Source organism: Streptomyces hydrogenans (assembly GCF_014656075.1).
Lineage (GTDB): Bacteria > Actinomycetota > Actinomycetes > Streptomycetales > Streptomycetaceae > Streptomyces > Streptomyces hydrogenans.
Window position 1 is genome coordinate 1 of the sequence record NZ_BNBS01000036.1, and the last position, 53866, is coordinate 53866.

Consider the following 53866-nt stretch of genomic DNA (forward strand, 5'->3'; position numbering starts at 1 on the left):
GCCCGCCCGCCCCCGTGCGCGTCGCCCTCGACTGGCCCGCCGACGTCCCCGACGGCGGCCGGCACGGCTTCACGCCCGGCCACCGCGCCCGCCTGGAGGCGGCGCTGCCCGCCATGACGACGGCCCTCACCCGGGCGCTCGCACCGGCACCGGACCACGGCCCCGCCGGCGGCCCCCGCGTCCTCGTCCTCGGCTTCGAGGAACTGATGTACGCGCCGCTGCGGCTCGCCGGCGCCCTGGAGGACGCCGGACTCGACGTCCGCTACTCCACCACCACCCGCTCGCCCGTCCTCGCCGTCGACGACCCCGGCTACGCCATCCGCACCCGGCTCGTCTTCCCCGCCCACGACGACCCCGCCGACGGCCCCGGCGAGCGCTACGCCTACAACGTCGCGGGCGGCGGCTTCGACGCCGTCGTCGCGGTCGTCGACTCGGCCGCCGACACCCCCGAGCTGCACGCCCCGGACGGCCTCCTCGCCCAACTCGCCGCGCACATCCCGCGCGTCGTCCTGGCGGTCGTCCCCTCGTACACCCCGCGACCGCGACCGCGGCCGCACCCGCAGGCGGCCACGGAACGCATGGCCGCGACCGAAGCTCCCGAAAGGAGCTCCATGCTGCCCGAGCCCCTCCGCGGCCCCGCCTTCTCCTCGTACGCCCCCGAGGAGGTCGGCTGGCTGCTCCAGGACCTCTCGGACGTCGAGCTGGAGGCGCCCACCGAGGAACGCGAGGAAGCCATCCAGCGCGGCGGCGCGCACTACGCCGAGTCGCTGCCCGTCGAATACCAGCCGAGCGCCCGCTACCAGGAGCTCTTCCACAGCGCCCTGGACGCCTCCGCCGACCGCATCGCCCACGCCGTCGGCATCGTCACCGAGACCGTCCTCGCCGAGAAGTCCGGCCGCCCGGTCCTCGTCTCGCTCGCCCGCGCCGGCACCCCCGTCGGCGTCCTCATGCGCCGCTGGGCCCGCCACCGCCACGGCCTCGACCTGCCCCACTACGCCGTCTCGATCGTCCGCGGCCGAGGCATCGACGCCAACGCGCTGCGCTGGCTCGCCGCCCACCACGACCCGGCCGACGTCGTCTTCGTCGACGGCTGGACCGGCAAGGGCGCCATCACCCGCGAACTCGCCGCCGCCCTGCGGGAGTCCGACGAGTTCGCCGGCTTCGACCCGGAGATCGCGGTCCTCGCCGACCCCGGCTCCTGCGTCCGCACCTACGGCACCCGCGAGGACTTCCTCATCCCCTCCGCGTGCCTCAACTCCACCGTCTCCGGCCTGATATCGCGCACGGTGCTCCGCTCCGACCTGGTCGGCCCGGACGACTTCCACGGCGCCAAGTTCTACCGCGAGCTGGAGGGCGCCGACGTCTCCGTCGCCTTCCTCGACGCCGTCGAGGCCCGCTTCGACGAGGTCGCCGACACCGTCGACACCGACGTCAAGGACCTCCTCGCCGGCGACCGCACCCCCACCTGGGAGGGCTGGGCGGCCGTCGAGCGGATCAGCGAGGAGTACGGCATCCACGACGTCAACCTGGTCAAGCCCGGCGTCGGCGAGACCACCCGCGTCCTCCTGCGGCGCGTCCCCTGGAAGATCCTCGCGAAGCGCGGCGCCGGCGCCGACCTCGCCCACGTCCGCCTCCTCGCCGAACAGCGCGGCGTCCCCGTCGAGGAGGTCGACGGCCTCCCCTACACCTGCGTGGGCCTGATCCACCCCCAGTACACCAGGGGTGCGACAGGCGCCGACGGCAAGGCGGTGGTGTCCCGATGAGCGCCCCCACGACCACGACCCTGGTCGCCAGCGACCTCGACCGCACCCTCATCTACTCGACCGCGGCCCTCGCCCTCGGCATGCCCGACGCGCAGGCGCCCCGGCTGCTGTGCGTCGAGGTCCACGAGTCCAAGCCGCTCTCGTACATGACCGAGGAGGCCGCCGAACTCCTCGCGCGGCTCACCGCCGAGACCGTCTTCGTGCCCACCACCACCCGGACCCGCAAGCAGTACCAGCGCATCCAACTCCCGGGCACCACACCCAAGTACGCCATCTGCGCCAACGGCGGACACATCCTCGTCGACGGCGTCACCGACGACGACTGGCACGCCTCCGTCGTCCGCAGGCTCGCCGACGAGTGCGCCCCTCTCTCCGAGATCCGCGCCTACCTCACCGCGACCACCGACCTGTCCTGGGTCCGCAAGCACCGGGTCGCCGAGGACCTCTTCGCCTACCTGGTCGTCGACCGCGAGCGGCTCCCGGAGGACTGGCTCGACCGCTTCGGCGCCTGGGCCGGCGACCGCGGCTGGACCGTCTCCCTCCAGGGCCGCAAGGTCTACGCGGTGCCGAAGCCGCTCACGAAGAGCGCCGCCGTCCGCGAGGTCGCCCGGCGCACCGGCGCCGCGCTCACCCTCGCGGCGGGCGACTCCCTCCTCGACGCCGACCTGCTGCTCGCCGCCGACCGGGCCTGGCGCCCCGGCCACGGCGAACTCGCCGACACCGCCTGGACCGCCCCCCACCTCGACGTCCTCGCCGAACGGGGCGTCGCGGCGGGCGAGGAGATCCTCCGCCGCTTCCGGGCGGCGGCCCTTTCCTGACGGAAGGGCCGTTCCCCTTCGACCGTTCTCCTCCGACCGTTCTCCTTCGACCGGCGAGCCGTCCTGACCGGAACTCAGCCGCAGCAGCCCCCGCCGCAGCAGCCTCCTCCGCCACCACCGGCGGCGGGGGCCCGCGACGGGGTCGCGGAGCCGCCGACGGCGACGGCCGACAGCAGCTTCACGGTGTCGTCGTGCCCGACGGGGCAGGAGGCGGGCGCCGAGGACTCGGCCATGGGCCGGCTCAGCTCGAAGGTGTCACCACAGGTGCGGCAGCGGTATTCGTAACGAGGCATGGGGCCAGGCTAACGGTGGGCGCGCGGGGCGGGCAGGGGTAGCGGCCGTGGGTACGTGCGGTGCGGGGCCATGACCGTGGGGACGTGCGGCGCGGGGCCATGGTCGTGGGTACGTGGGGTGCGATGCCGCGGCCGTGGGTACGTGTGGGGGCGAGGCCCTGGCCCTCGGCCTGCGGCCCGGTTCAGTGGGCGGCGGGGTGCGTACGGGGCGAGGCCCCGGCTTCCGGCCTGCGGCCCGGCTCAGCGGGCGGCCGGGTACGTACGGGGGGCGAGGCCCCGGCCTGCGGCACGGCTCAGTGGGCGGCGGGGTGTGTACGGGGCGAGGCCCGGCCCCGGCTCGCGGCCCGGCTCAGTGGGCGGCGCCGGCCCCCCGCTCCTCCCGGATCGCGGTGACGACGTCCGCGGCCGCGGCCCGCACCGCCTCCAGCTCCATCAGGAAGTGCCAGTAGTCGGGATGGCGCCCCTCGAGCCCGTCCACGGCCCGCTCGATCCGCGCCACGGCCTCGTCCAGCGGGCGTGCGTGCCGCGGATCCGGCCGGCTGCGCCCCTCCATCGCGAGCCGCTGCGCGTCCCGCACCGCGAACCTGGCCCGGTCCGTCTCGGCCTTCGGGTCCTTGGCGACCGCGTCCAGCCGCCGCAACCGGTCCCCGGCGGCGGACACGGCCTCGCCGGTCGTGTCGAGCAGCGCCCGTACGGTCGACAGCAGGGCCGTCACGTCCGGCCACCGCTGCTCGGTCCGGGCCGCGGCGGCCTCCGCGAGCCGCTCCTCCGCCTGCCGTACGGCCCCGGCGGTCTGCTCCGGCACGTGCTGGAGGTCCTGCCAGCAGGCGGCGGAGTACCGCCGGCGCAGCTCGGACAGCACCGGCTCGACGGCCTCCGCGCGCGTCGCCAGGGCCTCCGCCCGGGTCCGCAGCGAGACCAGCCGCTTGTCGATCTCCGCGGCCCGCTCCGGCAGCCGCTCGGCCTCGACCCGCACCGCCTCCGCGTCCCGCAGCACCCGGTCGGCCCGCTGGAGCGTCTCGCCCACCCCGTGCCGCCCGGCCCCCTCGTTCAACCGGGTCAGCTCGGGCCCGAGCCGCGCGAGCCGCGCGGCCAGGTCGTCGGCCCGCAGCCCCTTCGCCCGTACGGCGTCGAGCGCGTCGCTCGCCCCGCGCAGCGCCTGCCGCGCCCGCTCGACGGCGGGCGCCAGCCGCGCCAGCTGCGTCTCGGCCCGGTCGAGCAGCGGCGCGAGGCCCTCCTCGAACCGGTCCAGCTCGCCCTTGACCCGCTCCAGCTCCTCCTTGGCCCGGGTCAGCTCCGCCCGGGCCCGCTGGGCGCTCCCGGCGTCGATCTCCTCCCGGTCCAGGTCGTGCGCGTCCACGGCGGAGATGTAGGCGTGCGAGACCTCGTCGATCCGCCGCCCCAGCGCCGCGAACCCGTCGACGGCCCGCTGCGCCTCGGGCGACCCGTCGACGGCGGTGATGGTCTCGATGGTGATCCGCAGCCCGCGCTGCGCCGTGTCCAGCTCGTAGAAGGCCGCGGCCGCCGCGTCCTTCGCCGCCTGCGCCTCGGCCCGCTGGCTCTCGCCGCGCCCGCCGAACCACCGCCGGGTCCCGCCGCCCGCGTAGGAGTGCGGCACCAGCGCCGCCACGAGCAGCGGCAGCGCGAACGCCAACCGCAACGCCGACCCACCCCTGGACGCCGCCCCGCCCCTCGCGTCGCTCGCCGCCACGTCCCTCTCCCGTGCTGTCCGAAGTGCCCGGCCGTCCGAACGACCATTCTCCCACCACTCAGGACGAACACACGGGCCGATCAGTTCGCGGTACGCACGGTGACATCGCCGTTCTGGCTCCGCACGTCCACCGTCCGCCCGCTGCCCTCGCGCACGGGCACGTCGACGCGCCGGTCGCCGTTCTCGCTGCTCCCCCCGACCTCGTACTCGGCCCGGGGCAGCGTGACGGTCAGATCGCCGTTCTCGCCGGCGACGTCGACCCGCCGCGGCACGACCCCGAGGGCGAGCCGCACGTCCCCGTTCTCGGACCGCACGACGACCTCGCCGGACCCGATCCCGTCCTCGGCCCGCACGTCCCCGTTGTCACTCGCGAGATCCAGCGCCCCGGAGACCTTCGCCACCCGTACGTCCCCGTTCTCGGACCGCACCTTCACCGCCGTCGCGAACCCCTCGACGGTCACGTCCCCGTCGTCCCCGCCGACGGACACGGCGACGTCCCGCGGCACCAGCACCCGGTGCACGGCCGAGCACCCCGAGACGATCCCGTCGCACTCCACCCGGATCCGCAACCGCCCGTCCACCAGCTCCCAACGGGCCTCGGCCCCGCTCCCGCCGACCCCCCACCCGTCGACCTGCCGCTCCACCCGCACGTCCTCGACGTCTCCCGAACTGACCACCAGATCGGACCCGACGGAGTCCACCACGAGCTCCCGCCCCTGAAACGCGAACACCTCCCGCTCCACCGGCGCCCCCGCCGCGTCCACACTCCCGCACCCCACCACCGCGACCCCCGCGACCAGCACCCCCACGACGGCCCCGCCCCGACGCCCCCACACACCCACAGATCCTCCTCAGCCCGCACTCTCCGACCCCACCACCGTAGAAACCCCCACCCCCTCCCCACGACCAGGCAACCCACCGACCCGAAGGTAGGGCTACCCCCCCACCCACCCACGTGTGCGCCCCGCCCACCCCCTCCGTGTAGGCTGTTGCTCTCCCACGGGTGCGTAGCTCAGGGGTAGAGCGCTGCTCTTACAAAGCAGATGTCGGCGGTTCGAAACCGTCCGCGCCCACCAGTACAAAGGCCCCGGACCGATCATGGTCCGGGGCCTTTGACATCTGTTTCTGACATCAACAGGAGCGGTCGATCACGACCGGGGACGACTCCTGAGCAGCCGATCCACGTGACTCACGGCCTCCCGCTGCGTGTCCTGGACGACGTGCGTGTACACGTTCATCGTCACGGCGATCTGGCTGTGCCCGAGGATCTCCATCACGACGCGGGGCGGGACGCCAGCGGCGGTCAGGAGGGTCGCCGTACCGTGCCGGGCGTCGTGCAGCCGGACGACGCGGAGACCGGCGTTCTTCGCGACGCGAGTGAACGAGCGGTACAGGTTGCGCGGTTCGATGGGCTGGCCGGTGCGCGTGGTGAAGACGTACCCGGTCTCCGTCCACTTCTCCCCGGCACGCTCGCGGGCGGCGGCCTGCTTGAGCCGCTGCCACCGTAGGGGAGCGACGCAGATCGCGGGGAGGGGAAGCGTCTGCTTGCGCCGGCGCCCCTTGGGATCGTCCTCGTACACCTCACCGGCGACCCGCTGCCGCTGCGTCCTGACCCGGATCTCCCGCTTGCCGAGGTCGACGTTCTCCCAGCGGAGGCCGACGACCTCCCCGCGGCGGAAGCCGAGGGCGATGGCGAGCACGAAGGCGGCGTACAGCGGGTCCTTCCGGGCGGCGGCGAGGAAGTCGAGCGTCTCGTCCAGGGACCAGGGGGAGAGCTCCCGGGCGGCGACGGTCGGCGGCTCGACGAGCGTCGCGACGTTCCGGCTCACCAGCTCCTCACGGCAGGCGGCGGTGAGGGCGGTGCGGAGCACGCGGTGCGACTCCTTGGCGGTGGCGGCGCTGGTCCTCTTCTCCAACTGGACGAGGAAGCGCCGGACGTCAGCGACGCCGAGGGACTCCAGCCGCTTGGACCCGAGCATCGGGACGAGGTAGAGCCGGACGTGCACCTCGTACTTGGCCGCGGTGGTCTTCTTGCGGCGGGGCTTGACGATGTTGTCCAGCCAGTACGGCAGCCACTCGGAGAGCTTCATCGAACGGGTCGGGACGGGAACGCCGTTGTCGACCTTGTCGAGGAGCGCACGGCGCTTGGCGTCGCACTCCGCCCAGGTCTTGCCGTAGGCGAACTTCCGGGCCCGCGTGCCGTCGGGCTGGAGGACGTAGACGGCAGCCTGATAGCGGCCATCGGACCGCTGGGTGATGGTGCCGGCCCCGTTCGGGTTGCGCTTGCGCTGGGTGGCCATCAGGCGGCCTCCTCGATCTGGTGGTCGATGAAGTCCCGGACGGCGTCGATGGGGACGCGGCGCGATCGGCCGACGGTGATCGAGACCAGGCGGCGGGACCGGATGAGGTCGTAGACGGTCGAACGGCCGAGCTTGAGCCGCTCCATGACCTCCGGGACGGTGAGGAGTTCGGCGGTGGCGATGGTCATGCGGCGGCTCCTTCCAGGCGGAGTGCTTCCCGTGCGGTCTGGCGGTTGAGGTGGATGTCCCGGGCGATGGTGGCGGCGAGGGCGGCCTCGCCGGGGGAGTGGCCGTGGCCCGCGTACTGCCAGGAGGCGAGGACGAGCACGGTGTCCGGGTCGACGTCGAGGTGTTCCTGGGCGGCGCGATAGTCGGCACGGATCTGGCGGAGGGCGCCGAGGGTGGTCGAGTAGCGGCGGGACTTGGTGGAGAAGTGACCGCGGAAGCCGAGCATGTGAGCCCAGGCGGTGAGCTTGCGGTCCGGGTAGAGCGGGGCCAGGTCCAGGCAGGCTTCGATGAGGCGGCGGGGGTGGTCGGCGACGTCGAGGAGGTCGAGTACCTCCCGGTTGCCGATCCGGCGGTCGAGGCTGCCGGTGGTCTCGGCGGCCTTGGTGGCGTACTTGGCGACGTACGCGGCCACGGCCTGTTCGGTGATGTCGGAGCCGTCCCCGAACGCCCTGACCGGGCGGATGTCGAGCTGTCGTCCCCACTGGAACCGCCGGCGCGGTTGGTCTCCGGCGGCCGGGACGGTGATGGTGGTGTACGTGTGTACGACGGCGGCCCGGATCGCGTCGTCCAGCAGGGGCACGGTGGCCCAGGAGGGCGGGGCGCTGCCGGGCCCGTCCGGTCCGTCGAGTCGGATGACGGCGTGGAAGTGGATGGCGCCGCGCTTCTGGAACTCGGCGACCTTCCCGTACGAGACCCGCAGGACGTCCTTCATGGCGCGCTGCGTGAGCCCGGCGCGGGCGGCCAGTTCGCGGCGAAGGCGGTTGGTGAAGCGTTGCCAGAGCTGTCCGGCGTGGTTGTTGAAGAGGACGGCGCCGGCGTAGTCGTACGCGTCGGGGTCGAGGGCCGTGCCCAGGGCGGGGTCGTCGTCCCGGTGCCGGACGCCGCAGCGGCAGGCGCCCCGGTCGGGTCGGTTGTGGACGGGCCCGAAGGACGGGGCGGTGAGCGTCGCGAACACGCGGGGGTGGTCGCGGACGGTCGCGGGGATGTCCTTGGTCTCGTCACCGGCGAGGCCGGCGCGGATCAGGTGGTACGTGTCCCCCGCGTACGTGTGGGCGCAGGAGGGGCAGCGGGAGGCTCGGCGGTTGCCGCAGGCGACGCGGAGGCGTCCGCCGGGCTCAGTCTCCGTCGAGTACTGGCGGAGGGTCTCGCCCGAGGTCCGGTCCTTGGCGAAGGACCAGCCGGTGAGGTGGACGGGGTCGGAGCAGCCGCCGGTGTGGTGCACCTGCTCCTTCCAGCGGTCGAAGTCGGGGTTCGCGGCCACGCGGAGGACGTCGTGCAGGGTGGCCGGGTCCAGGCCCGCCGCGGTCGCGGCGTTGGGCTGGGCCATGATGGGTCTTCCTTCCGGTCGAGAGATCGGCGAGGGGTACGGCTCCCGGGCGGCGGATGCTTGGCGGTATCGAGGCCACCCGGGAGCCGGTCAGCGGCGGCGCTTGTTCGGGGACGTGAGCAGCGAGCGGACGACGACGGCGCAGACGGCAACCGAGGCGGCGGTGACGGCGGTCGCGAGCAGCATCGAGACCAGGACCGTGCCGACGACCAGGACCACGGCGGTGCCGGCGCCGACGACGGCGAGGACGCTGCCGGGGGTGAGCTGGACGGCGGGCCGGGTGGTCGGGACGACCGGGGCCGCCATGGCAGGGGCCATGGTCTGCGGCGCGGGCTCCACGGTGGTCGGCTGGACGACGGCGGGCGGCGCAGTGACGCCGACCGGGGTCGGCATGGTGGGGATCTTGGGGCGAAGCATGGGTGGTTCTCCTTTCCGGACGGGTCGGATTCGTACGGGTCGGGTCACTCGGAGACGGCGGCGTCGATGACGGGGGCCAGGAGGCTGTCGGCGAGGAGGAAGCCGCCGAGGAGGAGTACAGCGACGAGCCACCAGGGCGGGCGGATCAGCTTGATGCCGAGGGCGCCGACGACGAGGAGGGTGAACCAGAGCGGGACGTCCACGGACGGTCTCCGTTCAGTCGGTGGGGCGGCAGCGGTGGGTGCGGGCGGCGAGCTGGGCGGCCGAGGAACTGGAGTAGTCGGCGGACCAGCCGCAGCGGTCGGCGGTGCAGACGGCGGCGTACTTGGTGCGGCCGTGGCGGTCGCGGTGGGTGCCGATCTGCACGGGGCCGATGCGCATCAGGGAGTGGAAGTGGTCGCGGGCGGACATCGCTCAGATCTCCCGGGTGAAGTCGTCGGCGTGCTCCACCAGCCACTGGCGAATCTCGGCCGACTCGTACTCGTCGGCGGCGAGGATGACCGGCTCGGCCAGCGCCATGGCGTCCACCAGACGGTTGTTCCGGGTGAGTTCAGCGGCGCGCTCCAAGGCGCGTCGGGTCGAGTCACGCATGGCTTGTCTGCTCCTCAGGCGAGTTGGGCGGCGATGGCGTCGGCCATGGGGGCGGGAACGCCGAGACGGGCGCGGAGGGTGTCGGTGTCGATGGGGGAGCCGGTACGGGTGTGGTGGTCGGCGGCGACCTTGCGGGCGTGCTCGACGAGGGCGGCCGGGACGGCGGGAGCCGGGGCGGGCTCAGCGGCCGGAAGGGCGGGTACGTCGACCGGGTCGCTCTCCGCCTCAGTCGCGGGCCCGGCGTCCCCGCTGCCCTCCGGCTCGGGTACGTACTCAGGTTCCGGAGTGACGAGCGGGGCAGGGGCAGGCGCGGAGTGGGCGAGCAGCGTTCCTCCGAGGAAGGCGACCGCGGGCCATCCGGCGACCCCGAAGCGCAGCCAGGCGGGCGGGTCGGCGAGGTCGAGGAAGCCGGCGGTGGCGACGTTGGCGCCGAGGGAGGCGAAGAGCGAGACCAGGAACCAGCACCAGGCGAGGCGGGACGAGCCGTCCGCGCGGAGCCGGCGCCAGGCGGCGACCAGGAGGAGGTCGACGGAGACGGGGTAGGCCCACGCCTTCCATCCGGTCTGTCCGGCAGCGGCAGCGAGGTCGTGCAGGTGGGCGAAGGACAGCGCCCCTGCGATCAGGGCTTGGACCAGCACGGCGTCGACGCGGAGCTTGCTGGTCATGACGGCACCTCCTTGGCGGGCGTTTCGGGCATGGCGGGGGTAGGGACATGGCGCGAGGAGGCCGCGCCGGCCAGGAGAACGGGGAGCCTCAGGGAGTCGCCGGGGCAACCGGGGCCGGAATGGCCACAGGCACGGCGGGCGAGGCGAGGACCGGCCGGAACGCGTCGAGCGCGGGCAGTTCCGGGGTCAGGTGGGCGTGCTTGTTGCAGGCGTCCACGGCGGCGCGGAGCGAGGTGTGGGGCGTCCGGATGCGGGACCAGCCGCCCGACGCGTCGCCGGTGATGGCGAGGCCGGGAGCGGAGACGGGGATCTGGACGGTGGCGAGGACGGCGTCCGGCGCGATGTCACCGAAGGCCATGTTGGCGCTGGTCTCGTCGTTGACGCGGTGGGCGGTACGGACGCTGAGCTGGGCGCGGAGCATGGTGATGCCCTTGCCGAGTTCGGAGCCGAAGCGCTGTCCGCAGATCTCCAGGTAGATGCCGGCAGCGCGGCCGAGCTGGGCGAGCCGGGCGAGGGCGGTGATGATCCGGTCGCGCCGCTTCTCCTCGTCCTTCGTGGCGAAGAGCGCGAGTTCGGCGACCTCGTCCACGAGGAGGACGATGGGCGCGGGGCGGAGGTGGTCGGGGAGGTCCCAGATGTCGGCGGCAATGTCCACGTCCGGGGTGTCGGCGGTGATGCGCTGTTCGGCGCGGATGAGCTGGTAGACGTCCTCCATGTGAGAGATGAGGGCATCGAGCAGGTCGGCGGCGGTGTCGGGGTTGTCGGCCAGCGCGGAGAACCGCCGGGCCAGAGGGAACAGCTCCACCCCCTGCTTGCAGTCGATCCCCACCAAGGCGACTTCCTGAGCCGCGAGTTCAGCAACCAGATTCCGCTGGTAGACCGACTTCCCCGACTTGGTGGCGCCGATGGTGAGGGCGTGCGGGGTGGTCCGGTAGTCGCGGTAGTGGACGTCCCCGTCCTCGCGGAGGGCGACAGGCACCCGCATGGTCGAACGTTCGGCCCGCGCCGGCATCTGAACCCGCCGGAGCACGTCGTACCCGGTCATCCGAAGCTCGACCACACCGGAGCGGATCTCCCGCGAGGTGACCCCGAACATCCCGAACGAGTGCCGGAGCCGGTCGCACGAGGCCGCCACGTCGAAGGCGTCCTGTCCGGGCCGGAGCCCCAGCCGTAAGACGAGTCCGGTGCGGGTGGGCCGGAGCCGCAGGATGCGCGGCGCCCGCGGTTCGGGGACGGGCCGGTTCGCCATCCGGGCGATGGCGAGACGCCAGCGGGGCGGCGGAACGGTGAGCCCGCAGGCGTCCATGACCGCCCGGTACCGGCCGAGGACCCGGCCGGTGGCGAACGTGACGCCGAAGGAGAGCCAGTACCAGGCGGGCCGCCGCCAACGCAGGAGACCCGCGATGACGGCGACCAGCACAACAGCGGCGATCAACCACCGCATGATCAGGCGGCCTTCGGCATCGAGGCGCCGGCGGCGAGCGAGGTGACGGCCACGGCCCGGAAGGCGATGCCGTGCCGCCGCTGCCCGTTGAACTCGCTCTCCCACGGCCGCGCGACGAGCCCCGTGATCGCCACGGGGGTCCCCATGGCCAGGTCGGCGGAGACGCCGGTCTCCGGGACGGTCACGCTCAGGATCTCCACCTCGCCGTTGGCCGCGAACATGACGTCCACGGTCGACAGCGCGGCCCCGGTCTCGGCGTCCATGGCGCGCTCGCCGGTACGGCGGTCCTTCACCTTGGGCTGCGGGGGCTGGGCCACCATCACGGCGGCGGCGGAGGTGTCGACGGGAATCTGACGCACGAAGATCACTCCTCTAGAAGTCTTGAACTCCTCCACTCATGTACATGAGTGACATGAAGAAGAGTGCACCACTCCTATACATGAGTCAACCCGCCCGGACGAAGAAGTCCGAGCGGGCTGGGAGGAGTTGACCGCGCGTCAGTCGGTGGCGGGGATCCGGTACTCGAAGACGAACTGGTCAGCGGCCATGAGGGTGTCGCAGACCTCGACCACCCGCCCGGCCTTGGTGACGGCGTTCCGCAGCAGGTGAACGACGGGAGCACCAGGGCTCAGAGCCAGCTCGGACGCTTCGGCCTTGGACGCCGGCCGGGCCTGGAGCGTCTCCACGAACTCCTCGAAGACGTGCCCGTCGCCCTCAAGCCGGGCGTAGATCCCGCCGGGGCCCGGGTTCTCGGAGAACAGCTCAGGGATGTCCTTCACGACGTCCCACGGCAGGTACGACGAGGCGGTCTCGACGGGCGTCCCGTTCCGGAAGTACAGCCGGCGCCGGGCCAGCACCTGGGCCCCGAGCTCGACCCCCAGCCGCTGGGCGATCTCCTCGGAAGCCTCCATGGGCCCGATGAACAGCACGCTCACCTTGGCCGTGGCCCCGGACTGGGCCGACTCGGCCAGGTAGGCAGCCTTCCCGCCCCGCCGATGGGACGCCCGGAACCGATCCGACGACCGCAGCCGCACAGGCGGCCGGTCCTTCACGATCGACCCCTTCCCGTGCCGCGTCTCCACGAGCCCACTGGCCCGCACCTCGACCATGGCCTTCCGAATGGTCCCGCCGGCGACGCCGTACCGCTCGACAAGCTCGGACTCACTCGGCACCAGGTCGCCAGGCTTGAGAACGCCGGCCCGGATCTGCTCCACGATCTCGTCGGCGATCTGGACGTACCGGGGTACCGCCCTGCCACCCCCTGCAGTCGTACCCATAGTCCTCTTCACTCTCCTATGCTCCTGTACATGAGTAACAGCGCCCAGAAGACGACGTCAACGCCACTGCACTCCGTGTCCGTCGCGGGCGCAGTCGTACGCGAAGACGGCCGCCTCCTGGCGATCCGCCGAGCCGACAACGGCACCTGGGAACTCCCGGGCGGCGTCCTCGAACTCACGGAGTCACCCGAAGCCGGCGTGACCCGCGAGGTCTGGGAGGAGACGGGCATCCGGGTAGAGGTGGAAGAACTGACCGGCGTCTACAAGAACACCACCCGAGGCGTCGTCGCCCTGGTCTTCCGCTGCAAGCCCGCCGGTGGCGAGGAACGAACCTCCGCCGAGTCGACCGCGGTCGAGTGGCTCACCCCGGAAGAGATCACCACCCGCATGACCGAGGTCTACGCGATCCGCCTCCTCGACGCCCTGGACGACAAGGGCCCCCACGTCCGCAGCCACGACGGCCGCCACCTGATCACGCAGCAGTGACCACACAGCCACCGCGGCGAATGCCCCGCGAAGAAGCGATCCTCCTGGTCGAGCGCCTGATGAACCCGGAGACACCCGAGGAGCAGTCCTCCGAGACCCTGGCCGCGCTCCAACAGGGCCTGGCCTGCCCCCACATCAGCGATTACATCTTCTGGAGCTCCGACCCCAACCCGACCCCGGAGAAGGTCGTCGACCGAGCCATGGCCTACGGGCCAATCGCTCTCTGAGGCCAGCGCGGTAAGAGTTTCCCTACTTCATCAAGGCACCCGCCGCGCACAGCGCGGCGCGCGCGGCCCGTCGCCCGGGCCTGCGCTCCTGTCTCCGCCCCGCTCCAGCCCGGCCGCCAGCCGCACGCCTGACAGCTCGGGTTGATGGGCAGCAGAAGCAGGCCTTCAAGCACGGCAACCGTCACATGGCATGCGTAGCCACGAGCGCTGCCGACTGCAGACGAGACGGGGTGCGAAAGAAGGCCCGCAGCGAGGGCGGGGCACCTGCGCACGGGTTGGCTGTCTGTCTGGGGCGTACTTGGTCGAGCGCCGTACCCCCGCCCTCGCACAGATCGGACCGTAAGGCGACCGCACCGCCGGAACCTGGCTGGTGGGGAGCAGCTGCTGCCGCGATGTGGCACCGGCCGGCGTGGTCGCTCCGCGTCGGTGCAGGTCTCGCCGTGGCTCCTGAGCGTGTCGCTCATGCCGGTGCGCCCGTTGAGAGGGGTGCAGTCAGAACGCTGACCTCGTTAGATACTCAACCCCTTATGAGGCAGGTCGGTGAGATCGTAAGCTACTGCTCTTGCTGAGTCGGACGAATCGGGGGGCCATGGCTCGCGACCCAGTGCCTAAGGCACAGGAGAAGATCGTCATCCAGCGGAGCGGCGACCGCTGCGCGTACCCAAGTTGTGGCATAGCACTGAGCATCGACGCCAAAGCAGCCGAGGACCTGCATAAGGCTGTGGGTAAAGTTGCTCACATTCGAGCAGCCAGCGCCAAGGGGCCCCGCTATGACGTGACCATGACGTCAGAGCAGAGAGGGAGCGCCGACAACCTGATCTACCTTTGTGGCCCTCACCATGACGTTATCGACACCCAATTGAACTACCACACAGTCGAGTTCCTTCAAGATATCAAGAAGAAGCACGAGCGCACAGTCGCACGGGCCATGAGTCATGCCATGGGGCAGGTAGGATTCGAAGACCTAGAACTAGTCTGCCAATTCATCGGAACTGGCGATGAGCCGACCAGCGACGACATAGTCATCCCTATCGGGATCAAACAAAAGATAGAACTCAACTCCCTTGGCCAGATATCGGAAGACCGAATCCGAATTGGCCTTGCTAAATCCCACGAAGTGGACGCATTCGTTGCCGCAATTGAGAAAATGCGGCCCAACTTCGGAAATCGGCTCGCCGCACGCTTCAAGCGTGAATACTACGGCGGTTTCGCGCAGGGCCTCCAAGGGGACAACCTTTTTGAGTTCATCTGCTCCGTAGCGCTGGATAACGCCGGTCCAGTCGAGAGCGACAAATTGCGTGCGGCGACCCTTGCAACAGTGGCCTATCTATTCCAACTCTGTGAGCTGTTCGAGCATGAGCATCCTGCTGCCTAATCGATACCTAAAGCCCGCCGATAGCCTCGCGGTGCATGCTGCCGAGCTATACCGAGTCATGCCTCCCGCTTCCTCAGTTGGAGCCGGCTGGGCATCCTATCGATCGCTCTTCGGTGCACTTCCCTTCGAGCGCTTCGTCTTGACGTTGGATGTACTAGTAGGCCTAGGGGTTGTCCGCCTCGAAGGTCAGCAACTCGTGAAGGTGGCCGAAGGTGCTGCGTAGGATCTCATCGAATTTCGACTCGTTCCGACCGGTCTCATTCGGGCCTGGATTCAACGTCATTCTGGCAGAAATGGCCCCCGGGGCGTCGGAGAAGCACAGCAGGAACGCCCGGGGAAAGACAACCCTTATTCAAGCGATCAACTACTGCTTGGGGGGGACTCTTGCTAAATCTATGGCTCCACTAGCAGCCGCTGGATGGTCCTTCAGCCTAGAACTTGATCTATTCGGCAGCACATTGACAGCGACACGAAATCTCAAAGGTGGCAACAAACTTCGGCTGGATTATCCAGGGGAACTGTCTGGAGTTCTACACGCATACGTTGACGAGAACTCCGCAGTCACCGTGGAGGATTGGAAGTTCCTCCTGGGGCTGGGGCTTTTCTCTCTGGATCGTGTTGGGGAGTCGGGTGACCGCGGCATCTCGCCCAGAACGTTGCTCTCATACGTGATTCGCACCGAAGCAGTCAAGGATCCTCTCAAAATCATCCCGCAGCAGCCAGCATGGAGCTCTCGGGAGCATGTGGCGTACCTGCTCAACTTGAACTGGGAGCTCGTGCGGGATCTGTCTCGGCTCGAAGAGGACTCGGACACCTACAAGGCCATCGCGAGAGCCACTAAGAAGAGTCTACTTCCGCGAGCTCTTCGGCCTGAGCCTGAGCTCATGCTGGAACTAGTGGAGGCACAGCGGACGCTTGCAGAACTAACTTCACGCGTTCAAGGTTTTCAAGTAGTCGAAGACCCAGACGGCCTTATCTCCCGCGCCGATCGAGTGACCGAAGAACTGAAGGAACTTCGCAACGACGCACTCGTAGATCGCCGCATGATCGAACTCTACGCGGAGTCTATTGAGAATGAGCAAGGCAGCGAAGACGCCGGAGTCGGCGAGGTAGTAGCTGAACTTTACGGCGAGATGCAAAGGGCATTCAATCCTGAGGCTCTGCAAAGCTTTGAGAAAGTGGAAGCGTTCCATCATCAAGTCATGGGAAACAGGAGGAGATTCCTTTCTGCCGAACTGGAACGCCTTAGGGGTCAGCAAGCGGAGCGGGATGAAAAAATAAGAGCGCTGACGGTATCCAGGAACTCGATTCTGGCCGTTCTTGATGCTGGCGGAGCACTGGAAGAACTTTCTGCTCTGCAAAACGAGCGCGCTCAGGCAGCAGCGCACGTGACGGAAGTGGAAACCGCGCTAAACAATGTGCGCGATCTAGCAGAAGCTCAAGAGGGTGTTCGGGTGCAAAAGGCGCAACTGCGCCAAGAAACAGCACGCGACCTGAGCGCAAATCGCCAGAAGCTCGACGCAGTAGCCGCACGTTTCGACCGCATGATGCAAGAGCTCTACGGGGTTAGCGGCGTCCTCACGGCCGAAGTGGATGACCTCGGCTTCAAGTTCACGATCCGTGTATCCACATCTGCAAGTGGTGGAGTGACTCGGATGCAGCTACTTTGTTTCGACTTGACATTGATGGCAGAGGGAACTGGAGAGAACCATCATCCAGGATTCCTTATTCACGATTCAGTTGTCTTCGATGGGGTCGATCCGCGGCAGGTAGCTGCGGGGCTCAGCCTCGTTAGGGAGACCGCGGAATCGGTAGGCGCACAATACATCTGCACGATGAACAGCAACGATGTTCCAGCATCCGTCAGCGACGCCGACTGGTTCATTGAGGGTACGCGGAGGATCGTCCTGGACACTGAGGAGGGCGGGATCCTGGGAACTTCTTTCTGACCGGGGCCCGCGGCCGGCCAGCTTTCGGGTGGCTGAGTGTTGTCCCGTAACTTGAGGCAGAGGCCGGTGGGGCACTATAGGCAGGTCTGCTTGTCCGGTTGCGCCAGACTCGCGGCCTCAACGGGATCCTGGCCAAGTAGGTCGAACCGGACACCGGCAAGCGGTGTCTGGAGTCACGGGACAGCCCTTAGGTCATGTGTCGACGGAACCTGATTTAGATCCCACTGCCGAGTTGCTTCAAGCTATCTTGAAAGCGCGTATTGCGGAGAGCCCGGACGTCACTGTCAGTGATACCTAGGTCTTGGAGCAGTCGCACCCTCATCAACCAAAGCAGCACCTCTCCGCACCAATAGCGTTGAGTTGCATTTGATCCCTTGTCGGCACCGCCATGAGAGACACCAGTGCGTGCGTTGGCGATGAGTTTGGGAAAATCTGGAACTGCGTCGAGGATGTGCTCGCCGAGTTTCCCTGTAGACGACACGACATCTACGATCTGGTCCTTGAGGGACTTGTCATTGCGTCCCTGGATCACGTTTCTTGCCCACTGGGCATGACCTTGAGGAAGGCCGGCCGCGTCTAGTGCTGACACGACCATTTCAACCCGTGCCCTGTGCTCTTCCCTGGACACGTCTGTGCTGCCGAATTTTTCCTTCCTCACCCTGTGATACGCCTCAAGACTTTGGAAAAAGGAAGCGTACCGGTGTGCGGAGTAAATGAAGGGTGCGTAGAGCGGTGCATGCAGCAGCGCGATCACCGTCTGACACTCCTGGTGCAGGTCGAACCAGCGGGGCAGGAGCTCTGAAAGAGGTGCAGAGGATTTCTCTGCGGTGAGCAAGGTGAATCCACGGAGGGAGGAGACTCCCGATTCTGCAACGCTTCCGGGTGTGAGCGTTCGAAAGTATGCGGTCATCCACTCCTTGCTTCCATCTGGGCGCAACTCCACGTCTTTCATCCGGAGTTCTCTCCCCATGGACAACAAGAGAAGATCATGGAAGGGGCGAAGGTAGGATTCAAGCAAATCTGACCAGCGTTGCGGAGAACCGGATTCGGCAGAGAAGGCACACCAGCGGCGAACAGAAAAGCGATTTCCGTCAGACGACCCGGTTACACCACTTCGAATGGCCAGCGAGACGTCCTCCCACACTGCTGAGGCATGCTCCGTAATCTTGTCGTCGATAAGTGTTGCCCGCAGCTCCTTCCGTCTCTTGCTCACTGGCGGAGCGCCAACCCAGTCCGCTAGATAGTCAAAATCGGATCGAATTCCGCTGAAATTCGCGTGCGACAGGTGTCCCCCTACCACGGCCAACTCTGCATCAAAAGTCTGCTTCGTGATTTCAGGCCACTGGCTAGTCATTCCGAAAGCGCCGATCAGTGTAATAGAACGGTGCTGCTCGTCGCGGCCATGGATGAGGGGAAGAGTTCCCCATTCAGCTGTCTCGCAAGGCTCCCCACCGGGATCCTCCTGGCTCAGCAACGCACCGTAGACCGTCAGGATCGGGCCCTTCTCGGAGAAGCGGAGCTTCCCCGTCGTAGGTGGTCCCCCCGGGATCCACCAGGATCCGTAAGCCTCGAAGTTGTCCATCCCTGAAGTCTGCCGGATCGGCGCCGCATAGGCTGCGTGATTGAGGGCTGTCCCGCGAGTCAGGACGCCGCTTTCCGATGTCCGCTTCGACCTGCTTGGTCAGGACCCAGCGAGACCGCGAGTCGGGGCGTAAGCGGACAAGCCGATCTGTCTGTGGTGACCTACCGACCTCTGGCCCGAGTTAACGTGATAACCCTCAGCAGCATGGGCGCGCTCGGCTGACTGCACGGCCTATTCGTGGACCGGCTCGAACGTTCGACGCTCCTGCATGTCTCTGAGCTGCGAAGACTCGCCACACGCAAGCGCCCTCCGGAGCCGTGTGTCAGAGAAGCCCCCAGCAGAGATGCTGGGGGCTTCATGGTCGTGCATGCGGGGGCCGATACCCCTTGTCGCTTCGAGGCGGGATGGCCTTGTCGGGGCGAGTGAGGATCTTGTCTATGGGAGGCGCCGGCCGCGACTCTCTGCAACGCGCAGCACCTGGGCCAAGGCTCCCGTGAGGTCCACGGACGTCGCGCGGAGGTCCACCGGGTCAGACTCCGAGAGGCTCAGCAGCTCGATGGCGTGGTCCAGTACCTCGGTGGCCTGATTCAGGTAGGTCGTTTCGAGGATGTCGGCCAGGCGAGACAGGCGGCTGCTGTCATCGTCGGTGCTCAGGAAGCACGGTTTGCCGTCGGGGCCGGACCACGGGAGGAGCCGCAGTTCGTCACGGGAGGTCATCTGTCCGTCTCCTCCTTGAGGGTCGGGTGGGTGGTGAACACTGCGTCTGCGGCGTCACTGGGAAGGGCCAGTAGAGCGGCTTCGAGTACACGGCCGGTGGAGTTGAGGGCGATGCGCGTGATGGTGAGGACCGTCCGCGTGGGGCTGATGCGGAGGGCGGATGCCTCTTCCGGGGTGGGGAGGCGGGCGGTGACCGTCTCCTGGGTTTCCGTACGGTCCACGTCTCGACCGCCGGGCCAGGAGGACGAGGCGAGTCGTGCGGTCGGTGCGAGGTCGCGGGGGATGTAGATGCGGGCCACGCTTCGGGGAGTCTCACCCTCGTAGGTGGTGCACTGGAACTCCGTTAGGGGGCTATTGGACGGGACCTTCAAGAGGGTTCTGATGTGGCCGCGTGCCCGGACGGTGGTGGTGCGGATGGTGGTCTGGAGGTCGGGAGCGAACGGTATGCCGGTGCCGCCCGTGTAGGTGATGCGGCGGAGCGGAGTGCGGACGAAGTTGCCCTTGCCGTGGGTCTTCTCGATGAGTCCTTCGGCCTGGAGGAGGGCAAGGGCCTGGCGGACCGTCGGGGTGCTGACCTTGTAGTGGGTGGCCAGCTTGGGTTCCGAGGGGAGGCGGTCTCCGGACTTGAGGTGGCCGGTGGTGATCTGGGTGCGGAGGTCTTCGGCGATGGTGTCGCGGAGGGTCGGCACGGTCGGGGTCACCATCTTTTCTGGACTCGGAGGGCGACCAGGCGGGTGCGGGGGTGCATGGTCAGTTGCTCGCCCGTTTCGAAGAGGAGGCGCTTGGCGCCCAGGGGGAGTTGGAGGAGGTCGGCTACTCGGCAGGGCTGGCCGCCGATCTGGATGACGTCGCCTCGCTGGACGTTGATCGAGGTGATCTCGATGGGGGCGACCACGGCGCCGGTCGGGGTCCAGGGCTTCATGCCGTTGCCTCCGGGCGGGGCGGGGTCGTCGCCGGCGTGTGGCAGGGGCAGGCGCACGCCTCGTAGATCACCGGGATGTCGACCGGGGCCGTTACCGGGGAGGAGTGGGCGCACTCGTGGTGGGTGCCGATCTGGCACCTGGACGAGCGGTACGGGGTGGGCTTCGTGTGGGGCATCAGGCCGTCTCCGCCTGGGTGAGGTGGGGGCGCTCGGCGGTGGGGGCGTACCGACTCACGCGGGGCGTGCTGGCGCCGTGGGTGACGGTCCGTCCCAGTGGGGTGGTGCGGTGTAAGGGTTTGTAGAGATGGGGGGTTCGGGCCTGCCGTGGTCTGGTCGAGTGGAGTGCGCGGCGGATACGGTTGCGCATGCTGATCAGCTCCTATCGCTGATGGCCGGGTCCCCGGACGTCGCGTGTCGCGGGGACCGCTTGTACACGGCGGCCCAGAGGGTTCGGTCGCCCAGGCTGGTGGCGAGGAGACCGAAGCGGTCTGCCTGTGCCAGGACTTCCAGGACCTCCCGCCATGTCTCTGCGGGGAGGGTTTCCGGTACCTCCGCCTCGATCGACGTGTGTCTGGTGTGGGCCAGCACGCGTGTTGTGAGGCCAAGGGCGGACAACCGGGCGGCGAGGGCCTCCGCGCTTACTTCGGGAGCAGGCACAGGGCAGCCTCCGTTACCGGTGATCACTTTAAGTGAAGCTAGTTAACTAGATTAGAGCTAGTGGACTAGATTTTCCATATGTCTGAGCAGCCGCCATACCTCCGTATCGCCGACGAACTGCGGCGGCGGATCGCGGAGCACGAGTGGACTCCTGGAGACCGGCTGCCCTCGCGGGCCCAGATCGGCCAGGAGTGCGGGGTGGGCGAGAACGTCGTTCGCCGAGCCCAGGAGCTGTTGATCTCCCAGGGTGTGCTGGAGGGGCGGGCTGGGTCCGGGACCTATGTGGCCGAGCCTCGGCAGCGGGTGCGGATGGTGCGGTCCGCGGCGCGCGAGCAGCCCGACGGGTCTCCGTTCCGGGCGGACATGAAGGCTGTCGGGCGGAACGGTGGCTGGGAGAGCCGGACCGATGCCAAGGTGCCCGCGCCGGCGGAGATCGCTGCGCGGCTCGGGATTGGTGAGGGCGAGCTGTGCGTCCGGACCGTGTACGAGTTCCTTGCCGATGGGCGGCCCGTGCAGCTGTCTACGAGCTGGGAGCCGTACGACCTCACCGGCGGGACCCTCGTCGTCCTTCCCGAGGGTGGGCCGTATGCCGGGGCCGGCGTCGTGAACCGGATGGCCGAGATCGGCGTCACTGTCAGCCATGCCGTCGAGCAGCCCGAGCCGAGGCAGGCGACCGCCGAGGAAGCATCGCTTCTCGGGATCCAGAAGGCCGCGCTCGTCACGCACATCCGGCGGACGTACTACAGCGACCAGGGTCAGCCCGTGGAGACGGCTGACATCGTCGTCCCCGCCGCCCTGTGCGAGATCGTCTACGAGATTCCCATCAGTCGATAGCGGGGCTGCCCACCAGGGGGAAGGTCATGGAGACAGTCGGGTATCTCATAGCCGCCTTGGCCTGGGGCGGTGTGATTGGCGCAGTGCTGGTGACGGTGATCGGGTCGTTTGTGGTTGTTCGATGGCGACGCAGGACAATCGCTGCCTTGGAGCGTGCGGAGCTGGAGGCAGATTCGCAGCCCTCTGCGTGATTCTCCGTCAACCGGCAGCAGAGTTAGGTGTCAGGTCCATGGGTTCGGTCGTGATGGTTCCCGTCCACCAGCCTGGCTCGTCGCTTGACTCCCAGGAGATCGTCAGCGGTCGGCCGGCCAAGTCCTCGGCCTTGCCGTGTGCGGCTGACTGGGCTGCGCCGGGTTCGCTGTCGGCGCTGGGCTGGGCGAGGTAGCCGTCGACGATGGCGCCGGAGAAGTACATGGCAAAGCGCCACACGTCAGGCGTGCGGTACAGAACGAACATCTTCGGCGTCCCGAAGCCGTCTCGCCAGTGCTTTCGTCTGCGCTTCATGCCCGCACGGTAGCGGTGGCGTCCACGAGCCGCCCGTGTGTTTCGGCTCGGGTATCGTCCGACCCTGTTGATCGGTTGGTAGCGGGGGTGGCATGCACAACGAGCGGCTCGACGAGCGGCTGTCGGACGAGGAGCTGGAGCTGTTCGTCCAGTACCTGCACCGGTTCGCCAACCACGACGTGGACATCTCCGTGAGGATGGAAGCCGGGTACCCCGAGCACCCCGTCTACGTGCTGTTCGGCAGGGACTATCCCCCAGCCGGGGACGCCGCGGACTATCGGCGGCCGTTCGCGGATCGGCGACAGGTGACATCCAAATCTGACATCAACGACGTTGGATGACAGCAGCCCTGCACGGCCTTTCGCGGCGTCTGTGAGCTGGGGTGGGCCCTCGCCGACGGTGATCCGCACGAGCTTACAAAGCAGATGTCGGCGGTTCGAAACCGTCCGCGCCCACCAGTGACGAAGGCCCCCAGTCGATCATGACTGGGGGCCTTCGACGTCCGTATCTGACGCTAAAGGGGCGTGGCCAGCGGAAAAGGTGGTTCCGGTCAGGAGGTCCCGCCGTGGTTGGCATGGGCGGTCGTGTCCCTGCCGCAGAGCGCTCGGTGGTAGCGCAGGTGCGCTTCGTCGAGTGGGTGGGAAGGGTGCTTGCGGAGCGGGCCTATGGGGCTGTTGTTCGCGGTCGAGCGAACGGTTCCTTCGGTGTCGATGTAGATCGCCAGGGTGTCGAACTGAACGTGGTGATTCGGGCACAGGACGAGCAGGTTGGCCTGTTCGTCGGGGCCGTTGTGGGGGCGGCCGATGCCACGGATGTGGGCGGCCTCGCTGTAGGTGCCGAAGCGGGTCGACAGCTGGAGGGCGCATACCTGGCAGCGGTCGCCGTGCAGCTTCTTCACCTTGGCAGTCAGGGCGGTGTCGCGGATGACGCGGGAGGAGGTGACCGTGCGGCGTGCGGCAGGAACCGTTTCCCTCTCGTGATCCTCTGTGGAGTCCTCGATGCCGCCGGCGCTTTCGTAGCCGGCCAGGCCCAGCTGCTCCAGCAGGGCGTGCTGATCTATGTCTGTCAGGTAGGTCTCCCGCAGGACAGCCACCGCCTGAGACCGGACGAAGGGGTCTCCCAGCAGCCGCGCGACCTGCTCGGTCACTCCTCCTTCGGGGTTGAGCCTGTCGAACGCTGCGGCGTGTGCCACGGCGCCCAGATCGGGTGGGAGGCCATGGACATCCCACAGTCGGCTCGTCTGCAGGTGAACGAACGGGTACTCGGGGGTGACTGAGGATTCGGGAAGGCCGAACTCGGCCAACAAGCTGCCCACTTCCTCGCGGAACTCTCGCCAAGGTGCGAGGTGAGGCCTGCCCGTGGCCACTCGGGAGATGCCCCACAGCAGAGCCAACGGCTTGTGCCTGCTCTGCCGGCCGTTCCTGTTGTGGACCCGGAGGTTCCTCAATCTGTCCATGAGTACGCTCACCATGAGCTCGGCGGACGATTCGGTCGGTGTGCGGGAGGCCGAACCGGAGGCGCCCCGTTCGCGTGGCGCGGGAAGCTGCGGCGGGAGTTCCCGGCCACTCTCGGACGACTGCCGGACCGGTTCTCTGCCTCTGGGAGGGCGAACGGCCCGACGCCGAACCTCGGGCATCGCGGCATGCCCCTGCTCCACCCACTGGCGCCAGGAACGAGGAGCGAGCTTGAGCGCGTCCGCGGTCGAGAGCTCAGGGTTGCCCCGGGCCTCGATCCAAGCCCAGTCGACCCGATCGTCCTCTGCGCTCAGATCCAGGACGGACAGTTCGTATCGATAGTTCGGGAAAGAGATTCCCTCCGCCTGCTGCTCGATCTGCTCGGCGTGGTCGATCACCGCGACGCCGCAGAACTCGACGTATCCCTTGGGAGTCTTGTTGCGCGAGACCGCGGCGAACACCAGCAGTGGTACGGCCAGCGCGCGCTGCTCCGCAGTGAGCCCCTGGTGTTCCTCCAGTGCCTCCAGCAGTACCGCATTGCCCTGTGTGGTGCCCACCGGCACCGTGTGGTCGACCCGGTGGTCGCCGAAATAGAGGATTCGGCCGTTGTCCAGGTCGAACACATCGTGCCAGGGCGTTTCAGTCGTTCCGGCCTTCCACGGGCTGGAACGGATCAGGATGCACGGACGGCGCAGCCCGCCGGGCGCCTTGATCTTGGCAATCGGGTTGATGCCCTTGCTGAGCTGGATCTGAGCGAGCCTCTCCGAGGCTGTGACGTGGTGGATGTTTGGGTGACCGTCGATGAACGCCACCTCGGGATCTCTGTTTCGAGCAGACCGAAACACGTCCCCGACACGCAACAGGCTTCCCACCGGTCCTCCCCTCATGGCACTGCCCCGCCTCCTCGATCTTGCCAGTTCCGCGAGGCCACTGGCCCTGCAGGTCAAGTGGTGGCTCGCCTCAGTTTCGTAGGTGTGGCCAACCGTCTCTGTTGGAGTAGCTCTCGAAGCAGTGGCGGGTCGTGCGGTCCCACTCCTTGCCGGTGGCCAGCTCGTACGCCTCGTCCGGGACGTACAGGAGCCGTTCGCCGTCGCACTCGGTGGAGGTGTACGGAGCGAACTTGTCCGTGTCGGAGAAGACGCTTTCCCACACGGCCCGGCCGGCGGCGACGACCGCGCATCGGGCGTACAGGAACACGTCGGACGACTGTGGGAAGGGGCTGCCGTCCCGGAGCGTCATATCGATCACCGGCAGGGTGCCGAACTTCTCTTGGTCCAGACGGTAGAGCGCCTCGGCGTGCCGTTCCGCGAAGCCGACGATGTCGGAGACGGGGTGGCGGCTCAGCTCCTCAGCGAGGCGATGGCAGTTCTCTTCAGTGACTTCGCCGTTCAGGGTGGCTATCAGTGCCCAGAAGTCGGCCCATGTCATTCTCACGGGCGCAGGATGCCAGGGAGGTCTGACATGTCTGGCGGGCCGACTACTGCCAAGCGCCCGACCGAACTGGGCTGTCAGTGCCTCGGCGTACCTTCTCGCCATGGTGAGCAGACCTCCTGACAACTGGCGTGCCTGGATGGCGCAGGTGGCTCGAGACGTCGAGGCCGGGATCTTGGAGCCCGATTGTGCAGGCGCGGCAGAGATGTACCCAGAGTCCCTGCTGAGGGCGACGGACTCGGCGCTGGAGGCGTTCGAGGAGGAGATGCGGGGTCTCGTGAATCCTTCCGACGAGGAGGTCTTCCGGGCAGTCGAGAGGGTCGTTCTGGCACTCAACACTGTCGACAGGGATCCGGTCCACATGGGAGCAGGCTTCTGCACAGAGGAACGGGAGCAGCTGTGCAGTTACGTTGACCTCACCCTGGGCGAGTACGGCGTGGACGTGGCTGCTTTGCTGGCGAGGAAGGGCATCGTCCGAGCCGGGATCACCGACGTCTGGCGCGACTGGTGACCGCGTTGAGGTGGTGAATTCTGACATCCGGATCTGACATCAACGGGACCGGACGTGGGCGGCGCCAGGCGGCCGGCGACAGTGGAGCGGTGCCAAGTCGGGGCCGGGGCTCCGTAGAGGGGGAGCGGTGCAGGATGTCTTCGACGTGACCGGGAGACCGCCGGAGGGCTGGATGCACGCTGTCTTCCACCGAGGCCCGTACGTGGAGGACGCGGGGCGCTGTGTTCCCGGGCCTCTCGCGCCGGCCACGCTGTCGGTCCCGTTGGCAGAGAGCGGTGTCCACGTGTACCGCCTGTGGACGGTGGGCTAATGGTCCGCCCCGGACGACCCGATAGCTGTCTATAACCCCGACGGGCCCCCGGTCCCGCCGCTTCTCCCTGACCGCCCAGGAGAGGCAGTGGACCCGGGAGGGGCGACGGAGGCGGGGCCTCGGGCCCGTCAGGCTCATCGCGCTGGCCGACGACGGACGGATGGACGTACGACCCTGATGCCGCTGCCGTCGAGGCGATGCTCGCAGGGCTGGGGGAGCGGCAGTACGTGGTTCTCCCAGTCGAGCCGGTGAATTGAAGTCGTCGGTCTTACGGTCGGGGATGGGGCGTGTGCTGTCGGCGTGCTGCCGTCCGCCGCGGTTGCGCCTTCCCGCTCTGCGTCGCGCGCTGGAAGCATTTCAGTGTCCGACGACGAAGGGGACAGGATGGTTCAGCCGACGTGCAGTGCTCCTACCCAGAGCGGAGGCCGCTGCCGGAACAAGGCCATGACGGGTACCTCTCGGTGCTCCAAGCATCAGGGAGCGTGGTCCCCGTACGGGGTCGAGCAGCGGAAGAAGAAGGAAGCCGAAGCCAAGATGAAGAAGCTTCGGAAGAAGCGGTAGCGGGGCGTCGAGTGAGGGCGGTTGACATTCCGGACTGAGGTCAACGGCCGTGGATGACTGCGGTCACCCGCGTGGTGTCGTGGCCGTGGTGAGCAGCGATCCGCGCCAGCTTGCGCGGAAGGTGTCTGCGGTGCGAACCGTCCGCGCCCACCAGTGTCGAAGGCTCTTCGCCGATCACGGCGAGGAGCCTTCGACATGAGAACGTCGCCCGAGGCGTCGTAGCGTGGATTTCCAGCGTGAGTCCGCGGGCTGCGGCCATTGGGGAGGGTGGGAATGACGGGGGATCTCCAGTTTCGCTGGGAGTTGGGCGGTGCGGGGTGGGCGTCGTGCCGGATCGCCGATGGGGCGGGGGAGTACCGGGCCAATGTCGGCTACTGCACGGACGCCCTTGCCGACTTGCTGTACGCGGTGGTGGGGCTGTACGGAGACGCAACCGTTCAGCGCGTCTCGTTCGACCTCGAACCCGTAGAGCTGAGGTGGCTGTTCCAGCGTCGGGAACTGGACGTGGCCCTGGCCATGTACGAATTCCCCGACGGGGCGACGAGCTGGGGATCGCCCGACGAGACGGGTGGCACTCTCGCCTGGAGCTCGTCCTCACCCCGTGGAGTGCTGGGTCACGTGGTGATGGAAGCGGCCGAGAGCGTACTGCGGGAACACGGCGAGGACGGGTACCGGGAGAAGTGGATGCTGCATCCCTTTCCTGTCGCAGCTCTGCAGGACCTGCGACGACTGCACCAGCGGGACGACGGTTGCCGGCACGAGCGGTGCCGCGGTGGTTTCGAGGGCTGAGGCCAGGTGGTGACGGCGACGAGCGCAGAAGGGGACGTGGGCGGGATGTGTGACGAGCGGCTGTCGGATGAGGAGTTGGAAGTCTTCATCCAGTACCTGCACCGGTTCGCGGCCCATGACGTGGACATCTTTCTGAACCTGGAGGTAGGGGACCCCGAGAATCCGGTCTATGTGATGTTCGGCAGGGACTATCCCCCGGTCGGAGATGCCTCGCTCTATCGGCGGCTGTGATCCGCGCGACTTCGTGGAGTGGATGAGGGCTCGGGGCGGCCAGGGTCGGTGCGGTGACCGAGGGCTGGTCACTCTTGCCGGCACTGTCCGCCCGTGAGAGGTGACAAGAACGCCCTCGCGTGTCAGCCGGGTGGGGTAGTGGCGGGGTGTGATGCGCCACAGTGGGCCGGGGGTGGGGGTGGGGTGCCGGGGGTGGGTGGGGGTTGTTGTTCGGGGGTGGTGGTGGTTGGTGGGGTTGGGGGCCGGGATGGGTGGGCGGCTGAGCTTCGGGTGGGCGTTTTGGCCGGTCGGGGGTGGTTCCGGGGGGTCGGTGGGGGTGTTCGGGTGGCGGGGTGGGAGGCGTGCGGGTGGGTGGGATGTGTCGGGGGAGTGGGGAGTGTGTGGGGGCGGGTTTCGCGGGTTCGGGAGGGTGCGGTGGGGTGGTAAGTCGGTCGTGGGTGTCGGTGGGGACGTTTAGGGTTGGGGTATGTCCGAGTCGTTTTACGTTGCTACCTCTCCCGTCGATCCCGCCGTCATCAACTGCCGTATCCGTGCCCTGTGGGCCTCGGGTGAGCTGACGGTCGAGGGGCGGAAGGAGTACGGGCGGCTGCTCGTCGCCTGGGAAGAGGCCGTGCGGGGCGAGCAGGAGCTTGCCGCGTAGGAGCTGCCTGTGGGAGTCGGTCGAGCTGCGGTCTATTGATTTGTTGGCCTGTTGATCGGCTGTTCGGTCGCTTGGTTGGTTGTTCGGTCGGTTGGTGGTGAGGTGGCCCGCCCCCTTATGGGGGCGGGCTTTTTGGTGTGCGCTGCTACTTGATGACGTCGACCTTCTTGTCGCCGGCGGACTTCGCCTCCGTCACCCACTTGACCGTGCCGGTCTCGCGGTCGCTGGCGTCGGTGGTCGTGGTCGTGGGGGACGTGAGGAGGGTGGCCAGGGCCGCGGCCGTGGTGGCGAGGAGGGCGAGGGCGAGGCGGGTGCGGGGGTGGGTGGTGGCCGGCACGGGGGCTCCCTTGTGTGGTGGGGTGGTGGTGGCGGGGTGAACGTATCGTGCGCCGGCGGGCGGGGGAACGGGGGTGGCGAGTTGACGTGAGCACTGCGGGGTCGGTGTACTCCGGGGATGGTTGATGTGGGGGACGCGCCTGAAGTCGGGGCTTCCGGTGGGGACATGACGGCGCAGAAGTACCTCGAGACGCGGCTGGCGCAGTATCAGGAGTGGTACGACGTCAAGGCCGCGCGCATGAAGGCGATGCACCTGCGGATGCGGACGGTGTCCGTGGTCGGCGGGGCGCTGGTGCCGGTGTTCGTGAACCTGGACGCGGGGTTCGCCCGGGTGACCGCGACCGTGCTGAGCGTGGTGGTCGTCGCCGCCGTGTCGCTGGAGAGCGTCTACCGGTACCGGGAGCAGTGGAAGAACTACCGGTCCACCGAGCAGCTGCTCGGGCACGAGCGGGTCTACTTCGAGGCCCGGGTGGGGCCCTATCGGGAGCTGTCCAGGCGGGAGGCGTTCTCGTTGCTGGTCGCCCGGGTGGAGAAGGCCATCGCCAACGAGAACGCCGCCACCTTGAACGTGATGACGCTGGGCGGGCAGGTGTCCGCCGATGTCCAGGGGACGACGAAGGGGGCCGAGGTGCCCACGGCCCGCGACGGGGCGGCTTAGGCGTCGAAGTCGTATTCCAGGATGTACGAAGAGGCGTCCAGGGTCATCTCGTTGAGCTCGATCGGGCGGCCCGGTTCCGTGAAGGCCGTGCGGCCGATCAGGACCACCGGGGTGCCCGGGGGCAGCGCGAGGCGGGTCGTCTCCTCGGCCGTCGGCATGCGGCAGCGGATCTCCTCGCGGAAGCGGGCCGGGCGGTGGCCCAGCTCGGTGAGGCGGGCGTACGTGCCTCCCGGGCCCGTGTCCGGGCGGGCGATGGGGGTGTCGCGGACCAGGTCGGCGGAGAGGTACGAGACCGAGAGGAGGACCGGCTTGTCGTCCAGGACGAAGCGGCGGCTGCGGACGCAGACCGGGGCGTCCGGCGCCAGGTCCAGCGCCCCCGCCACGCGGTCTCCCGCCTCCGTCTCCGACACCACGATCTGGTCCACCACCAGGGCCCGGTCCTCCACCTCCGCCGCCCACACCGAGCGGCCGCCCGACCAGCCCTCGCCCGCGAGGCGCGGGATGCCCCGGCGGCGCAGCGGGCGGAAGGAGCGGACGAAGACGCCGGCGCCCTTGCGGGCCTCGGTGAGGCCCTCGCCGCGCAGGACCGCGAGGGCCTGGCGGGCGGTCATCCGGGCCACCTCGTAGGTGGACATGAGGTCGTTCTCGCCGGGGAGCCGGGCGCCCGGCGCGATGGCGCCGGACTGGATCGCTGTCCTCAACTCATCTGCGATGCGCTGGTACTTGGGCCGACGAGTGCCGTCCTGGTCAGTCACGGGTGGACCACTCCCTTCGTCTGCGGGACACCCTAAGGGGCTCCCCGCGGCCAGGGTGCACACGTGTGCGCCGTCCTGCCCTCGTGATCCATCCATCGGGGGACATCTCTAGAGATACGTTGACAGGGCGGGGTCTCCGCGTTTCCCTGGGTGTCCCCACGCAGCAATCGGGACCGGGACGGAGGGGTGGCGTGCAACCTGTGCCCGAGGTCGGCGACCTCGTCCGCGACACCGCCACGGGGCGGGTCGGTTTTTTCGTGCGGAGCGTTTCCGGGCGTTTCCTGATCCGCGCCGTCCACGGCGGGGTCGAGTGGGAGGCCGAACCCGGCGAGGTCCAGCTCGCCACGCCCCTGCGCGAGCTCCGCGCCCGCGCCGCCGAGATCAACGCGCGCAGCCGACGCGGCCTCAATTGATCCTGGCCGGTTCTCGACGTCCGAGGCAGGGCGGGGGATGCGGGGAGGCGCGGGGTGGGGTGAGGCGGAGGGAATGCGGGCGGTGGTCGCCTTCCCGCGTGCGTCTCGGCCGTTGTCAGTGGGGCGCGTCACACTGGAGGCATGTGCCGCAGCATCAAGACGCTTCGCCCGCCCGTCCTGTCCCATGAGGCGACGCAGGAGGACATCCGCGCCGCCGCGCTCCAGTACGTCCGCAAGGTCTCCGGCTTCCGCGCCCCCGCCGCGCACAACCAGGAGGTCTTCGACCGGGCCGTCGACGAGATCGCCGACGCCACCGCCAGGCTCCTCGCCACCCTGGAGGTGAGAGGAGCGCACCACCACGCGGTCAGGACGCCGGAGCCGGAGCCGCGCCCGGGCGTCGTATGAGATAGCCGGCCAGGCCGCCGGCGAGCAGCAGGGCCAGGGTCGACACCCCCGCGCTGAACCAGGTCGCGCCCAGCCACTGGCCGCCCAGCCAGCCGAGCCCCACGCTGTACGAGGCCCAGATCACCGCGGCCAGCGCGGACCAGGGCAGGAACTCCTCGGGGCGCCGCCCCGCCGCGCCCGCGCCCAGGGAGACCACCGACCGGCCCGCGGGGGCGAAGCGGGCCAGGACCACGATCAGGCCGCCGCCCCGGGCGAGGGCGGTGCCGAGACGTTCCCGCGCCACCGTCAGGCGGCGCGAGCGGCCTATCGCCCGGTCCAGGCGCCGTCCGCCGCGCAGCGCGAGCCGGTACGCGAGGAAGTCGCCGAGCATCGAGGCCGCCGCCGCGGTGAGCAGCAGCGGCAGCAGGGACGGGACGTCCGCCGACGCGGTGGCCGTGCCGAGTGCGGCGGAGGCGGCCGTGGCGGCGGAGATCACCAGGAAGCCGCTCGGCAGCACGGGAAGGAAGACGTCGAGCAGGATCGACGTCGCCACCACCGGATAGATCCACGGGCCCGCGGTCAGCGACCTCAGCGAGCCCATGCTGTCGAGCAGATTCACAGGGCCAGAGCCTACGCGCCGCCGCCCGGGCCCCCGTCGGGTGGGTGCCGACGGGGGCCCGGGCGGCCGACGCGCGTGGAGGCGGGGGCGAGAGGGGGAGGTGGGAAGGGGGTGGGAGGAAGGGGGAAGGGAGGGGAGAGGGGGAGGGGGCGGGGAGGGGTGGGGGGTCAGGCGGCTACCGGGGTGCCCTGCTTCTCGGTGCCGTGCTCGTGCTCGTCGCCGGGGGTGGCCCGCGTGCCCTTCCGGCCGAAGAGGGCGTCGAGCGCCAGGCCGCCCGGGCCGGTGAAGATCAGCAGGGCGAAGGACCAGCAGAAGAGGGCGGCCGCCTCGCCGCCGTTCTGGAGCGGGAAGAGGGCCTCCGGCTGGTGGGCGGAGAAGTACGCGTACGCCATCGAGCCCGAGGCTATGAAGGCCGCCCCGCGCGTGCCGAGGCCGACGAGGACGAGGCCGCCGCAGACGAGCTGGATGAGCGCCGCGTACCAGCCGGGCCAGGTGCCGGCGGGCACGCCGTCGGCCGGGCCGCCGAGGACGCCGAAGAGCGAGGCGGCGCCGTGGCAGGCGAAGAACAGGCCGATGACGGCCCGGAAGAGGCCGAGGACGTAGGGCTGCGCCTGATCGAGGCGGGTGGTCAGGGTGTTCATGGTGGGGGGAACTCCTTCGGCGCCGGCCCGTCCGGGGAGGGACGGGTGTGGGGGCTGGTACCGGACGGCCTTCAGGTTAGGCATCCCTCAGTAGTACTTGCAAGTTCAACATTCATGCCGACGAAGGCGCGCCTGCGGTCAGAGTGGCGTAGGTCTGGACCACAGGCGCGCCGATTTCACGCCGTTTTCACGGCGCGTCAGGAGGTGTTCGTTCAGCAGCCGTTGAGGACGGACTGGAGGGCGCTCTTCTCCGCCGAGTCGACGCTGAGGCCGTAGTGGTACTTCACGTGCACCCACGCGCGGGCGTAGGTGCAGCGGTACGCGGTGCGCGGCGGCATCCACTTCGCCGGGTCGAGGTCGCCCTTGGACTGGTTGACGTTGTCGGTGACGGCTATGAGCTGCGGTCGGGTCAGGTCGTTGGCGAAGCCCTGGCGCTGTGCGGTGGTCCAGGAGTTGGCGCCCGAGCGCCACGCCTCGGCCAGCGCGACGACGTGGTCGATGTCGAGGTCGGAGGCGGCGGTCCAGGTCGCGCCGTCGTACTGCGAGTACCAGCTGCCGCTGACGGAGGCGCAGGCGGAGTCGGTGACGACGTTCGAGCCGTCGCGCTTGAGGACGGTCTCGCGGGTGTTGCAGGCGCCGGACTGGGTGATCCAGTGCGGGAAGAGGTCGCGGCTGTAGCCGGTGAGGGAACCTTCCGCCTTGACCGTGAGGGCGGCGAGGTACGTGCGGGCGGTGGCGGCGCTGACCGGCGTCGGCATCGCGGCCTGCGCGGAGGGCGCGGTGGTCACGAGGCCGGTGAGGGCGAGGGCGGCGGTGGAGGCGAGCACGGCTGCTCGACGCGCGTAGACCTTGCCGACGGGCATGGGGGACTCCCTTGATTCGGTGGGACCTTGGCGGTTCTGCCGGTCCCGTGCGGTACCGGGCGCGGCGCCCGGTCATCGTGGCGGCGCGAGGTTTCGTCGGGGGGTGCGCCAGGTAACAGAGTGGCGACATGGACACGTCACATCAAGGGGTGTGACGTGTCCTGACGGAGTGCCAGATTCCGCCCGCGCGAGAGGGATGCCCCCGGGGGCGGTGTGGGTGCGAACGGGGTGGGTGGACGGGGGGATGGGTGGGTGGGTGGGTGGGTGGGGTGCTGTGTGAGGTCGCCCTGCTGAACAGGCCGTCGTGGGGCGTGTGGGGCGTCGTGGTGTGGCTGCCGTCAAGGGCGCGGGCCGGTGTCGGGTGTGCCCGTCGTCAAGGGCGCGGGCCGTCGCCGGGCGTGCGGGCCGTCGCGGCGTGGCCGCCGCCAAGAGCGCGGACCAGGTGTCGGGCGTGTGCGGTCGGTGCCGTAGGGCCGTCGTGCGGCGTCCGGGTCATTGCCGTGTCGGCGTCGCCGTCGCCGTCACCAAGCCTGCGGGCCGGGTGGCCGTCGCAGGGGCGTGGGGCGTCGTCGGTCGTGGGGGTCGGTGCCGTGCGGCCGCCGTCGGGCGCGCGGGCCGTCGCCGCGACGCCGTCGTCCGGTGTGCCCGCCGTCGCACACGACCGCGCGCGGCCGGATGATCCGGCCGCGCGCGGTGGGGTCGCCAGGGGGGAGCGGCGGCTGGGGCGGGCGGGAGGCCCCGGGGAGGCGGGCGTGCCCCGGTGGGGGAGGGGTGGCGCCGGTGGGCGGGTGCCGTCTCCGTGGGGCCGGGGATTACTCCGGTACGACTCCGAGGGTCATCGTCCCGTCCTCGTGGACCTCCAGCCGCAGGCGGGTCAGGTCCGGGACGTACACGTCCGGGGCGAAGGCCGCCGCCCGGGGGCCGATGCCCACGACGCGCATCCCGGCCGCCTTCGCCGCCTGGATGCCGGCCTCGGAGTCCTCGAAGGCCACGCAGTCCGACGGGGCCGTGCCGAGTTCGGCGGCGCCCTTGAGGAAGCCCTCCGGGTCCGGCTTGCTCGCGCCGACCAGTTCGGCGGTCACCCGGGTCGCGGGCATCCGCAGGCCCGCCGCGCCCATCCGGGCCTGGGCGAGGGCCTCGTCCGCCGAGGTCACCAGGGCGTGCGGGAAGCCGGTGATCGCGTCCATGAAGGCGGGGGCGCCGGCCACCGGCACCACGCCGTCGACGTCGGCGGTCTCCTCGGCGAGCATCACGGCGTTGTCCGCGTGGTTCTCGGCCATCGGGCGGTCGGGGAGGAGGACCGCCATCGTGGCGTAGCCCTGGCGGCCGTGCACGACCTTGAGCACCTCCCCGGCGTCCAGGCCCTGCCGGTCCGCCCAGCGGCGCCAGCAGCGCTCCACGACGGCGTCCGAGTTGACCAGGGTGCCGTCCATGTCGAGCAGGAGGGCGCGGGCGGTGAGCGTTGCCGGGGTGGCGGCCATGGGGGTCTCCAGGGGGGTGGTGCGGAGAACGAAGCGGTCCCGCCCGCCGGTCAGGGAGTACGGGCGGGGCCACTTTGTTTCTTCACGATACAAAAACCGGGGCGGTCTGCGCCACTCGCCCCCGTCGCCCCGTCCCTGGCCGTACCTCGCGCGCACCTCTCGCCGTGTCCCTTGTCGCGCCCGCCCCGGCGGCCGCCGGTCAGTCGTTCATGCCGCGGGTCTCCCGCTCCAGCTTGCGCCGCGTGTCCGCGTCGTACACGCCCGGTTCCTCGACCGGGGGCCACAGACGGCCCTGGAAGGAGGCCACGGCCGCCCTGACCTCGTCGCCGTACACCCCGTCGATCTCCCCGAGGTAGACCCACAGGTAGCGGAGGCGCCGCTGGAGGTCCTGGACCTCGGGGCCGGTGTCTCCCACGCTCAGGACGGCGCCGGCCGGCGCGCCCGTCCGGGGCGGGGACGTCGGGGCGGTCGGCGGCGCCGGGGAGGTGGCCGGGGCCGTGGTCCCGCCCGCCGAGGGGGCCGCGCCGCCGGTCGCGGACGGTGAGCCGGTGGCCGTCGGGCCCTGCGTCGGGCCGGTGGTCGCGGTCGTCGCGGACGGTGACGCCGTCGAGGGCGTGGCGGTCGGGGACGAGGTGGTCGGGGAGGGGGTCCGCGAGGGGGTGCGGCTGGCCTTCGGGCTGGAGGAGGACGGCGAGGGCTCCTCCGACACCGTGAGGTTCAGGGAGGCGCTGGTGGTGACCTCGGGCGCCAGCGCGCGGTCGTCGGGGTCCTCGCCGCGGAGCCCCGCCGCGCCCAGCGCCGCCGTGCCGACCACGGCCGCCGCCGCGACGACCGCGACCAGCGCACCCCGCCGCCTGCCCGGCCGCTCCCGCCCGCCGCCGCCCGGCCCGGAGCCGTCGGCCCCGCCGAGCAGCAGCGGCATGGTCTCGTGGGCCCCGCCCTCGGGGCCGTACGCGTCGGAGCCGTACGCGTCGGGGCCGTACGCCTCGGAGCCGTAGCCGGCGGGCTCGGTGCCGTACGCCGGTATCACCTGCGTCCGCGCCTCGTACGCCCCCGCCTTCCCCGCGCCGACGGGCTCGTACGGACCGGCGGCGCCCCCGTGCGTACCGGCACCCCCGTACGGACCGGCGTCCGCCCCCGCGGTCGCCTGGACGGCCCTCAGCTGCGTCGTCGGGGGGTCGCCCGCCTCGTCGGGGGCGTCCAGCGTCACGTACGGCCTGATCCGGAGCGGGTCGAAGTCCTCGGCCGCCGCCAGTTCGGCCGAACGGTCCGCCGCCCGGGCGCAGGCGCAGCCCGGTCTCCGACCACCGCAATCAGGACATGCGTGTCCGGTCATGATCTGTCCCCTCCCCAACGCAACTGGCAGTGATTATGCAGCCGCCCCCCTGCTCCCGGGTGAACACACGTGCCCCTCCACAGGCCATATCAGGACATTCGACTCAGGATGGAGATCACGCACAGGCAGACGTAGAGACAGCCGCAACAGACAGCCACACAGGCAGACGCACAGACAGACGCCCGGACGGACGTCGGGACGGACGTCCGGACGGACGGCCCGGGCCGACGCACCCGCAGACGCGCAGGGAGGCGCCCGATGGCCCAGGAGACGAGTCCGCCGCAGCTCGGCGGGGAGCCCGCGCCCGTACCCGGCGAGGGGCAGAGCCACCGCACCGTCCTCGTCGCGATCGGGGCGCTGCTGCTCGGCATGCTGCTCGCCGCCCTCGACCAGACGATCGTCTCCACGGCGCTGCCCACGATCGTCAGCGAGCTCGGCGGCATGGAGCACCTCTCCTGGGTGGTCACGGCCTACATGCTGGCCTCCACGGCCGCGACCCCGCTGTGGGGCAAGCTGGGCGACCAGTACGGGCGCAAGAAGCTCTTCCAGGCCGCGATCGTCATCTTCCTCATCGGCTCCGCCCTCTGCGGCATCGCGCAGAACATGCCGCAGCTCATCGGCTTCCGCGCGCTCCAGGGCCTCGGCGGCGGCGGGCTGATGGTGCTGTCGATGGCGATCGTGGGGGACCTCGTCTCGCCCCGGGAGCGCGGCAAGTACCAGGGGCTGTTCGGCGCCGTCTTCGGCGCCACCAGCGTCCTCGGGCCGCTGCTCGGCGGGTTCTTCACCGAACAACTCACCTGGCGCTGGGTCTTCTACATCAACCTCCCCATCGGCGTCGTCGCCCTCTTCGTCATCGCCGCCGTGCTGCACATCCCGGTCCGCTCCACCCGTCACACCATCGACTACCTCGGCACCTTCCTCATCGCCTCGGTCGCCACCTGCCTGGTCCTGGTCGCCTCCCTCGGCGGCACCACCTGGGCCTGGGACTCGCCGCAGATCATCGGGACCGCGCTGCTCGGGGCGGTGCTCCTCGTCTGGTTCGTGCGCGTCGAGCGGCGGGCCGCCGAACCCGTCCTGCCCCTCAAGCTGTTCCGGATCCGGACCTTCACCCTGGTCTCGGTCATCAGCTTCGTCGTCGGCTTCGCGATGTTCGGCGCGATGACCTACCTGCCGACCTTCCTCCAGATCGTCCAGGGCGTCAGCCCCACCATGTCCGGCGTCCACATGCTGCCGATGGTCGTCGGCATGCTGCTCACCTCCACCGCCTCCGGCCAGATCGTGTCCAGGACCGGCCGCTGGAAGGTCTTCCCCGTCACCGGCACCGCCGTCACGGCCCTCGGCCTGCTCCTCCTCCACCGGCTGACCGAGACCAGCTCGACCTGGGAGATGAGCGCGTACTTCTTCGTCTTCGGCGCCGGGCTCGGCCTCGTCATGCAGGTCCTCGTCCTCGTCGTGCAGAACGCCGTCGGCTACGAGGACCTGGGCGTCGCCACCTCCGGGGCGACCTTCTTCCGCTCCATCGGCGCGTCCTTCGGCGTCGCCGTCTTCGGCACCGTCTTCACCAGCCGGCTCACCCACAAGCTGGAGGACGTCTTCGCCCAGGCCGCCCGGGCCGGTACGGAGCTGCCGCCCGGCACCGGCCCCGCGCAGGTCGCCGCCGACCCGCGCGCCATCGGCCGGCTCCCGGCCGAGCTGCGGCCGGAGGTCCTCCACGCGTACGCCACCTCCATCACGGACGTCTTCCTGTACGCGGCGCCGGTCGTGCTCGTCGCCTTCGTCGTCGCCTGGTTCCTCAAGGAGGACCCGCTGCGCGCCTCCGTGACCGCGCCCGACACCAGCCAGACCCTCGCCTCGAACCCGGTCGAGCGCTCCTCGTACGAGGAGGCCGCCCGCGCCCTGTCGGTGCTCGGCTCCCGCGAGGGACGCAAGGAGATCTACGAGACGATCACCGCCCGCGCCGGGCTCGACCTGCGGCCCGCCTCCAGCTGGCTGCTGCTGCGCATCCGCCGCCACGGCGTCGTCGAACCCGCCCGGCTCGCCGAGACCGCCCCCGTGCCGCTGCGCGTGATCACCGACGCGGCCCGCGAGATCGAGGAGCGGCGGCTCGCCCGGCGCGAAGGGATCGAACTGGTCCTCACCGAGGACGGCGCCGCCGCCGCCGGACTCCTCGCCCGGGCCCGCGAGGAGTCCCTCGCCGCGCTCCTCGGCGACTGGTGGGGACCCGACCGCCCCACCGACCTCGTGCAACTGGTCGAGGAGCTCAACGCCGAGCTGTGCGGCTCCGACGCGGAACGCCCCCGCGCCCCCGAGCCGCCCGGTGACCACCACGCCTGACGGAGCGGAACCCGGGGCCGGGGAAACCGGGATGACGGCCGGTCAGGGGCGGTCGGTACGCTGTCCCGTCGAAGATCGACTCCAGTCACAGGGGGATGGACAGGATGAGCAGCCACGAGCCGGGCCAGGGCTGGCAGACGCCACCGGGACACGCCCCGGGACCGCCGCCGGGACACGCCCCCGGGTACCCGCCGGGCGGGCCGGCCTACGGCGCGTACCCGGCGCCGCCGAGCCGCCCGCCGTCGCACCGGGGCGCCTGGATCGGCGCGGGCGCGACCCTGGTGGCGGCGGTGATCGGCGTCGTCGGCACGTACCTGGTGAACACGGACGACGACGGCCCGGAGGCCGGACCGGCCCCCGCTTCCGCCTCGGGCACGCCGACGGCCACGTCGGATCCGGCGACGGACGGCAAGGCCACGCCGGACACCGCGCCGACCACGGACACGGCCGCCACGCCCGCGCACGAGACGACGACCTCCGCCACCCCGTCCGGGCCGGCGCCCGGCACGGTCCACTGGCAGGGCACCCTCGTCATCACGTACGTGGAGGACAAGGACCTCGACGCGGCGCCGCCCGTCATGTCCGAGATCAACAGCGACAACGACTTCGCCGTCTACCCCTTCGGCGGCCACATGCTGCGGCCCGACAACGGCGCCAAGGCGTTCGTGTGGAAGGGCACGCCGAAGACGCCGTCGTACGAGGACTGCGCGGGCGTCGTCGACACCCAGGGCACCTCGAACGACTTCGAGATCAAGACCGGCCTGACCCTCTGCGGCCGCACCGGCGAGGGCAAGCTCCTCCGGATGACCGTCAAGGCGATGGCCGGCCAGGCGAGCGACACGAACGCCACGTTCGACGTCGTCGTCTGGGCGGGCTGAGCGGGGCCGGGTCGAACGGTCGTGGTCCGGGTCGGACGGCCGCGAGTCGGCCCGGACGGCCGCGAGCGGGATCGGATGACCGCGAGCGGGATCGGACGCCGCGAGCGGATCGGATCGGATGACCGCGCGCCGGGCCGGACGGCCCCGTCGCGGAGGCGGTCCGGCTCAGAGCTCCCTGCCGTACCAGATCTCCATGTACGGCCCCGAGCAGTACGCCGGGATCTCGCCGTAGCCGTGCCGCACGTACAGCGCCCGGGCCTCGACCAGGTCGAGTCGGGTGTTGAGCACCATGCGGCGGGCGCCGAGCGCGCGGGCGGCGTCCTCCAGGCCGGTCATGAGGAGGTCGGCGCCCCCGAGGCCGCGGAACGCCGGGCGGAGGAACACCCGGGTGAGTTCGGCCCGGTCGCCGTCGAGCAGGACGATCCCGCCGCAGGCGGCCGCCTTCCCCTCGTACCGCCCGACGAGGAAGGCCCCGGTGGGCGGCGCGAGGAGGCCGAGCCCGTCGTCGATCATGTCCTCGTCGTACTCGTCCTCGGCGAGCACTCGCCCGAAGTACCGTCCGGCGACGTCGCCGAAGTAGTCGCGGCGCAGGGCGGTGGCGTCCGGGGTGTCGACGCGCTCGGCGGAGAAGTTCCAGGTCATGCGGGCCATTCTGCGACCCGCACGCCCCTTCGCGCCGCCGCTTTTTACTTGGGCGACGCCTGCTGCACGACCTCGAAGGACCAGAGCGTGGACCCGCTGGCGGCCGGCTTCGGCCGCTCGCCGCCCTCGCCGCCCGCGGTGCCCTGGTGGGCGGCCTTCATGGAACCGTTCATCCAGTTCTGGAAGTCCTCCTCGCTCCGCCAGCGGGTGTAGACGAGGTACTGGTCGGTACCCTCCAGCGGACGCAGCAGCTCGAACCACTCGAACCCGTCGGAGCCCTCCACGGCCCCGGCCCGCGAGGCGAACCGCTGCTCCAGCACCTCCCGCTGCTCGGCGGGGACGGTCAGGACGTTGATCTTCACGATGCTCATGAGGGGCAGGATATGACCGACACTCCCACCGTTCCGCGCGCGGGCGACCTGCGGGCGTTCGCGGCGCGCTGTCTGCCCGGGAGCGGGGACGTGGACTTCGTGTGCTCGCCCGCCGGGGCGTGGCTGGCGCTGGGGGCGGTGGCCTCGGGGGCGCGGGGGCGGACCGCGGAGGAGCTGCGCGGGATGCTCGGGGTGGCGGGCGCCGGGGCCGGGGCGGCGGTGACCGGCGTGGGGCGGACGGTCGCGGGGACCGGCGGGGTGAGCGGGGCCGTGGGCGTGTGGAGCCGGGTGCCGGTGGACGAGGGGTTCCGGGCGGGGCTGCCGGGCGTCGGGTTCGGCGGGCTGGGCGCGGGCGCGCAGGCGGAGCTCGACGCGTGGGTGCGGGAGGGGAGCGGGGGACGGGTGCCGGGGCTGCCGCTCGCGCTCGACGGGTCCGAGGACCTGGTGCTGCTCGGGGTGCTGGCGCTGAAGGCGGCCTGGCGGTCGGCGTTCCCGGTGGGGGCGACGCGGCCCGAGCCGTTCAGGGACGCGTCCGGTGCCGTCCGTCCGGTGCCGACCATGCGGCAGCGGATCCCGGGCGCCTGGGTCTGGCGGGTGCGGCAGGGGCTGCTGAAGCGGCGGGCGGTCGTGGTGGAGCTGCCGGGGGCCGGGGCGCGGGCGGTGCGGGTGCGGTTCGTGCTCGGGACGCCGGGGAGCGGTCCCGCCGACGTGCTGCCGCTCGCCTGGGACGCGCGGCGGGAGCCGGTGAAGGACGAGGCCGTGGAGCTGGCGCTGCCGCGCTTCTCGCTGCGGTCCCGCCTCGACCTGCGGCCGTGGCTGGAGCGGTGCGGGGCGGGCGGGGCGCTGCGGCCCGGCGCCGACTTCTCCGGGCTCTCGCCGGAGCCGCTGTTCGTCTCGCGGGTGGTGCAGGAGGCGGTGGTCGAGGTCGCCGAGGAGGGCGTGAAGGCGGCGGCCGTCACGCAGGTGACGATGACGCGGAGCGCCGCCGCGCCGCGCCCCCTCGAACGGATCGCCTTCGACCGGCCCTTCGGCGTCGTCGTCCTCGACGCCGAAGGGGAGGTACCGCTCTTCGCCGGCTGGCACGCGGGGGTGCCGGGGCCGGAGGCCGTGGGCTAGGGCCTGTCTGACCATTCCCGTCGGGTCCGGCCCGCCCGGCACGCACGCTCGCCGCACGGCCGAAACGCCCGAGTGGCGCTGCTACGAGGCCGCCCCGGCCGCACGCCGATCGCACGCACCGGACGACCCGGCCTGATCCGACGCCCATGGTCGGACGAGCCCCAGGAGGCGCCTGCCGGTTCGGCGTCCGGATTCTGAGGTCGCGGACCGGTCGGGGGTGCCCGGGCTAGTCGGTCACGCGGGCGATGAGGAGGCCGTCGTGGCCCTTGGTGCCGACGGTCTGGAGGGCGGTGGCGTCCAGGCGGGGTTCGTTCGCGACGAGTTCGAACATCGCGCGGGTGCCGGTGATCGCCGGGTCCGAGGGGTCCGGGGTGGCGACCCGGCCGCCGCGGACGACGTTGTCGACGACGACGAGGGTGCCGGGGCGGGAGAGCTTCAGGGCCCAGCTCACGTAGTGCGGGTTGTTGGCCTTGTCGGCGTCGACGAAGACCAGGTCGAAGGGGCCGGCGCCTTCCTTCTCCAGGAGCGGGAGGGTGTCCAGGGCCGGGCCGGTGCGGACCTCGACGCGGTCGGCCAGACCGGCCCGGGCGAGGTTGCCGCGGGCCACCTCGGCGTGCCGGGGGTCGTACTCCAGGGTGATCAGGCGGCCGTCGGCGGGCAGGGCGCGGGCCAGCCAGATGGTGCTGTAGCCGCCGAGGGTGCCGATCTCCAGGATGCGGCGGGCGCCCTGCACCCGGGCCAGCAGGTGGAGGAACTTGCCCTGGTTGGGGGCTACGGCGATCTCGGGGAGCCCGGCCGCCGCGCTGTCGGCCAGCGCGGCGGTCAGGGCCTCGTCGGCGGGGACCAGCAGGTCGGTGACGTACGCGTCGACGTCGTTCCACTGGGGGTTCGTCATACGGGTGACGGTACCCGGCGGCGCCTCGCCCGTACGGTCAGCAGCGCGGCCGTCACGGCGAGCGCCGCGCCGGCCGCGACCGCCAGCAGCCAGGCGGGGACGCCGCCGAGGGTCAGCAGGCGGTCCCGGTAGACCACCTGGCGGTAGGGGGTGTCGGCGACGGTGCGCAGGACGTGGTCGTCGGAGATCCGGGACGGCGTCGGGAAGCGCTGTTCGAGGACGGTGAGGTGGGCCGGCGCGCCGCCGGTGAGGGCGGCCACCGGGCCCTCGGGATGGTCGAGGCGTCCGGAGAAGGTGACCTCGGGGCGGTCGCCGCCGATCGCGGAGCGGGGCTCCATGCGGTGGGCGGCGAGGATCGACAGGCCGAGGGTCTGCGGGGTGGCGGCGAGCCGGGAGAGCCGCATGGGGTAGACGAGTTCGGGTGAGGCGAAGGTGACGCGGAGCGGGGTCAGCTCGCCGTGGAGGCGTTCGTCCCGCTTCTCCGGGGCGAGGCGGATGGCGACGTACTCCCACTTCCGCTCGACGTACGGCCGGAGTTCGGGGGTGAGCCGGTCGGGGAGTTCGAAGCCGTTGGTCCGCAGCCAGGTGCCGAGGGCCTCGGGGTCGGTGGCGGTGAGGCGGGCCACGTCGAAGGGGCCGAGCCGCTCGCGGCCGACGACGCCGACGGCGCCGCCGGGGGCCGCGCCGGCCGCGGCCCCGTCGCCGTAGCCGGTGTCGAAGGGCCAGTCGTCCTCGCGGGGCCAGAAGTAGGAGCGGTCGCGCCGTTCGGGTGCGGCGAGTTCCTCGATCGCGTCGAAGAGTTCCGGGTCGCCGAGGGTGACGTCGGCGCGGTGCGGCACGGGCATGACCCAGGCGGCCTGCCGGGCGTCGCCGTGGACGCGGAAGCGCATGACGACGGTCTCGTTCCGGCCGTCCCAGTGGACGGCGGACTCCTCCCGGTCGACGCCGATCCGCTCCGACGGGCGCGTGATCATGGCGCCGCAGCCGCAGGCCCAGGCGGGCGCGACGAGCGAGCCGAGCTGGAGCGCGAGCAGCGCGACGAGTGTGGTCAGGATTCTGTGTGTGGTCCCCCGCATGCCCGCTCGGACGTGCGGGGGAGCGTTCCGGTTCCGGCGGTCAGGATCCGGTGGCCGTGCGGACGCGCAGTTCCTTGACGCCGTTCAGCCAGGCGGCCCGCAGGCGGCGGGGTTCGGCCGCGAGGGTGAGGTCGGGCAGGACGTCGGCGATGGCGTCGAAGATCAGCTCGATCTCCTTCACCGCCAGGGACTTGCCGAGGCAGAAGTGGGGCCCGCCGCCGCCGAAGCCCAGGTGGGGGTTGGGGTCGCGGGTGATGTCGAAGGTCTCCGGGTTCTCGAAGACCTCGGGGTCGTGGTTGGCGGAGGAGTAGAAGAGGCCGACCCGGTCGCCCTTCTTGATCTCCTGGCCGCCGATCTCGGTGTCCTGGGTGGCGGTGCGCTGGAAGGAGACGACGGGGGTGGCCCAGCGCACGATCTCCTCGGCGGTGGTCGCGGGGCGCTCGCGGCGGTACAGCTCCCACTGGTCGGGGTGGGTGAGGAAGGCGTGCATGCCGTGGCTGATCGCGTTGCGGGTGGTTTCGTTGCCGGCGACGGCGAGCAGCAGTACGAAGAACCCGAACTCGTCGGAGGAGAGGTTCCCTTGGCCCTCGGCGGCGACCAGCTGGGACACGATGTCCGCGGCCGGGCACTCCTTGCGCTCGACGGCCATGTTCATCGCGTAGCCGATGAGTTCCATGGCCGCCTCGACGCCGACCTCCTCGGTGATGGCGTACTCGGGGTCGTCGTACGCCACCATCTTGTTGGACCAGTCGAAGATCCGGGAGCGGTCGGCCTGGGGGACGCCGATGAGTTCGGCGATGGCCTGGAGGGGCAGTTCGACGGCGACCTTGGTGACGAAGTCGAAGGTTCCGTCGGGGTCTTCGGCCGCGGCGGCGCGGGCTTCCTCGGCGATCGCGCGGGCGCGGTCGCGCAGGGCGGTCTCCAGGCCGCGGATGGCGCGGGGGGTGAAGCCGCGCTGGACGATCTGGCGGACCCGGGTGTGCTCGGGCGGGTCCATGTTGAGCATGATCAGCTTCTGGACGTCGATCTGCTCGCGTCCGATGTGCTCGTTGAAGCGGATCACGGCGGTGTTCTCGTGGGAGGAGAACAACTCGGGGTGGGTGGAGACGTACTTGACGTCCGCGTGGCGGGTGACGGCCCAGTACCCCTCGTCGTCGAAGCCGGTGACGCCGCGCGGCTGGGGGCACCACCAGACCGGGGCGGTCCGCCGCAGCTCCGCGAACTCGGGGAGCGGGACGCGGCTGCGCAGCAGGTCGGGGTCGGTGGCGTCGAATCCTTCGGGGAGGTGGGGGCAGGTCATCGGCAACACGCTCCAATATCTGATGGGCCATCAGAAGTTGCCGGGAAAGTTAGTAACGAGTTCTACAAGTAGCAAGAGGTGCGGCCCGAATCCGCCCCCCGCGCACCCCCGGAACCCCGGCCCGGCCCAGGCGCCGCGCCCCGGAAGCCCGCACCCGTCGGCGAACTGCTGCCGCACGGACCCTTGCGTACCGGCGGTAGCAGTCATAAGACTTCACTCAGAACTAGAACGCGTACTAGTTCTCCCGTGACGCCGACCGGCGGGTGCCGGGACACCCCGTCCGGTCGAGGAGAGGACGAGCTCATGGCCGCGGAACCCGTCATCGTCGAAGCCGTACGCACCCCCATCGGCAAGCGCGGAGGCGCGCTCGCCAACCTCCACCCCGCCTACCTCCTGGGCGAGACCTACCGCGAACTCCTCGGCCGCACCGGCATCCCCGCCGACTGCGTCGAACAGATCGTCGGCGGCACGGTCACCCACGCCGGCGAGCAGTCCATGAACCCGGCGCGCACCGCCTGGCTCACCATGGGCCTGCCCTACGAGACCGCCGCCACCACCGTCGACGCCCAGTGCGGCTCCTCGCAGCAGGCCAGCCACATGGTCGCGAACATGATCGCGGCCGGCGTCATCGACGTCGGCATCTCCTGCGGCGTCGAGGCCATGTCCCGCGTCCCGCTCGGCTCCGGCTCCAAGCACGGGCCCGGCAAGCCCTTCCCCGACGAGTGGAACGTCGACCTGCCCAACCAGTTCGAGGCCGCCGAGCGCATCGCCCGCCGCCGCGGCCTGACCCGCGAGCGCGTCGACTCCCTCGGTGTCATCTCCCAGGAGCGGGCCGCCGTCGCCTGGTCCGAGGAACGCTTCAAGCGCGAGACCTTCGCCGTCCAGGTCCCGACCACCGAGGCGGAACAGGGCGCGGGCCAGGGCATGTGGCGGCTGGTCGACCGCGACGAGGGCCTGCGCGACACCAGCATGGAGGGCCTCGCCCGGCTCAAGCCGGTCATGCCCACCGCCGTCCACACCGCCGGCAACTCCTCCCAGATCTCCGACGGCGCCTCCGCCGTGATGTGGGCCTCCAAGCGCATGGCCCGCGCGCTCAAGCTGCGCCCCCGTGCCCGGATCGTCGCCCAGGCCCTGGTCGGCGCCGACCCCCACTACCACCTCGACGGGCCCATCGACGCGACCCGCGCGGTCCTCGGCAAGGCCGGCATGTCCCTCCGGGACATCGACGTGGTCGAGATCAACGAGGCGTTCGCCTCGGTCGTCCTCAGCTGGGCGCAGGAGTTCGACAAGGAGCTCGACGGCCTGGAGAAGGTCAACGTCAACGGCGGCGCCATCGCCCTCGGCCACCCCGTCGGCGCGACCGGCGCCCGCCTCATCACCACCGCCCTGCACGAGCTGGAGCGCACCGACAAGGAGTTCGCCCTCGTCACGATGTGCGCCGGCGGCGCGCTCGCGACCGGGACGATCATCCAGCGCCTGTGACCGGCGCCACGAGACCTGGCAGGGGTGCCCGGGAGAACCGCGGGGCCCCGCCCCTCCGACCGGAGGGGCGGGGCCCCGCGCCCGTGCCGGGGAACCGCCGGCGGGACCCCCGCGTCCCCCGGGGGGACCGATCACGAGGGGGACGCATGAGCACGCGCGGGATCGCATCCGGCGGGGCCTGGTTACCGGCCGTCGTCGGCTGTGTGCTGCTGGCGGGGTGCGCGCAGGAGGCCGCGCCGCAGGGGCGCACCGAGCGGCAGACGGCCGACGCGTACGTCCGGGCGCTGAACGCGCGGGACGTCGACGCCCTCGTGCGGCTCGGGCCGCCGGGGTACGAGGAGGTCGAGGCGGACGCCCGGGAGGTGATCGCCGCCGAGGGCGGCCGGGGCCTGGAGATCGACGGGGTCGAGGTGTCGCACGAGTTCGGCGACGACGTGGCGAGCACGCAGCTCACCGGCAAGGCGCGGGACGGCGGCAGCTTCACCGCCTACGTCCAGATGTCCCGCCACGACGGCACCTGGGTGGTGGTGCTCGGGCACGCGCCGGGCGGGGACGGCGGGGCCGCGGCGGCCACCGGGGCCCCTTGACCGGGGTTCCGGGGCCGGGAAACGCCGCAGGCCCCGCCCCTCCGAGTGGAGGGCGGGGCCTTGCGGGGGCGCTTGGCGGCTCGGTGACTCTTAGTACCAGCCGTTGGCCTGCCAGAACGCCCAGGCGGCGTTCGGGGAGCCGTAGCGCTCGTTCATGTAGTTGAGACCCCACTTGATCTGGGTCTTCGGGTTGGTCTTCCAGTCGGCGCCGGCCGAGGACATCTTCGAGCCCGGCAGGGCCTGGACCAGGCCGTAGGCGCCGGAGGAGGAGTTGGTGGCCTTGAAGTTCCAGCCGGACTCGTGCGAGACGATCTTGCTGAAGGAGGCGTACTGAGAGGCGGGCACGATGTCGCGGGCGAGCTCCTGCGGGCTGGCGGCCGAGGCCGAGCCCGTCGTGCCGAGCACCGCACCCGAGGCGCCGAGCAGCACGGCTGCGGTGGCGGCGAAGGTCTTCTTGCGGGCGGCGGCACGAGTGGTGATCGAGCGGAACAAAACGTCTACCTAACGTCGGGGACTGGGGTGGCGCCGGGCTCGAACGGCCGTTTCCGACCGTTTCCGGCAAGCCGGAACCAGAGTCCGGGGGAACCCGGGTTCTGGGGGGAACCGGCCTGCCGCGGTGCTTCGTCGAGCACCTGCTGCCTGGCGACGTCCACTACAGAAACAAATCCCCGAGGGCGGCGCAACGACCCCCTGTACGAGGAAGGTTCGGACTCGGGGGGTCGGGACCCGGGTCCGACGGTGAAGGGTTTTCGCAGGTCATCGACCGTGATGGGCGTTTTGTGCGGCTCGTCCGGTTCTACTATGTCCGGTCGTACGTGACCTGGGTCCTATGAGGCGCCTCACCCGGAGACCCCTCCACGGGCCCCTCGAATGTGACCTGGGCCTCGAAGTTCGCCCGCCGCGTGGCCCTCCGCAGCGCCCGCAGCAGCGGGCCGCCGACGGTCAGCGTCAGCACGACCGTGAGCGCCGCCCGGCCGAGGTCCCAGCCGAGGGAGGTGGCCAGCACGTACGCCGTGAAGCGGACCAGGTTGTCGCCGACCGGCGCGCCCGGCGCGAACGAGATCGCCTGGGCCATCCCGCCGACCGTCACCCAGCCGTACAGATTGGTGACCGTGCCGTACGCGAACGCCGCCACGAAGCCGTACCCGGCCAGCATCAGCCGCTCCGGCCGCCCCCGGACCCCGGCCGGCAGCAGCCCCGCGCCCATCGCGAACCAGCCCATCGCCAGCATCTGCGTCGGCATCCAGGGGCCCACCCCGCCGGTGAGCAGCGCCGAGGCGAACATCGTCACCGCGCCCAGCACGAAACCGAAGCCCGGGCCGAGGACCCGGCCGCTCAGCACCATCAGGAAGAACATCGGCTCCAGGCCCGCCGTGCCCGCGCCCAGCGGGCGCAGCGCCGCCCCCACGGCGGCCAGCACCCCCAGCATCGCCACCGCCTTCGCGTCCATCCCGCAGTCCGCGATCGTCGCCACGACGACGGCGATGAGGAGGGGGAGGATCAGCGCGAAGAGCCAGGGCGCGTCGGCGGCGTGGTCCGTGACGGCCGACCCGGCGTCCGCGAAGAGCGGCCAGCCGATGCCGGCCAGCCCCACGAGGGAGACGAGGACGAGGGCGGCGACGGACCGCGGGCCGAGCCGGATCGGGTGCGCGCGCTTCACCGGCACAGCGCCTCCTCCACCTGTTCGACCGTGAGCCAGGGCTCGGGTGCCAGGATCTTGGCGACCTGCGGGGCGAAGGCCGGGGACGAGACGACGACCTCGGCCGTCGGGCCGTCCGCGACCACCTCGCCGCCCGCGACGATCACCACCCGGTCCACCAGCTCCGCCGCGAGCTCCACGTCGTGCGTGGCCAGCACGATCGCGTGCCCCGCCGTCGCGAGCGCCCGCAGCCGGGCGACCAGCCGGGCCTTCGCCGCGTAGTCGAGGCCGCGGGTCGGCTCGTCCAGGAGCACCAGCGGCGGCGCGGCCGTCAGGACCACGGCCAGCGCGAGCGCCAGCCGCTGCCCCTCGGACAGGTCCCGGGGGTGGGTCGCGTCGGTCACTCCGGGTACGAGCTCCGTCACCAGCGCCCGGCAGGTCCCCGGAGGGGCGCCCGCGTCCGCGTCGGCGGCGGCGCACTCCTCGACGACGGTCTCCGCGTACAGCAGGTCCCTCGGCTCCTGCGGCACCAGGCCGACCCGGCGGATCAGGTCGCGGGGGTCGGTGGCGTGCGGGACCAGCCCCGAGACCCGGACGGTCCCGGAGGTGGGGGCGATCATGCCGACGAGCGTCGAGAGCAGGGTGGACTTGCCCGCGCCGTTGCGGCCCATCAGCGCGACGACCTCGCCGGGGGCGACCCGGAGGTCGACCCGCCGCAGTGCCTCGACGCGGCCGCGGCGGACGGCGAGCCGGTCGACGTCGACGAGTGGGGCGTCGGTCTCGGGGGCGGGGGCGGGCGCGGGTGCGCGGCGCCGGCGGAAGAGGGACTTCGCCGCACGGGAAGCAGGGGCTCCGCCCCCGGACCGGCGCGCCTCGGACGCCGGCGGGGCGGAGACCGGCCCGTCCGGCGTGTGAGGACCGGGGGCCGGGGCGGGGCGGACGGGGCGGGGGAGGGGCGCCGCGGGGTGCTGCCCGGTGAGCCGCGCCCTCAGCTCCCCGGCCCTGCGCCGGGCGTCCCGCACCGTCAGGGGCAGCGGGTCCCACCCCGCGAGCCGGCCGAGCGCGACCACCGGCGGGTGGACGGGGGCGACGGCCATGATCTCCGCCGGGGTGCCGAGGACGGCCTCCGGCAGCAGCAGCACCCGGTCCGCGTACTGCACGACCCGCTCCAGGCGGTGCTCGGCCATGAGGACGGTCGTGCCGAGGTCGTGGACGAGCCGCTGGAGCACGGCGAGGACGTCCTCGGCGGCCGACGGGTCGAGCGCGGACGTCGGCTCGTCGAGGACGAGGACCTTGGGGTGGGTGGTCAGGACGGAGCCGATCGCCACCCGCTGCTGCTGCCCGCCGGAGAGCGTCGCGATCGGCCGGTCGCGCAGCTCGGCGAGGCCCAGCAGGTCGAGGGTCTCCTCGACGCGCCGGCGCATCACCGCAGGGGCGAGGCCGAGGGACTCCATGCCGTAGGCGAGCTCGTCCTCGACGGTGTCGGTGACGAAGTGGGCGAGCGGGTCCTGGCCGACCGTGCCGACCAGGTCGGCCAGCTCGCGCGGATGGTGGGTGCGGGTGTCCCGGCCGTCCACGGTGACCCGCCCCGACAGCGTCCCGCCCGTGAAGTGCGGCACGAGCCCGGAGACCGCGCCGAGCAGCGTCGACTTCCCGACCCCCGAAGGCCCGACGAGCAGCACCAGCTCGCCCTCCGGCACGGTCAGGTCGACCCCCCGCAGGGTGGGCCCGGCGGCGTCCTCGTACGTCACCGAGACGTTCTCGAAGCGGATCACGCGGACGGCTCCTCACGGGCGGGCGGTGCGGGTGCGACGGGGGTCGACGGACCGGGCGGGGCCGGCCGGGCCGGGTGCGGGGCGGTCTCCGGGCGGGCGGTCGGCGGGGCGGTCCGGGGGCGGGCGGCCCGTGGGGTCGGTGCCGGGCGGATCACGCGGACGGCTCCTCACGGGTGGGCGACGCGGGCGGTACGGGGGCGACGAAGGCGGGGAGCAGGCCGGGCAGGACCGACAGGGCCGGCCACAGCGGCAGCTCGGGCGCGATGAGCGGGACGACACCGGGGTGCAGGGCGTCGAAGGAGTGGGCGTTCGCCCGGATCATGAGGAGGGCGACCGCGACGCCGGAGGCGGCGACCAGCCAGGAGCGGGGGCCGAAGCGGTCGGGGCGGTAGCGGGTGCGGACGCTGCGCCGGCCGCCGAGCCGCAGGCCCACGACCGCCGCGAGGAGCCCGGCGCCGAGCAGCGGCAGCCCGTATCCGGCGCCCTCCGCGGCGAGCAGCCCGTACGAACCGGCGCAGACGCCCAGCAGGCCGCCGAGCGTGAGGACGTCGGTGGTGCGGCGGACGGCCGTCGGGACGTGGGCGGTGCGGCCGTAGCCGCGCGCGTCCATCGACGCGGCGACGGCGACCGAGCGCTCCAGGGCCCCCTCCAGGACCGGCAGCCCGATCTGGAGGACCGCCCGCACCCCGCCCGTGGGCCGGCCGCGCAGCCGCCGGGCGGTCCGGAGCCGGACGACGTCCGCGACCAGGTTCGGCGCGAAGGTCATCGCCACGACCACGGCGACCCCGGCCTCGTACAGCGCCCCGGGCAGCGATTTCAGCAGCCGCGCCGGGTTGGCGAGGGCGTTCGCCGCGCCCACGCAGATCAGCAGCGCGGCCAGCTTGAGCCCGTCGTAGAGGGCGAAGACCAGTTGTTCGGCGGTGACCCGGCCGCCGATCCGGATGCCCTGCGCCCAGCCCGGCAGGGGCAGCTCGGGCAGGGTGAACAGCTCGTGCGAGCCCGGCACGGGGGAGCCGAGGACCACCGAGAAGGCGATCCGCAGCCCGACGACGAACAGACCGAGCTTGACGAAGGCGCCGTACGAGCGGGCCCAGGGCGCGTCGGTCCGGCGCGCCGCCACCACGTACCCGGCGACGCCGACGATCAGTCCCAGCAGCAGCGGGTTGGTGGTCCGGGAGGCGGCGACGGCGAGCCCGAGGGCCCAGAGCCACCAGGCCCCCGGGTGCAGCGCGTTCCCCCGGTCGGCCACGGGGGCCAGGAGGCGGGCCCGCAGGCCCACGGCCCGTCCGGCCGGACCGGAACGGGGGAGGGCGGGGCCGGTCCCGGAGCCGGGTTCGACGGCGGCCCGGCGGAGCGCCGCTCGTGCGGCGTGCCGGGGTCCGGTCGGGGCGGCGGTGGCGTCCGCCGGGGTCTCGCTCGCCCGGGTCATGCGCGGCGGCGGGACTTCCAGACGGCCGCGGCGCCGAGGGCGAGGACGGCTCCGCCGCCGACGAGGAGTCCGAGCGACGGACCGCCGCCGTCCTCCTCGGCCGCCTTCGGGGCGGCGGTGGCGGCGGTGGCGGTGACGTCGGGTGCGTCGGCGACCGCCTCGCCGCAGCCCTGCTTCGGGTAGCCGGCGATGCCGCAGAGCATGGCGGAGCTGTCGTAGCGCAGCGGCGTGGCGACGGCGGCGAGGGCGTCCGCGCCGGTGCCGTTCTCGGCGACGCGGGCGCAGCCCGTCGTCGGCGCGGTCTTCGGCGGGGTCTCGCCGGCGGGGGCGTCCTTCGGGGTGCCGAAGTCGACGACGACCGCGATCCGCTTGGTGCCGGCCGTCTTCCCGACGTCCGCGCAGATCGCGGCGAAGTCGGGCGCGGCGGTCGGCCGGGTGGCGTCGGCGGAGTCCTCGCTGAGCGCGAAGCGGAAGCCGATGGCGTCGCCGTCGGCGGGCCGGGCGGTGGCCGGGCCCTGGGTGGCGTACGCCCACTTCCCGGCGTCGGACTCCCAGAACGACCAGTAGCGGTAGCCCGCCGCGTGGGCGGGGGCGGCCGCGCCGAGGGCGAGCAGCAGCCCGGCGGCGCCGGTGGCGAGCGCCCCGGCGGCGGTGCTCCGGCGGGTCACTTCTTGCGGCCGCTCAGGAGGAAGCCGATGCCGACGCCGGCGACCATGCCGATGCCGATGATCCACCAGACGTCGAAGCCGAGGAAGGACTCGTCCTCGTCCTCGGTGGAGGCGGCGGAGGTGTCGGGGGTCTTCGGGGCCGGGCCGGTCGCGTTCAGCGCCTCGACCAGGTCGACCTTGCCGAACTCGCGGGGGTCGGCCTCCATCGCGCGGGCGGCGAGGATCAGCTGGGCGTAGGCGGCGGGGCCGGACTCCTTCGCCCAGGGGGCGGCGTTCTGCTCCAGCCACTGGAGCGCGGGCTCGGCGAGGCGGGCGGTGCCGGCGGCGGCGAGGGCGACGACGGCGTCGGCGGTGTTGCCGAAGTCCGGCTTCGGCTCGGTCTCGGTGGCGCCGGGCAGCGGCGGGGTGGTCAGGTGGCCGGTCTGCACGAGCGCCTTGGCCAGGTAGGAGGCGCCGTTGAGGGCGGCCCGCTCGACGGTCGGCTCGGACAGGTCGACGCAGGTCGGGGCCTGCGGCGGGGTGGCCTTCACGGCCGTGATGCCCTTGCCGAGCCCGGCGAGGGTGGCGGCGGCGGTCGCGTCGGCGTTGGCGAGCAGCGCGCCGGCCTTGTCGGGCTGGTAGGCGAAGGCGCCAGGACCCTCGTCGTCGGCGCAGGGCAGCGCGAGCGCGAGCAGCGCGTCGTAGGGGGTGTGGCCCTCGGTCGAGGTGTACGAGCCGGGCTTGACGCCCGAGGCGGCGAGCGCGCTGACGACGATGGAGGTGGAGTTGGCGTCGCTGGGGCCGCCGGGGGTGTAGCTCCAGCCGCCGTCCTTGTTCTGCACGCCGCGCAGCCAGCCGTAGCCGGACTTCACCGCGGTGTCGATCTTCGTGGGGTCGGCGGCCTCGCGGCGGACCGCGCCGAGCGCCTGGAGGGCGACGGCGGTGGCGTTGGAGTCCCGCATCGTCGTGGCGTCGCAGGGCTTGGTGGCGTCCGGCCGGTAGGAGGCGAAGGAGCCGTCGGCGCACTGCTGGCCGAGCAGCCAGTCCACGGCCTGGTCGGCGGGCTGGTAGCCGGTGGCGCGCTGGGCGAGGAAGGCGAGCGACTGGCGCCAGACGCCGTCGTACGTCGGGTCGCTCTTGCCGTACAGACCGGGCGGGAGCGCGGCGGCGGAGGCGCTCGGAGCGGGCGCGGCGGAGGCCGTGCCGGTCGCGGCGGTGCTGAGCACGGCTGCCGCTGCGGTGAGCGCGGCGGCGGCGCGACGGACGCTGATCATGGTTGCCTCTCGTGCGGGCACCGGACACCGGTGCCCCGCGTGGGGCCCGCGTCCGGCGCCGTATTCCTCGACGGTGCCGGCGCTCACGTCCCGGGGCAGGGCGTTCCGGCTCACCACGCCTCTGGGAAGGCCGGCTCACGGTTGCGGGTCAGCGCCGGATTCGCACCGGCTTTCCCCTGCTCGGGCATGAAGACGACCGGGCCACTGTACCGGCCCCCGGGGCCCGTGTTCCGGGGGTGCGAGCCGCGTCACACCGCCGTGTGCGCGGCCGGTCGCGGTCCGTCACGCGGCGGCGTGGGGGAGCCCGGCCGGGCCCGTGGCTCCGCCGCGCACGAGGCGGGGCAGGCGCCCTCGCGCTGCCGCGTACGAGGCGGATCCGCGGCCCCCGCACCGCCGCGGTGGCACCCCTCACACCGCCACGTACGTCACCGGCTCCGTCCCCGTCACGGCCTCCGCGCGGCCCAGTTTCACCAGGCGGCGGATGTGGGCCTCGGCCTCGCTGACGGCGATGTTCCGGGAGCCGTAGGGGATGCGGTCCCAGGGGCGGTTCCACTCCATCCGCTCGGCGAGCTGCCAGGGGGTGAGGGGGGTGGTGAGGAGGGCGAGCAGGCCGGTGAGCCGGTCCTCGTGGTGGTCGAGGAGTTCGCGGACCCGGCCGGCGGCGTCGGGGAAGGCGTGCTGGTGGGCGGGGAGCACCTCGGCGACGCCGAGCCGGCCGATCCGCTCCAGGGAGTCGAGGTAGTCGCCGAGGGGGTCGGTGACGGTGGCGTCGTCGGGGTCCTCGTAGAGGCCGATGTGCGGGGAGATCCCCGGCAGCAGGTGGTCGCCGGAGAAGAGCCGGCCGTGGCCGGGGAGCCCGGCGGGGTGCTGCTCCTCCAGGTGGAGGCAGACGTGGCCGGGGGTGTGGCCGGGGGTCCAGAC

At 71.3% G+C, this 53866-nt stretch carries 61 protein-coding genes, 1 tRNA gene and 1 pseudogene (1 of these 63 cut by a window edge); 21 read left to right on the top strand and 42 right to left on the bottom strand.

Annotated elements, in window-relative coordinates:
* Together IE321_RS17075 and IE321_RS17080 are read left to right on the top strand one after the other, a co-directional pair.
* On the top strand, nucleotides 1-1763 hold a 1763-nt coding region (locus tag IE321_RS17075; RefSeq protein ID WP_190223527.1), incomplete at its 5' end, for a cysteine protease StiP domain-containing protein.
* On the top strand, nucleotides 1760-2581 hold the full coding sequence (locus IE321_RS17080; RefSeq protein ID WP_190223528.1) for an HAD family hydrolase: 822 nt from the start codon (nucleotides 1760-1762) through the stop codon (nucleotides 2579-2581). The genes IE321_RS17075 and IE321_RS17080, both read left to right, overlap by 4 nt.
* A 74-nt stretch (nucleotides 2582-2655) precedes the next feature.
* Here IE321_RS17080 and IE321_RS17085 read toward each other — a convergent pair whose 3' ends face one another.
* The 3 genes from IE321_RS17085 to IE321_RS17095 all read right to left on the bottom strand — a co-directional run bounded on the left by IE321_RS17085 (nucleotide 2656) and on the right by IE321_RS17095 (nucleotide 5316).
* On the bottom strand, nucleotides 2656-2874 hold the full coding sequence (locus IE321_RS17085; RefSeq protein ID WP_043232518.1) for an FmdB family zinc ribbon protein: 219 nt from the start codon (nucleotides 2872-2874) through the stop codon (nucleotides 2656-2658).
* A gap of 349 nt (nucleotides 2875-3223) precedes the next feature.
* Nucleotides 3224-4585 (bottom strand): coiled-coil domain-containing protein, encoded by a 1362-nt coding sequence (locus IE321_RS17090; RefSeq protein ID WP_190223529.1) that lies wholly within the window; start codon nucleotides 4583-4585, stop codon nucleotides 3224-3226.
* A gap of 80 nt (nucleotides 4586-4665) precedes the next feature.
* Nucleotides 4666-5316 carry a DUF4097 family beta strand repeat-containing protein gene (locus IE321_RS17095; RefSeq protein ID WP_226651650.1) on the bottom strand — a complete coding sequence of 217 codons (651 nt, stop codon included), beginning with the start codon at nucleotides 5314-5316 and terminating at the stop codon, nucleotides 4666-4668.
* A 270-nt stretch (nucleotides 5317-5586) separates the two neighbouring features.
* Between IE321_RS17095 and IE321_RS17100 the strand changes: the two genes are divergently transcribed.
* Nucleotides 5587-5661 (top strand) — tRNA-Val (locus tag IE321_RS17100).
* A 72-nt stretch (nucleotides 5662-5733) separates the two neighbouring features.
* Here IE321_RS17100 and IE321_RS17105 read toward each other — a convergent pair.
* The 11 genes from IE321_RS17105 to IE321_RS17155 all read right to left on the bottom strand — a co-directional run bounded on the left by IE321_RS17105 (nucleotide 5734) and on the right by IE321_RS17155 (nucleotide 12834).
* On the bottom strand, nucleotides 5734-6885 hold the full coding sequence (locus IE321_RS17105; RefSeq protein ID WP_190223531.1) for a tyrosine-type recombinase/integrase: 1152 nt from the start codon (nucleotides 6883-6885) through the stop codon (nucleotides 5734-5736).
* Complete coding sequence (locus IE321_RS17110; RefSeq protein ID WP_190223532.1) at nucleotides 6885-7073, bottom strand: helix-turn-helix domain-containing protein; 189 nt, start codon at nucleotides 7071-7073, stop codon at nucleotides 6885-6887. Before IE321_RS17110 ends, IE321_RS17105 begins: the two co-directional genes overlap by 1 nt.
* On the bottom strand, nucleotides 7070-8440 hold the full coding sequence (gene repSA, locus IE321_RS17115) for a replication initiator protein RepSA (RefSeq protein ID WP_190223533.1): 1371 nt from the start codon (nucleotides 8438-8440) through the stop codon (nucleotides 7070-7072). The genes IE321_RS17110 and repSA overlap by 4 nt, the downstream gene beginning before the upstream one ends.
* Nucleotides 8441-8530: 90 nt before the next feature.
* Nucleotides 8531-8857: a SpdD-like protein gene (locus IE321_RS17120; RefSeq protein WP_189953715.1), complete on the bottom strand. Its 327-nt coding sequence runs from the start codon at nucleotides 8855-8857 to the stop codon at nucleotides 8531-8533.
* 44 nt (nucleotides 8858-8901) lie between these two features.
* Nucleotides 8902-9060: a hypothetical protein gene (locus IE321_RS17125; RefSeq protein ID WP_107063396.1), complete on the bottom strand. Its 159-nt coding sequence runs from the start codon at nucleotides 9058-9060 to the stop codon at nucleotides 8902-8904.
* A gap of 13 nt (nucleotides 9061-9073) precedes the next feature.
* A complete protein-coding gene (locus IE321_RS17130) occupies nucleotides 9074-9268 on the bottom strand; it encodes a mobile element transfer protein (RefSeq protein WP_043231506.1) in 195 nt (64 codons plus the stop codon).
* Nucleotides 9269-9271: 3 nt separating this feature from the next.
* Nucleotides 9272-9448, bottom strand: coding sequence for a hypothetical protein (locus tag IE321_RS17135; protein WP_190223534.1), 177 nt, complete (start codon nucleotides 9446-9448; stop codon nucleotides 9272-9274).
* Nucleotides 9449-9462: 14 nt separating this feature from the next.
* Entirely contained in the window at nucleotides 9463-10113 is a 651-nt protein-coding gene (locus tag IE321_RS17140) for a DUF2637 domain-containing protein (RefSeq protein ID WP_190223535.1), read from the bottom strand.
* An 88-nt stretch (nucleotides 10114-10201) separates the two neighbouring features.
* On the bottom strand, nucleotides 10202-11557 hold the full coding sequence (locus IE321_RS17145) for an FtsK/SpoIIIE domain-containing protein (RefSeq protein ID WP_190223536.1): 1356 nt from the start codon (nucleotides 11555-11557) through the stop codon (nucleotides 10202-10204).
* Between the two features lie 2 nt (nucleotides 11558-11559).
* Nucleotides 11560-11916: an SCO3933 family regulatory protein gene (locus IE321_RS17150; protein WP_190223537.1), complete on the bottom strand. Its 357-nt coding sequence runs from the start codon at nucleotides 11914-11916 to the stop codon at nucleotides 11560-11562.
* Between the two features lie 138 nt (nucleotides 11917-12054).
* A complete protein-coding gene (locus tag IE321_RS17155; RefSeq protein ID WP_190223538.1) occupies nucleotides 12055-12834 on the bottom strand; it encodes a GntR family transcriptional regulator in 780 nt (259 codons plus the stop codon).
* A gap of 18 nt (nucleotides 12835-12852) precedes the next feature.
* Between IE321_RS17155 and IE321_RS17160 the strand changes: the two genes are divergently transcribed.
* The 4 genes from IE321_RS17160 to IE321_RS17175 all read left to right on the top strand — a co-directional run bounded on the left by IE321_RS17160 (nucleotide 12853) and on the right by IE321_RS17175 (nucleotide 16871).
* Nucleotides 12853-13320, top strand: a complete 468-nt coding sequence (locus IE321_RS17160; protein WP_190223539.1) for an NUDIX hydrolase — start codon at nucleotides 12853-12855, stop codon at nucleotides 13318-13320.
* Between the two features lie 20 nt (nucleotides 13321-13340).
* Nucleotides 13341-13547, top strand: a complete 207-nt coding sequence (locus tag IE321_RS17165) for a bacteriocin immunity protein (protein ID WP_190223540.1) — start codon at nucleotides 13341-13343, stop codon at nucleotides 13545-13547.
* Nucleotides 13548-14136: 589 nt separating this feature from the next.
* Nucleotides 14137-14922 carry an ABC-three component system protein gene (locus IE321_RS17170; protein ID WP_190223541.1) on the top strand — a complete coding sequence of 262 codons (786 nt, stop codon included), beginning with the start codon at nucleotides 14137-14139 and terminating at the stop codon, nucleotides 14920-14922.
* A gap of 212 nt (nucleotides 14923-15134) precedes the next feature.
* On the top strand, nucleotides 15135-16871 hold the full coding sequence (locus IE321_RS17175) for a DUF2326 domain-containing protein (protein ID WP_190223542.1): 1737 nt from the start codon (nucleotides 15135-15137) through the stop codon (nucleotides 16869-16871).
* Between the two features lie 214 nt (nucleotides 16872-17085).
* Here IE321_RS17175 and IE321_RS17180 read toward each other — a convergent pair whose 3' ends face one another.
* The 6 genes and pseudogenes from IE321_RS17180 to IE321_RS41995 form a co-directional block, all read right to left on the bottom strand.
* On the bottom strand, nucleotides 17086-18453 hold the full coding sequence (locus IE321_RS17180) for an ApeA N-terminal domain 1-containing protein (protein WP_190223543.1): 1368 nt from the start codon (nucleotides 18451-18453) through the stop codon (nucleotides 17086-17088).
* A gap of 435 nt (nucleotides 18454-18888) precedes the next feature.
* Nucleotides 18889-19170: a hypothetical protein gene (locus IE321_RS17185; RefSeq protein WP_190223544.1), complete on the bottom strand. Its 282-nt coding sequence runs from the start codon at nucleotides 19168-19170 to the stop codon at nucleotides 18889-18891.
* On the bottom strand, nucleotides 19167-19874 hold the full coding sequence (locus IE321_RS17190; protein WP_190223545.1) for a GntR family transcriptional regulator: 708 nt from the start codon (nucleotides 19872-19874) through the stop codon (nucleotides 19167-19169). The genes IE321_RS17185 and IE321_RS17190 overlap by 4 nt, the downstream gene beginning before the upstream one ends.
* A complete protein-coding gene (locus IE321_RS17195) occupies nucleotides 19868-20092 on the bottom strand; it encodes a hypothetical protein (RefSeq protein WP_190223546.1) in 225 nt (74 codons plus the stop codon). Before IE321_RS17195 ends, IE321_RS17190 begins: the two co-directional genes overlap by 7 nt.
* Complete coding sequence (locus IE321_RS17200) at nucleotides 20089-20268, bottom strand: hypothetical protein (protein WP_190223547.1); 180 nt, start codon at nucleotides 20266-20268, stop codon at nucleotides 20089-20091. Before IE321_RS17200 ends, IE321_RS17195 begins: the two co-directional genes overlap by 4 nt.
* Before the next feature lie 203 nt (nucleotides 20269-20471).
* Nucleotides 20472-20749, bottom strand: a pseudogene (locus IE321_RS41995) (hypothetical protein).
* Nucleotides 20750-20827: 78 nt separating this feature from the next.
* On the opposite strand from IE321_RS41995, the gene IE321_RS17205 reads away from it, so the two are divergent.
* Nucleotides 20828-21583, top strand: a complete 756-nt coding sequence (locus IE321_RS17205; RefSeq protein WP_190223548.1) for a GntR family transcriptional regulator — start codon at nucleotides 20828-20830, stop codon at nucleotides 21581-21583.
* Between the two features lie 198 nt (nucleotides 21584-21781).
* On the opposite strand, the gene IE321_RS17210 is transcribed toward IE321_RS17205, so the two are convergent.
* Entirely contained in the window at nucleotides 21782-22087 is a 306-nt protein-coding gene (locus tag IE321_RS17210; protein ID WP_190223549.1) for a hypothetical protein, read from the bottom strand.
* A gap of 92 nt (nucleotides 22088-22179) precedes the next feature.
* On the opposite strand from IE321_RS17210, the gene IE321_RS17215 reads away from it, so the two are divergent.
* Nucleotides 22180-22428 carry a hypothetical protein gene (locus IE321_RS17215; RefSeq protein ID WP_190223550.1) on the top strand — a complete coding sequence of 83 codons (249 nt, stop codon included), beginning with the start codon at nucleotides 22180-22182 and terminating at the stop codon, nucleotides 22426-22428.
* A gap of 209 nt (nucleotides 22429-22637) precedes the next feature.
* Here the strand turns inward: IE321_RS17215 and IE321_RS17220 are convergent, their stop codons facing one another.
* Together IE321_RS17220 and IE321_RS17225 are read right to left on the bottom strand one after the other, a co-directional pair.
* A complete protein-coding gene (locus IE321_RS17220) occupies nucleotides 22638-24353 on the bottom strand; it encodes a phosphorothioated DNA-binding restriction endonuclease family protein (RefSeq protein ID WP_190223551.1) in 1716 nt (571 codons plus the stop codon).
* A 148-nt stretch (nucleotides 24354-24501) separates the two neighbouring features.
* Complete coding sequence (locus tag IE321_RS17225; protein WP_190223581.1) at nucleotides 24502-24969, bottom strand: DUF4240 domain-containing protein; 468 nt, start codon at nucleotides 24967-24969, stop codon at nucleotides 24502-24504.
* Nucleotides 24970-25075: 106 nt separating this feature from the next.
* On the opposite strand from IE321_RS17225, the gene IE321_RS17230 reads away from it, so the two are divergent.
* The 4 genes from IE321_RS17230 to IE321_RS17245 all read left to right on the top strand — a co-directional run bounded on the left by IE321_RS17230 (nucleotide 25076) and on the right by IE321_RS17245 (nucleotide 28014).
* Nucleotides 25076-25483 (top strand): hypothetical protein, encoded by a 408-nt coding sequence (locus IE321_RS17230; protein ID WP_226651651.1) that lies wholly within the window; start codon nucleotides 25076-25078, stop codon nucleotides 25481-25483.
* Nucleotides 25484-26627: 1144 nt separating this feature from the next.
* Complete coding sequence (locus IE321_RS17235) at nucleotides 26628-27143, top strand: hypothetical protein (RefSeq protein ID WP_190223552.1); 516 nt, start codon at nucleotides 26628-26630, stop codon at nucleotides 27141-27143.
* 6 nt (nucleotides 27144-27149) lie between these two features.
* On the top strand, nucleotides 27150-27374 hold the full coding sequence (locus tag IE321_RS17240; protein ID WP_229916429.1) for a hypothetical protein: 225 nt from the start codon (nucleotides 27150-27152) through the stop codon (nucleotides 27372-27374).
* 466 nt (nucleotides 27375-27840) lie between these two features.
* A complete protein-coding gene (locus tag IE321_RS17245; RefSeq protein WP_190223553.1) occupies nucleotides 27841-28014 on the top strand; it encodes a hypothetical protein in 174 nt (57 codons plus the stop codon).
* A gap of 145 nt (nucleotides 28015-28159) precedes the next feature.
* On the opposite strand, the gene IE321_RS17250 is transcribed toward IE321_RS17245, so the two are convergent.
* Nucleotides 28160-28351: a hypothetical protein gene (locus IE321_RS17250; RefSeq protein WP_190223554.1), complete on the bottom strand. Its 192-nt coding sequence runs from the start codon at nucleotides 28349-28351 to the stop codon at nucleotides 28160-28162.
* Between the two features lie 165 nt (nucleotides 28352-28516).
* On the opposite strand from IE321_RS17250, the gene IE321_RS17255 reads away from it, so the two are divergent.
* Entirely contained in the window at nucleotides 28517-29008 is a 492-nt protein-coding gene (locus tag IE321_RS17255; protein WP_051843011.1) for a DUF4231 domain-containing protein, read from the top strand.
* Here the strand turns inward: IE321_RS17255 and IE321_RS17260 are convergent.
* Nucleotides 29005-29763 carry a GntR family transcriptional regulator gene (locus tag IE321_RS17260; protein WP_226651653.1) on the bottom strand — a complete coding sequence of 253 codons (759 nt, stop codon included), beginning with the start codon at nucleotides 29761-29763 and terminating at the stop codon, nucleotides 29005-29007. The two genes, IE321_RS17255 and IE321_RS17260, sit on opposite strands and share 4 nt — an antisense overlap.
* Nucleotides 29764-29954: 191 nt before the next feature.
* Between IE321_RS17260 and IE321_RS17265 the strand changes: the two genes are divergently transcribed.
* Nucleotides 29955-30176 (top strand): hypothetical protein, encoded by a 222-nt coding sequence (locus IE321_RS17265; RefSeq protein WP_043232656.1) that lies wholly within the window; start codon nucleotides 29955-29957, stop codon nucleotides 30174-30176.
* A gap of 141 nt (nucleotides 30177-30317) precedes the next feature.
* Nucleotides 30318-30581, top strand: a complete 264-nt coding sequence (locus IE321_RS17270) for a DUF2277 domain-containing protein (RefSeq protein ID WP_043232658.1) — start codon at nucleotides 30318-30320, stop codon at nucleotides 30579-30581.
* Here the strand turns inward: IE321_RS17270 and IE321_RS17275 are convergent.
* The 5 genes from IE321_RS17275 to IE321_RS17295 form a co-directional block, all read right to left on the bottom strand.
* Nucleotides 30541-31173 (bottom strand): DedA family protein, encoded by a 633-nt coding sequence (locus IE321_RS17275; RefSeq protein ID WP_190223584.1) that lies wholly within the window; start codon nucleotides 31171-31173, stop codon nucleotides 30541-30543. The two genes, IE321_RS17270 and IE321_RS17275, sit on opposite strands and share 41 nt — an antisense overlap.
* A 173-nt stretch (nucleotides 31174-31346) precedes the next feature.
* Entirely contained in the window at nucleotides 31347-31811 is a 465-nt protein-coding gene (locus IE321_RS17280; RefSeq protein ID WP_190223585.1) for a DoxX family protein, read from the bottom strand.
* A gap of 221 nt (nucleotides 31812-32032) precedes the next feature.
* Nucleotides 32033-32683: an HNH endonuclease family protein gene (locus tag IE321_RS17285; RefSeq protein ID WP_190223556.1), complete on the bottom strand. Its 651-nt coding sequence runs from the start codon at nucleotides 32681-32683 to the stop codon at nucleotides 32033-32035.
* An 812-nt stretch (nucleotides 32684-33495) separates the two neighbouring features.
* Nucleotides 33496-34164 carry an HAD-IA family hydrolase gene (locus IE321_RS17290; protein ID WP_043232273.1) on the bottom strand — a complete coding sequence of 223 codons (669 nt, stop codon included), beginning with the start codon at nucleotides 34162-34164 and terminating at the stop codon, nucleotides 33496-33498.
* Between the two features lie 199 nt (nucleotides 34165-34363).
* Nucleotides 34364-35500, bottom strand: a complete 1137-nt coding sequence (locus IE321_RS17295) for a peptidoglycan-binding domain-containing protein (protein WP_190223557.1) — start codon at nucleotides 35498-35500, stop codon at nucleotides 34364-34366.
* Nucleotides 35501-35758: 258 nt separating this feature from the next.
* On the opposite strand from IE321_RS17295, the gene IE321_RS17300 reads away from it, so the two are divergent.
* Complete coding sequence (locus IE321_RS17300) at nucleotides 35759-37834, top strand: MDR family MFS transporter (RefSeq protein ID WP_190223558.1); 2076 nt, start codon at nucleotides 35759-35761, stop codon at nucleotides 37832-37834.
* Nucleotides 37835-37938: 104 nt separating this feature from the next.
* Nucleotides 37939-38712 carry a hypothetical protein gene (locus IE321_RS17305; RefSeq protein ID WP_190223559.1) on the top strand — a complete coding sequence of 258 codons (774 nt, stop codon included), beginning with the start codon at nucleotides 37939-37941 and terminating at the stop codon, nucleotides 38710-38712.
* Nucleotides 38713-38877: 165 nt separating this feature from the next.
* Here the strand turns inward: IE321_RS17305 and IE321_RS17310 are convergent, their stop codons facing one another.
* Complete coding sequence (locus tag IE321_RS17310; protein ID WP_190223560.1) at nucleotides 38878-39363, bottom strand: GNAT family N-acetyltransferase; 486 nt, start codon at nucleotides 39361-39363, stop codon at nucleotides 38878-38880.
* Between the two features lie 35 nt (nucleotides 39364-39398).
* A complete protein-coding gene (locus tag IE321_RS17315; protein WP_190223561.1) occupies nucleotides 39399-39725 on the bottom strand; it encodes an antibiotic biosynthesis monooxygenase family protein in 327 nt (108 codons plus the stop codon).
* A 12-nt stretch (nucleotides 39726-39737) separates the two neighbouring features.
* On the opposite strand from IE321_RS17315, the gene IE321_RS17320 reads away from it, so the two are divergent.
* A complete protein-coding gene (locus tag IE321_RS17320) occupies nucleotides 39738-40841 on the top strand; it encodes a serpin family protein (protein WP_190223562.1) in 1104 nt (367 codons plus the stop codon).
* 226 nt (nucleotides 40842-41067) lie between these two features.
* Here IE321_RS17320 and IE321_RS17325 read toward each other — a convergent pair whose 3' ends face one another.
* From IE321_RS17325 to IE321_RS17335, 3 genes are read right to left on the bottom strand one after another with little or no spacing between them, the layout of a single operon-like run.
* A complete protein-coding gene (locus IE321_RS17325) occupies nucleotides 41068-41736 on the bottom strand; it encodes an O-methyltransferase (protein WP_043229503.1) in 669 nt (222 codons plus the stop codon).
* Nucleotides 41733-42812: a DUF2330 domain-containing protein gene (locus tag IE321_RS17330; protein ID WP_190223563.1), complete on the bottom strand. Its 1080-nt coding sequence runs from the start codon at nucleotides 42810-42812 to the stop codon at nucleotides 41733-41735. The genes IE321_RS17325 and IE321_RS17330 overlap by 4 nt, the downstream gene beginning before the upstream one ends.
* A 40-nt stretch (nucleotides 42813-42852) precedes the next feature.
* Nucleotides 42853-44112, bottom strand: a complete 1260-nt coding sequence (locus IE321_RS17335) for a cytochrome P450 (protein WP_043229507.1) — start codon at nucleotides 44110-44112, stop codon at nucleotides 42853-42855.
* A gap of 303 nt (nucleotides 44113-44415) precedes the next feature.
* Between IE321_RS17335 and IE321_RS17340 the strand changes: the two genes are divergently transcribed.
* Together IE321_RS17340 and IE321_RS17345 are read left to right on the top strand one after the other, a co-directional pair.
* Nucleotides 44416-45594, top strand: a complete 1179-nt coding sequence (locus IE321_RS17340; RefSeq protein WP_043229508.1) for a steroid 3-ketoacyl-CoA thiolase — start codon at nucleotides 44416-44418, stop codon at nucleotides 45592-45594.
* Between the two features lie 146 nt (nucleotides 45595-45740).
* On the top strand, nucleotides 45741-46181 hold the full coding sequence (locus IE321_RS17345; protein WP_190223564.1) for a Cif family virulence factor: 441 nt from the start codon (nucleotides 45741-45743) through the stop codon (nucleotides 46179-46181).
* 90 nt (nucleotides 46182-46271) lie between these two features.
* Here IE321_RS17345 and IE321_RS17350 read toward each other — a convergent pair whose 3' ends face one another.
* The 7 genes from IE321_RS17350 to IE321_RS17380 form a co-directional block, all read right to left on the bottom strand.
* On the bottom strand, nucleotides 46272-46673 hold the full coding sequence (locus IE321_RS17350) for an aggregation-promoting factor C-terminal-like domain-containing protein (protein WP_043229512.1): 402 nt from the start codon (nucleotides 46671-46673) through the stop codon (nucleotides 46272-46274).
* Nucleotides 46674-46980: 307 nt separating this feature from the next.
* The gene (locus IE321_RS17355) at nucleotides 46981-47841 is read right to left on the bottom strand and encodes an ECF transporter S component (protein WP_226651655.1); all 861 of its coding nucleotides are present in this window, start codon (nucleotides 47839-47841) and stop codon (nucleotides 46981-46983) included.
* Nucleotides 47838-49595 carry an ABC transporter ATP-binding protein gene (locus tag IE321_RS17360; protein ID WP_190223565.1) on the bottom strand — a complete coding sequence of 586 codons (1758 nt, stop codon included), beginning with the start codon at nucleotides 49593-49595 and terminating at the stop codon, nucleotides 47838-47840. The genes IE321_RS17355 and IE321_RS17360 overlap by 4 nt, the downstream gene beginning before the upstream one ends.
* Nucleotides 49596-49746: 151 nt before the next feature.
* Nucleotides 49747-50874, bottom strand: coding sequence for an energy-coupling factor transporter transmembrane component T (locus IE321_RS17365; RefSeq protein WP_372470239.1), 1128 nt, complete (start codon nucleotides 50872-50874; stop codon nucleotides 49747-49749).
* Nucleotides 50875-51020: 146 nt separating this feature from the next.
* The gene (locus IE321_RS17370; protein ID WP_190223567.1) at nucleotides 51021-51692 is read right to left on the bottom strand and encodes an SCO2322 family protein; all 672 of its coding nucleotides are present in this window, start codon (nucleotides 51690-51692) and stop codon (nucleotides 51021-51023) included.
* Nucleotides 51689-52945, bottom strand: a complete 1257-nt coding sequence (locus IE321_RS17375) for an SCO2321 family membrane protein (RefSeq protein ID WP_190223568.1) — start codon at nucleotides 52943-52945, stop codon at nucleotides 51689-51691. Before IE321_RS17375 ends, IE321_RS17370 begins: the two co-directional genes overlap by 4 nt.
* A gap of 408 nt (nucleotides 52946-53353) precedes the next feature.
* Nucleotides 53354-53866, bottom strand: partial view of a Strvi_7410 family MBL fold metallo-hydrolase gene (locus tag IE321_RS17380; RefSeq protein ID WP_043229518.1) — the 3' end only. Its footprint extends 525 nt past the window's final position; the window shows 513 of its 1038 coding nt (coding positions 526-1038); its start codon lies beyond the right edge, outside the window; its stop codon occupies nucleotides 53354-53356.

Bases quoted from the DNA above. Each gene is read 5' to 3' on its own strand.
- IE321_RS17080 (WP_190223528.1), top strand. From the start codon at position 1,760: ATGAGCGCCCCCACGACCACGACCCTGGTCGCCAGCGACCTCGACCGC.
- IE321_RS17085 (WP_043232518.1), bottom strand. From the start codon at position 2,874: ATGCCTCGTTACGAATACCGCTGCCGCACCTGTGGTGACACCTTCGAG.
- IE321_RS17105 (WP_190223531.1), bottom strand. From the start codon at position 6,885: ATGGCCACCCAGCGCAAGCGCAACCCGAACGGGGCCGGCACCATCACC.
- IE321_RS17110 (WP_190223532.1), bottom strand. From the start codon at position 7,073: ATGACCATCGCCACCGCCGAACTCCTCACCGTCCCGGAGGTCATGGAG.
- repSA (WP_190223533.1), bottom strand. From the start codon at position 8,440: ATGGCCCAGCCCAACGCCGCGACCGCGGCGGGCCTGGACCCGGCCACC.
- IE321_RS17120 (WP_189953715.1), bottom strand. From the start codon at position 8,857: ATGCTTCGCCCCAAGATCCCCACCATGCCGACCCCGGTCGGCGTCACT.
- IE321_RS17130 (WP_043231506.1), bottom strand. From the start codon at position 9,268: ATGTCCGCCCGCGACCACTTCCACTCCCTGATGCGCATCGGCCCCGTG.
- IE321_RS17135 (WP_190223534.1), bottom strand. From the start codon at position 9,448: ATGCGTGACTCGACCCGACGCGCCTTGGAGCGCGCCGCTGAACTCACC.
- IE321_RS17140 (WP_190223535.1), bottom strand. From the start codon at position 10,113: ATGACCAGCAAGCTCCGCGTCGACGCCGTGCTGGTCCAAGCCCTGATC.
- IE321_RS17145 (WP_190223536.1), bottom strand. From the start codon at position 11,557: ATGCGGTGGTTGATCGCCGCTGTTGTGCTGGTCGCCGTCATCGCGGGT.
- IE321_RS17155 (WP_190223538.1), bottom strand. From the start codon at position 12,834: ATGGGTACGACTGCAGGGGGTGGCAGGGCGGTACCCCGGTACGTCCAG.
- IE321_RS17160 (WP_190223539.1), top strand. From the start codon at position 12,853: ATGCTCCTGTACATGAGTAACAGCGCCCAGAAGACGACGTCAACGCCA.
- IE321_RS17165 (WP_190223540.1), top strand. From the start codon at position 13,341: ATGCCCCGCGAAGAAGCGATCCTCCTGGTCGAGCGCCTGATGAACCCG.
- IE321_RS17170 (WP_190223541.1), top strand. From the start codon at position 14,137: ATGGCTCGCGACCCAGTGCCTAAGGCACAGGAGAAGATCGTCATCCAG.
- IE321_RS17180 (WP_190223543.1), bottom strand. From the start codon at position 18,453: ATGGACAACTTCGAGGCTTACGGATCCTGGTGGATCCCGGGGGGACCA.
- IE321_RS17185 (WP_190223544.1), bottom strand. From the start codon at position 19,170: ATGACCTCCCGTGACGAACTGCGGCTCCTCCCGTGGTCCGGCCCCGAC.
- IE321_RS17190 (WP_190223545.1), bottom strand. From the start codon at position 19,874: ATGGTGACCCCGACCGTGCCGACCCTCCGCGACACCATCGCCGAAGAC.
- IE321_RS17195 (WP_190223546.1), bottom strand. From the start codon at position 20,092: ATGAAGCCCTGGACCCCGACCGGCGCCGTGGTCGCCCCCATCGAGATC.
- IE321_RS17200 (WP_190223547.1), bottom strand. From the start codon at position 20,268: ATGCCCCACACGAAGCCCACCCCGTACCGCTCGTCCAGGTGCCAGATC.
- IE321_RS17205 (WP_190223548.1), top strand. From the start codon at position 20,828: ATGTCTGAGCAGCCGCCATACCTCCGTATCGCCGACGAACTGCGGCGG.
- IE321_RS17210 (WP_190223549.1), bottom strand. From the start codon at position 22,087: ATGAAGCGCAGACGAAAGCACTGGCGAGACGGCTTCGGGACGCCGAAG.
- IE321_RS17215 (WP_190223550.1), top strand. From the start codon at position 22,180: ATGCACAACGAGCGGCTCGACGAGCGGCTGTCGGACGAGGAGCTGGAG.
- IE321_RS17225 (WP_190223581.1), bottom strand. From the start codon at position 24,969: ATGACATGGGCCGACTTCTGGGCACTGATAGCCACCCTGAACGGCGAA.
- IE321_RS17230 (WP_226651651.1), top strand. From the start codon at position 25,076: ATGGTGAGCAGACCTCCTGACAACTGGCGTGCCTGGATGGCGCAGGTG.
- IE321_RS17235 (WP_190223552.1), top strand. From the start codon at position 26,628: ATGACGGGGGATCTCCAGTTTCGCTGGGAGTTGGGCGGTGCGGGGTGG.
- IE321_RS17245 (WP_190223553.1), top strand. From the start codon at position 27,841: ATGTCCGAGTCGTTTTACGTTGCTACCTCTCCCGTCGATCCCGCCGTC.
- IE321_RS17255 (WP_051843011.1), top strand. From the start codon at position 28,517: ATGACGGCGCAGAAGTACCTCGAGACGCGGCTGGCGCAGTATCAGGAG.
- IE321_RS17270 (WP_043232658.1), top strand. From the start codon at position 30,318: ATGTGCCGCAGCATCAAGACGCTTCGCCCGCCCGTCCTGTCCCATGAG.
- IE321_RS17285 (WP_190223556.1), bottom strand. From the start codon at position 32,683: ATGCCCGTCGGCAAGGTCTACGCGCGTCGAGCAGCCGTGCTCGCCTCC.
- IE321_RS17290 (WP_043232273.1), bottom strand. From the start codon at position 34,164: ATGGCCGCCACCCCGGCAACGCTCACCGCCCGCGCCCTCCTGCTCGAC.
- IE321_RS17295 (WP_190223557.1), bottom strand. From the start codon at position 35,500: ATGACCGGACACGCATGTCCTGATTGCGGTGGTCGGAGACCGGGCTGC.
- IE321_RS17300 (WP_190223558.1), top strand. From the start codon at position 35,759: ATGGCCCAGGAGACGAGTCCGCCGCAGCTCGGCGGGGAGCCCGCGCCC.
- IE321_RS17305 (WP_190223559.1), top strand. From the start codon at position 37,939: ATGAGCAGCCACGAGCCGGGCCAGGGCTGGCAGACGCCACCGGGACAC.
- IE321_RS17310 (WP_190223560.1), bottom strand. From the start codon at position 39,363: ATGGCCCGCATGACCTGGAACTTCTCCGCCGAGCGCGTCGACACCCCG.
- IE321_RS17315 (WP_190223561.1), bottom strand. From the start codon at position 39,725: ATGAGCATCGTGAAGATCAACGTCCTGACCGTCCCCGCCGAGCAGCGG.
- IE321_RS17320 (WP_190223562.1), top strand. From the start codon at position 39,738: ATGACCGACACTCCCACCGTTCCGCGCGCGGGCGACCTGCGGGCGTTC.
- IE321_RS17325 (WP_043229503.1), bottom strand. From the start codon at position 41,736: ATGACGAACCCCCAGTGGAACGACGTCGACGCGTACGTCACCGACCTG.
- IE321_RS17330 (WP_190223563.1), bottom strand. From the start codon at position 42,812: ATGCGGGGGACCACACACAGAATCCTGACCACACTCGTCGCGCTGCTC.
- IE321_RS17335 (WP_043229507.1), bottom strand. From the start codon at position 44,112: ATGACCTGCCCCCACCTCCCCGAAGGATTCGACGCCACCGACCCCGAC.
- IE321_RS17340 (WP_043229508.1), top strand. From the start codon at position 44,416: ATGGCCGCGGAACCCGTCATCGTCGAAGCCGTACGCACCCCCATCGGC.
- IE321_RS17345 (WP_190223564.1), top strand. From the start codon at position 45,741: ATGAGCACGCGCGGGATCGCATCCGGCGGGGCCTGGTTACCGGCCGTC.
- IE321_RS17375 (WP_190223568.1), bottom strand. From the start codon at position 52,945: ATGATCAGCGTCCGTCGCGCCGCCGCCGCGCTCACCGCAGCGGCAGCC.